Source organism: Pannonibacter sp. I15F10I1, assembly GCF_900185665.1.
GTDB lineage: Bacteria > Pseudomonadota > Alphaproteobacteria > Rhizobiales > Stappiaceae > Pannonibacter > Pannonibacter indicus.
Genome location: NZ_FYAN01000026.1, coordinates 343,344 through 400,239 on the forward strand (window position 1 = coordinate 343,344; position 56,896 = coordinate 400,239).

General features: G+C 63.9%; 50 protein-coding genes (2 of these 50 only partly in view). 33 read left to right on the forward strand and 17 right to left on the reverse strand.

Features of this window, described 5'->3' with window-relative positions; all coding sequences use genetic code 11:
- The 13 genes from IF10I1_RS14850 to uraD all read left to right on the forward strand — a co-directional run.
- Positions 1-574: the 3' portion of a phosphatidylcholine/phosphatidylserine synthase gene (locus IF10I1_RS14850; RefSeq protein ID WP_050471835.1), read on the forward strand. 143 nt of this gene lie to the left of the window's left edge; only the last 574 of its 717 coding nucleotides appear in the window; its start codon lies beyond the left edge, outside the window; the stop codon is at positions 572-574.
- Positions 575-739: 165 nt separating this feature from the next.
- A complete protein-coding gene (locus tag IF10I1_RS14855; protein ID WP_186393387.1) occupies positions 740-1,720 on the forward strand; it encodes a quinone oxidoreductase in 981 nt (326 codons plus the stop codon).
- 38 nt (positions 1,721-1,758) lie between these two features.
- A complete protein-coding gene (locus IF10I1_RS14860) occupies positions 1,759-2,721 on the forward strand; it encodes a LysR family transcriptional regulator (RefSeq protein ID WP_058899840.1) in 963 nt (320 codons plus the stop codon).
- 148 nt (positions 2,722-2,869) lie between these two features.
- The gene (gene uraH / locus IF10I1_RS14865; RefSeq protein ID WP_019965688.1) at positions 2,870-3,220 is read left to right on the forward strand and encodes a hydroxyisourate hydrolase; all 351 of its coding nucleotides are present in this window, start codon (positions 2,870-2,872) and stop codon (positions 3,218-3,220) included.
- A gap of 3 nt (positions 3,221-3,223) precedes the next feature.
- Positions 3,224-4,708, forward strand: a complete 1,485-nt coding sequence (gene xdhA, locus IF10I1_RS14870; protein WP_186393388.1) for a xanthine dehydrogenase small subunit — start codon at positions 3,224-3,226, stop codon at positions 4,706-4,708.
- Positions 4,692-7,037 (forward strand): xanthine dehydrogenase molybdopterin binding subunit, encoded by a 2,346-nt coding sequence (gene xdhB / locus IF10I1_RS14875; protein WP_186393389.1) that lies wholly within the window; start codon positions 4,692-4,694, stop codon positions 7,035-7,037. The genes xdhA and xdhB overlap by 17 nt, the downstream gene beginning before the upstream one ends.
- On the forward strand, positions 7,034-8,044 hold the full coding sequence (gene xdhC / locus IF10I1_RS14880) for a xanthine dehydrogenase accessory protein XdhC (protein WP_186393390.1): 1,011 nt from the start codon (positions 7,034-7,036) through the stop codon (positions 8,042-8,044). The genes xdhB and xdhC overlap by 4 nt, the downstream gene beginning before the upstream one ends.
- A 75-nt stretch (positions 8,045-8,119) precedes the next feature.
- Positions 8,120-9,679, forward strand: a complete 1,560-nt coding sequence (locus IF10I1_RS14885) for an ABC transporter ATP-binding protein (protein WP_026355949.1) — start codon at positions 8,120-8,122, stop codon at positions 9,677-9,679.
- On the forward strand, positions 9,679-10,773 hold the full coding sequence (locus IF10I1_RS14890; protein WP_094461785.1) for an ABC transporter permease: 1,095 nt from the start codon (positions 9,679-9,681) through the stop codon (positions 10,771-10,773). Before IF10I1_RS14885 ends, IF10I1_RS14890 begins: the two co-directional genes overlap by 1 nt.
- Positions 10,766-11,680 (forward strand): ABC transporter permease, encoded by a 915-nt coding sequence (locus IF10I1_RS14895; protein WP_050471424.1) that lies wholly within the window; start codon positions 10,766-10,768, stop codon positions 11,678-11,680. Before IF10I1_RS14890 ends, IF10I1_RS14895 begins: the two co-directional genes overlap by 8 nt.
- A gap of 102 nt (positions 11,681-11,782) precedes the next feature.
- Entirely contained in the window at positions 11,783-12,847 is a 1,065-nt protein-coding gene (locus IF10I1_RS14900) for a BMP family ABC transporter substrate-binding protein (protein WP_050471425.1), read from the forward strand.
- A 132-nt stretch (positions 12,848-12,979) separates the two neighbouring features.
- Complete coding sequence (locus IF10I1_RS14905; protein WP_186424552.1) at positions 12,980-14,161, forward strand: urate hydroxylase PuuD; 1,182 nt, start codon at positions 12,980-12,982, stop codon at positions 14,159-14,161.
- Complete coding sequence (gene uraD / locus IF10I1_RS14910; protein ID WP_244284727.1) at positions 14,162-14,734, forward strand: 2-oxo-4-hydroxy-4-carboxy-5-ureidoimidazoline decarboxylase; 573 nt, start codon at positions 14,162-14,164, stop codon at positions 14,732-14,734.
- A 3-nt stretch (positions 14,735-14,737) separates the two neighbouring features.
- On the opposite strand, the gene IF10I1_RS14915 is transcribed toward uraD, so the two are convergent.
- The 7 genes from IF10I1_RS14915 to IF10I1_RS14945 all read right to left on the reverse strand — a co-directional run bounded on the left by IF10I1_RS14915 (position 14,738) and on the right by IF10I1_RS14945 (position 20,116).
- Entirely contained in the window at positions 14,738-14,974 is a 237-nt protein-coding gene (locus IF10I1_RS14915; protein WP_050471427.1) for a DUF1653 domain-containing protein, read from the reverse strand.
- A gap of 65 nt (positions 14,975-15,039) precedes the next feature.
- The gene (locus IF10I1_RS14920; protein WP_186424553.1) at positions 15,040-16,023 is read right to left on the reverse strand and encodes an energy transducer TonB; all 984 of its coding nucleotides are present in this window, start codon (positions 16,021-16,023) and stop codon (positions 15,040-15,042) included.
- Positions 16,020-16,427, reverse strand: a complete 408-nt coding sequence (locus tag IF10I1_RS14925; protein WP_123194342.1) for a biopolymer transporter ExbD — start codon at positions 16,425-16,427, stop codon at positions 16,020-16,022. Before IF10I1_RS14925 ends, IF10I1_RS14920 begins: the two co-directional genes overlap by 4 nt.
- 29 nt (positions 16,428-16,456) lie before the next feature.
- The gene (locus tag IF10I1_RS14930; RefSeq protein ID WP_050471430.1) at positions 16,457-16,843 is read right to left on the reverse strand and encodes a biopolymer transporter ExbD; all 387 of its coding nucleotides are present in this window, start codon (positions 16,841-16,843) and stop codon (positions 16,457-16,459) included.
- Positions 16,833-17,540 (reverse strand): MotA/TolQ/ExbB proton channel family protein, encoded by a 708-nt coding sequence (locus IF10I1_RS14935; protein WP_050471431.1) that lies wholly within the window; start codon positions 17,538-17,540, stop codon positions 16,833-16,835. The genes IF10I1_RS14930 and IF10I1_RS14935 overlap by 11 nt, the downstream gene beginning before the upstream one ends.
- Positions 17,541-17,550: 10 nt before the next feature.
- Positions 17,551-17,994 carry a hypothetical protein gene (locus IF10I1_RS14940; RefSeq protein ID WP_186393393.1) on the reverse strand — a complete coding sequence of 148 codons (444 nt, stop codon included), beginning with the start codon at positions 17,992-17,994 and terminating at the stop codon, positions 17,551-17,553.
- A 1-nt stretch (position 17,995) separates the two neighbouring features.
- Positions 17,996-20,116 carry a TonB-dependent hemoglobin/transferrin/lactoferrin family receptor gene (locus tag IF10I1_RS14945; protein ID WP_208977434.1) on the reverse strand — a complete coding sequence of 707 codons (2,121 nt, stop codon included), beginning with the start codon at positions 20,114-20,116 and terminating at the stop codon, positions 17,996-17,998.
- 360 nt (positions 20,117-20,476) lie between these two features.
- Between IF10I1_RS14945 and IF10I1_RS14950 the strand changes: the two genes are divergently transcribed.
- The 5 genes from IF10I1_RS14950 (at position 20,477) to IF10I1_RS14970 (ending at position 24,727) form a co-directional block, all read left to right on the forward strand.
- On the forward strand, positions 20,477-21,562 hold the full coding sequence (locus IF10I1_RS14950) for a hemin-degrading factor (protein ID WP_186393394.1): 1,086 nt from the start codon (positions 20,477-20,479) through the stop codon (positions 21,560-21,562).
- Positions 21,563-21,585: 23 nt separating this feature from the next.
- The gene (locus IF10I1_RS14955) at positions 21,586-22,509 is read left to right on the forward strand and encodes a hemin ABC transporter substrate-binding protein (protein WP_186393395.1); all 924 of its coding nucleotides are present in this window, start codon (positions 21,586-21,588) and stop codon (positions 22,507-22,509) included.
- A 17-nt stretch (positions 22,510-22,526) separates the two neighbouring features.
- Positions 22,527-23,618: an iron ABC transporter permease gene (locus IF10I1_RS14960; RefSeq protein ID WP_186393396.1), complete on the forward strand. Its 1,092-nt coding sequence runs from the start codon at positions 22,527-22,529 to the stop codon at positions 23,616-23,618.
- Positions 23,619-23,623: 5 nt separating this feature from the next.
- The gene (locus IF10I1_RS14965) at positions 23,624-24,421 is read left to right on the forward strand and encodes a heme ABC transporter ATP-binding protein (protein WP_122520141.1); all 798 of its coding nucleotides are present in this window, start codon (positions 23,624-23,626) and stop codon (positions 24,419-24,421) included.
- Between the two features lie 78 nt (positions 24,422-24,499).
- Entirely contained in the window at positions 24,500-24,727 is a 228-nt protein-coding gene (locus IF10I1_RS14970; RefSeq protein ID WP_186393397.1) for a hypothetical protein, read from the forward strand.
- A gap of 2 nt (positions 24,728-24,729) precedes the next feature.
- On the opposite strand, the gene IF10I1_RS14975 is transcribed toward IF10I1_RS14970, so the two are convergent.
- The 6 genes from IF10I1_RS14975 to IF10I1_RS15000 all read right to left on the reverse strand — a co-directional run bounded on the left by IF10I1_RS14975 (position 24,730) and on the right by IF10I1_RS15000 (position 32,949).
- A complete protein-coding gene (locus IF10I1_RS14975) occupies positions 24,730-25,854 on the reverse strand; it encodes a PQQ-dependent sugar dehydrogenase (RefSeq protein WP_208977431.1) in 1,125 nt (374 codons plus the stop codon).
- Between the two features lie 562 nt (positions 25,855-26,416).
- Positions 26,417-27,802: a M20 family metallopeptidase gene (locus IF10I1_RS14980; protein ID WP_208977430.1), complete on the reverse strand. Its 1,386-nt coding sequence runs from the start codon at positions 27,800-27,802 to the stop codon at positions 26,417-26,419.
- Positions 27,803-27,813: 11 nt separating this feature from the next.
- Positions 27,814-29,484, reverse strand: coding sequence for an ABC transporter ATP-binding protein (locus IF10I1_RS14985; protein ID WP_244284728.1), 1,671 nt, complete (start codon positions 29,482-29,484; stop codon positions 27,814-27,816).
- Positions 29,484-30,386, reverse strand: a complete 903-nt coding sequence (locus tag IF10I1_RS14990) for an ABC transporter permease (RefSeq protein WP_186393399.1) — start codon at positions 30,384-30,386, stop codon at positions 29,484-29,486. Before IF10I1_RS14990 ends, IF10I1_RS14985 begins: the two co-directional genes overlap by 1 nt.
- 1 nt (position 30,387) lies before the next feature.
- Positions 30,388-31,305, reverse strand: coding sequence for an ABC transporter permease (locus IF10I1_RS14995; RefSeq protein ID WP_058900817.1), 918 nt, complete (start codon positions 31,303-31,305; stop codon positions 30,388-30,390).
- Between the two features lie 129 nt (positions 31,306-31,434).
- A complete protein-coding gene (locus IF10I1_RS15000; RefSeq protein ID WP_186393400.1) occupies positions 31,435-32,949 on the reverse strand; it encodes an ABC transporter substrate-binding protein in 1,515 nt (504 codons plus the stop codon).
- A 170-nt stretch (positions 32,950-33,119) separates the two neighbouring features.
- Between IF10I1_RS15000 and IF10I1_RS15005 the strand changes: the two genes are divergently transcribed.
- Entirely contained in the window at positions 33,120-33,800 is a 681-nt protein-coding gene (locus IF10I1_RS15005) for a GntR family transcriptional regulator (protein ID WP_094461777.1), read from the forward strand.
- A gap of 20 nt (positions 33,801-33,820) precedes the next feature.
- On the opposite strand, the gene IF10I1_RS15010 is transcribed toward IF10I1_RS15005, so the two are convergent.
- Complete coding sequence (locus IF10I1_RS15010) at positions 33,821-34,555, reverse strand: GntR family transcriptional regulator (protein ID WP_208977429.1); 735 nt, start codon at positions 34,553-34,555, stop codon at positions 33,821-33,823.
- A gap of 159 nt (positions 34,556-34,714) precedes the next feature.
- Here IF10I1_RS15010 and IF10I1_RS15015 point away from each other — a divergent pair, with 159 nt between their 5' ends.
- From IF10I1_RS15015 to IF10I1_RS15045, 7 genes are all read left to right on the forward strand, one after another.
- Entirely contained in the window at positions 34,715-35,716 is a 1,002-nt protein-coding gene (locus tag IF10I1_RS15015) for a sialic acid TRAP transporter substrate-binding protein SiaP (protein WP_094462028.1), read from the forward strand.
- A gap of 18 nt (positions 35,717-35,734) precedes the next feature.
- Positions 35,735-36,277: a TRAP transporter small permease gene (locus IF10I1_RS15020; protein ID WP_186393401.1), complete on the forward strand. Its 543-nt coding sequence runs from the start codon at positions 35,735-35,737 to the stop codon at positions 36,275-36,277.
- On the forward strand, positions 36,274-37,569 hold the full coding sequence (locus IF10I1_RS15025; RefSeq protein WP_050471444.1) for a TRAP transporter large permease: 1,296 nt from the start codon (positions 36,274-36,276) through the stop codon (positions 37,567-37,569). Before IF10I1_RS15020 ends, IF10I1_RS15025 begins: the two co-directional genes overlap by 4 nt.
- A 34-nt stretch (positions 37,570-37,603) precedes the next feature.
- A complete protein-coding gene (locus IF10I1_RS15030) occupies positions 37,604-38,536 on the forward strand; it encodes a dihydrodipicolinate synthase family protein (RefSeq protein WP_186393403.1) in 933 nt (310 codons plus the stop codon).
- A gap of 221 nt (positions 38,537-38,757) precedes the next feature.
- Positions 38,758-41,841, forward strand: a complete 3,084-nt coding sequence (locus IF10I1_RS15035; protein WP_186393404.1) for a CHAT domain-containing tetratricopeptide repeat protein — start codon at positions 38,758-38,760, stop codon at positions 41,839-41,841.
- Positions 41,842-41,962: 121 nt separating this feature from the next.
- The gene (locus tag IF10I1_RS15040) at positions 41,963-43,000 is read left to right on the forward strand and encodes an efflux RND transporter periplasmic adaptor subunit (protein WP_208977428.1); all 1,038 of its coding nucleotides are present in this window, start codon (positions 41,963-41,965) and stop codon (positions 42,998-43,000) included.
- A complete protein-coding gene (locus IF10I1_RS15045) occupies positions 42,997-46,233 on the forward strand; it encodes an efflux RND transporter permease subunit (protein WP_186393405.1) in 3,237 nt (1,078 codons plus the stop codon). Before IF10I1_RS15040 ends, IF10I1_RS15045 begins: the two co-directional genes overlap by 4 nt.
- Positions 46,234-46,275: 42 nt before the next feature.
- Here IF10I1_RS15045 and IF10I1_RS15050 read toward each other — a convergent pair whose 3' ends face one another.
- A complete protein-coding gene (locus tag IF10I1_RS15050) occupies positions 46,276-46,923 on the reverse strand; it encodes a MarC family protein (RefSeq protein ID WP_050471448.1) in 648 nt (215 codons plus the stop codon).
- A 219-nt stretch (positions 46,924-47,142) separates the two neighbouring features.
- Here IF10I1_RS15050 and gyrA point away from each other — a divergent pair, with 219 nt between their 5' ends.
- Positions 47,143-49,953 carry a DNA gyrase subunit A gene (gene gyrA, locus IF10I1_RS15055; RefSeq protein WP_186393406.1) on the forward strand — a complete coding sequence of 937 codons (2,811 nt, stop codon included), beginning with the start codon at positions 47,143-47,145 and terminating at the stop codon, positions 49,951-49,953.
- An 897-nt stretch (positions 49,954-50,850) separates the two neighbouring features.
- The gene (locus IF10I1_RS15060) at positions 50,851-52,605 is read left to right on the forward strand and encodes a DUF6119 family protein (RefSeq protein ID WP_186393407.1); all 1,755 of its coding nucleotides are present in this window, start codon (positions 50,851-50,853) and stop codon (positions 52,603-52,605) included.
- Positions 52,606-52,915: 310 nt separating this feature from the next.
- On the opposite strand, the gene IF10I1_RS15065 is transcribed toward IF10I1_RS15060, so the two are convergent.
- Complete coding sequence (locus IF10I1_RS15065; RefSeq protein WP_122520129.1) at positions 52,916-53,278, reverse strand: hypothetical protein; 363 nt, start codon at positions 53,276-53,278, stop codon at positions 52,916-52,918.
- A gap of 210 nt (positions 53,279-53,488) precedes the next feature.
- On the reverse strand, positions 53,489-53,776 hold the full coding sequence (locus IF10I1_RS15070) for a hypothetical protein (RefSeq protein WP_152967457.1): 288 nt from the start codon (positions 53,774-53,776) through the stop codon (positions 53,489-53,491).
- A 188-nt stretch (positions 53,777-53,964) separates the two neighbouring features.
- Between IF10I1_RS15070 and coaD the strand changes: the two genes are divergently transcribed.
- The 5 genes from coaD to queA form a co-directional block, all read left to right on the forward strand.
- Positions 53,965-54,471 carry a pantetheine-phosphate adenylyltransferase gene (gene coaD, locus IF10I1_RS15075; RefSeq protein WP_186393408.1) on the forward strand — a complete coding sequence of 169 codons (507 nt, stop codon included), beginning with the start codon at positions 53,965-53,967 and terminating at the stop codon, positions 54,469-54,471.
- Between the two features lie 100 nt (positions 54,472-54,571).
- Positions 54,572-55,054, forward strand: coding sequence for a peptidylprolyl isomerase (locus IF10I1_RS15080; RefSeq protein WP_050471842.1), 483 nt, complete (start codon positions 54,572-54,574; stop codon positions 55,052-55,054).
- 95 nt (positions 55,055-55,149) lie between these two features.
- A complete protein-coding gene (locus IF10I1_RS15085; RefSeq protein ID WP_208977498.1) occupies positions 55,150-55,584 on the forward strand; it encodes a peptidylprolyl isomerase in 435 nt (144 codons plus the stop codon).
- A gap of 1 nt (position 55,585) precedes the next feature.
- Positions 55,586-55,996, forward strand: coding sequence for a VOC family protein (locus IF10I1_RS22865; RefSeq protein WP_200901679.1), 411 nt, complete (start codon positions 55,586-55,588; stop codon positions 55,994-55,996).
- Positions 55,997-56,047: 51 nt separating this feature from the next.
- On the forward strand, positions 56,048-56,896 hold the 5' portion of the coding sequence (gene queA / locus IF10I1_RS15095; protein ID WP_186393409.1) for a tRNA preQ1(34) S-adenosylmethionine ribosyltransferase-isomerase QueA. Its footprint extends 270 nt past the window's final position; 849 of the gene's 1,119 nt are visible here — the first part of the coding sequence; the start codon lies at positions 56,048-56,050; its stop codon lies beyond the right edge, outside the window.

Genomic DNA, 56,896 nt, shown 5'->3' on the forward strand with positions numbered 1-56,896 from the left:
CGGCCTTGCGCTGGTGGTGGATGGCATCGACGGCCCCCTGGCGCGCAAATACAACATCGCCGAACGGCTGCCGCGCTGGTCCGGCGCCTCGCTGGATTTCGTCATCGACTACGCCACTTACGTGTTCCTTCCCGCCTTCGCCCTGGCCGCCGGCCCCATGCTGGACCGGCCGTGGAACTGGATCTGCGGCGGCCTCGTCGTCTTCACCGGTGCGCTCTATTTCGCCGACAACGGCATGAAGACCCATGACAAGGCGTTCAAGGGCTTCCCGGCCTGCTGGAACATGGTCGTCTTCGGCCTGATGCTGCTGTCGCCCTCGCAGGGCTTCACGATCGCCGTTGTCCTGGCCTGCTGCCTCTTCACCTTCATGCCGGTGCGCTTCGTCCATCCGGTGCGCGTCAAGCGCTGGCGTCCGCTGACGCTGGTCATGACCGCCGCCTGGCTTGCTGCCGCCGGCATCGGTCTGTGGAACGAAATGACCCTCAGCGAGCCGATGGCCTGGGTCTTCGGCATCTCCAGCCTTTACCTGCTGACGGTTTCTGCCGTGCATCAGGCGCTGGAACGCTACGCCTGACCGGAAGGTCACATGGGCCGCTTTCGCATCAGAAAGCGGCTTTCCCATTGAACGGTATTGCCTTTATCCTGCGCGCGGAAATGCCCTGCGCGGGCGTGGCTTTCTGCGGCCCGCAGGCAGGGCCTGATTTTGCCGTAACGGCGCAAATGATCTGGAGGAGACATCATGGTTCATGCCATCCGCATTCATCAGACCGGTGGTCCCGAGGTTCTGACCTGGGAGGCCTTCGAGCCGGGCAAGCCGGGGCCGGGTGAGGCGCGGGTGCGCCATGAGGCCGTGGGGCTGAACTTCATCGATGTCTATTACCGCACGGGGCTTTATCCGGCGCCGAACGGCCTGCCCTTCATTCCCGGCAACGAGGGCGCGGGCGTGGTGACCGAGGTGGGCGATGGCGTTTCCCACGTGGCGCCGGGCGACCGGGTCGCCTATGTCGGCCCGCTCGGCTCCTATGCGCAGGAGCGCCTTGTCCCGGCAGACCGTCTGGTGAAGCTGCCGGAGACGATTGCCAGTGACGTTGCCGCTTCCATGATGCTGAAGGGCATGACGGCGCGCTACCTGCTGCGCCGCACCTTCAAGGTTGGTCCCGGTTCCACCATCCTGTTCCATGCGGCCGCTGGCGGCGTCGGCCTCATCGCCGGACAGTGGGCCGCGCATCTGGGTGCCACGGTCATCGGAACGGTTGGCTCGGACGAAAAGGCGGAACTCGTCAAGGCCAATGGCTACACCCATGTCATCAACTACCGGACGGAGAATTTCGTCGAGCGGGTGAAGGAGATCACCGGCGGCAAGGGCTGCGATGTGGTCTATGATTCCGTGGGCCGCGACACCTTCCCCGGTTCGCTCGACTGCCTGAAGTTCATGGGCCTCTTTGCTTCCTTCGGCCAGTCCTCCGGCCCGATCACCGATTTCAACATCGGCATGCTGGCGCAGAAGGGCTCGCTGTTTGCCACCCGCCAGACCCTGTTCAATCACATTGCCGCCCGCTCCGACCTTGAGGAAACGGCAGGCGAACTGTTTGACGTGGTGGAGCAGGGCGTCGTCTCGATCCAGATCAACCAGCGCTACAAGCTGTCCGATGCTGCCACCGCGCACCGCGATCTGGAAGCGCGCAGGACCACCGGCACATCGGTGATGCTGCCCGAATAAGGCTGGCGGCATTTCGGGCCGAAAAAAGGTGAGGGGGCATGGAAACCGGGCGCAAGACAGCCGAACCTGACCGGTCGCGCAGTCTCTATGCGCCCGCCATGCGCTACTTTGCGGCTGTGGCCGAAGCCGGATCGATCCGCGCTGCGGCCCGCCAGCTCAACGTGGCTTCATCGGCGGTGAACCGGCAGATCCTGTGGCTGGAAGAAGCGCTGGACCTTGCCCTGTTCGAGCGACTGGGCCGGGGCCTGCGCCTGTCTCCGGCAGGCGAGGTGCTGCTTGCCCATGTGCGGCGCACCTATTCCGACTTTGAAGGCACGGTGGCGGAACTGGACGCGCTGAAGGGTCTGCGGCGCGGCACCGTGTCGGTGGCAACGGTCGAAAGCGTTGCCGATTCGATCCTGCCGCAGATCATCGGCTCCTTCCGCAAATCCTATCCGGGCATCCACGTTTCGGTGACCGTAACCAGCGCCCTGCAGGCGACCGGCATGGTGGAGCGGGCGGAGGCGGATATCGGCTTCACCTTCGATCCGCCGCGCACCTCGGCGCTGACAACCGCCTTTGCCCATGAACTGGTGATCGGTGCCGTGATGACGCCGGATCATCCGCTGGCCAGCCATGCCGGGGATCTGACACTGGCGGATTGCCTGCGTTATCCTCTGGCGCTGCCTGCCAAAGGCCTGTCGCTGCGCACCCGCATCGATGCGGCGCTGTCGCGTCTGCCGGGCACCATCCGCACCTATGTGGAAGCCAATTCCCTCAGCTTCATGCGGGCGCTGACAAGGCGCGGGGCGGTGGTCAGCTTTCAGACCAAGATCGGGCTTGAGGCAGATCTCGCCGGCGGGCTGCTGGTGTTCCGGCCCTTGAGCGATGCGCCGCTTCAGGCGGACAGGCTGGCGGTGGTCACATCCTCGCTGCGCGCGCTCGGGCTGGCGCCGGGCATGTTCTACGATCATGCCATGCTCGCCATCAAAGAGCACTTGCCGTTGATTGATGCCATTTAGGCATCGCTCCGCCCCCTAATCGGTTCTATTGTTTCCCCGGAAAGTAAGGCAACCTCAGGGTTGAGAAATTGCGGCTGGTGCGGGACGCCAGCCAGCCCGGGCCTGCGGACGCGCGGCAGCCCCGGGACCGGATGAGAGGGAGAGCAGAATGGGCCGTCTGACCACGCATGTCCTTGATACCGCCTTGGGCAAGCCCGCGGCAGGACTTGTGATCGAGCTTTGGGCGGTGGAGCCGAAGCCCTCGCGCCTGCGCCGGGTGGAAACCAACGCCGATGGCCGGGTCGATGGGGCGATCCTGGAAGGATCGGAATTTGGCCCCGGCATCTATGAGCTGCGGTTCTTTGCCGGAGATTACCTCAAGGCCAGCGGCGCGCCGGTCACAGAGCCTGCCTTCCTCGACATGATCCCGATCCGTTTCGGCATTTCCAATGCGCGCGAGCATTATCACGTGCCGCTGCTGCTCTCGCCCTACGGCTATTCGACCTACAGGGGGAGCTGAGCCATGCGGGACACGATCCGCTTCCTGCGGGCAGGAAAAGTGGTGGAGCTCACGGATATCGGGCCGATGGATACGGTGCTCGACTATCTGCGCCTCACCGAAAGGGCGACCGGCACCAAGGAAGGCTGCGGTGAGGGCGACTGCGGCGCCTGCACCGTGGCGCTTGGCCGGGTGATTGGCGGCAAGCTGACCTATCAGCCGGTCAATGCCTGCATCCAGCTTCTGGGCATGATCGACGGGGCGGAATTGGTGACGGTGGAGGATCTCGCCGCCGATGGCCGCCTGCATCCGGTTCAGGTGGCGATGCGCGACCTGCACGGCTCCCAATGCGGCTTCTGCACGCCGGGCTTCATCATGAGCCTTTTCACGCTCTATCACGCCGAAGGCATGGAAAAGAGCCGCAAGGCGGTGACGGAATGGCTGGCGGGGAACCTGTGCCGCTGCACCGGTTACCGGCCGATCATCGACGCGGCGCTGGCCAGCTGCTTCGAGGCGGCGGATGATGCCTTCTCCTGGCGTGCGGCCGAAACCCGCGAGGCCCTGCGGCGGCTGGCCGATTCCCGGGATGTGTTCATCGGTTCCACCGATAACTTCTTCGCGGCTCCGGCGACGGTGGAGGGCCTTGCCGCGCTTTACAGCCAGTTTCCCGATGCCACGCTCGTTGCAGGTGCGACGGATGTGGGCCTGTGGATCACCAAGAGCCTGAAGTCCCTGCCACGCATCATCTGGCTGGGCCATGTGGCAGGGATGGACCGGGTGGAGGTGACGGGAGAGGGCATCATCCTCGGCGCTGCCGCCACCTATGCGGCGGCCGAACCGGCGCTGCGCGCTCTGGCGCCGGATCTGGGCGTGCTGCTGGGGCGCATCGGCTCCAAACAGGTCCGTGCGTCCGGCACCATTGGCGGCAATATCGCCAATGGCTCGCCCATCGGCGACATGCCGCCGGCCCTCATTGCGCTTGGCGCCAGCATCGAGCTGCAGCAGGGCGACAATCTGCGCGATCTGCCGCTGGAAAGCTTCTTCATCGATTATGGCAAGCAGGACCGGCTGCCGGGCGAATTCGTGGCCGGTGTCTTCGTGCCGCGTCCCGGCGCCAACCAGCATTTCCGCTGTTACAAGGTGTCCAAGCGGTTTGATCAGGACATTTCCGCCGTCATGGCCGCCTTCAATCTGACGGTCGTGGACGGCGAAATCACCGCTGCCCGTATCGCCTTCGGCGGCATGGCGGCAACGCCGCGCCGGGCGCTGCTCGCAGAGGCGGCGCTGACGGGTGCGCGCATCGATGATCCCGTCACCTGGGGCGCGGCCATCCGCGCGCTGCAGGAGGACTTCAAGCCGATCACCGACATGCGCGCGAGTGCGGCCTACCGTATGGAAGTCGCCCGCTCGCTCCTGGCCAAGGCCTTGATGGAGATTGCCGGGCCTGCCGAGCCCGTGCGCCTGCCAGCTCTCCAGCCGGAAGGAGGCGATCATGAACGCGCCGCATGACACCGCTCTGACGGAAGGCGCAGAGGCGCTGACCCATGTGCACCGCTCTCTGCCCCATGACAGCGCTGAACGGCATGTCACGGGCACGGCGGTTTATATCGATGACATGCCGGAGCCGCAGGGCACCTTGCATGTTGTGCCGGGCTGGGCGCGCCATGCGGTGCGCGGGCCGCTGCTGGCGATGGATCTGGACGCGGTGCGCCATGCGCCGGGTGTGGTGGCGGTGCTGACCGCTGCCGATGTGCCGGGCCTCAACGATTGTTCGGCCTCCTTTGGCGGCGATCCGGTGCTGGCGGACAAGGAAATCCTCTTTTACGGTCAGGTGGCCTTTGCCGTCGTTGCCACCAGCCGGGATGCTGCGCGCCGCGCAGCGCGGCTTGCGCAGATTGATGCCGGGCCGCAGACGCCGATCATCTCCGTTGAAGATGCCATCGCCGCCGATGTGACGGTGCTGCCGGACTACCAGTTCCGCCGCGGTGCGCCGGAGGCGGGGCTGGCGAGTGCCGAGCACAAGCTCTCCGGTGTGTTCCATGTCGGCGGGCAGGAGCATTTCTACCTCGAAGGCCAGATTGCGCTGGCCATTCCGGGCGAGGAGCGGGCCGTTCAGGTCCATTCCTCCACCCAGCACCCGACCGAGGTGCAGCATGTGGTGGCCAAGGTTCTGGGCGTGCCCGATGCGCTGGTGACGGTGGACGTGCGCCGTATGGGCGGCGGCTTTGGCGGCAAGGAATCGCAGGCGAACCAGTGGGCCTGTCTTGCCGCGCTCGCCGCCCGCGTCACGGGCCGGCCCTGCAAGCTGCGGCTCGACCGGGACGACGACATGATCATGACCGGCAAGCGGCATGACTTCCGTGTCGAGTGGACCGTTGGCCATGACAACACGGGCCGCATCCGCGCCGTGGACATGACGTTCTTCGCCCGCTGCGGCTATTCGGCGGATCTGTCGCTGGGGGTGGTGGACCGCACCATGTTCCATGCGGACAGCAGCTATTTCTATCCCGACGCCCAGATCCGCAGCCGCCGCCTGCGCACCGACACCTGCTCCAACACCGCCTTCCGGGGCTTTGGCGGGCCGCAGGGCATGCTGGCGGCAGAGCGGATGATTGACGCCATCGCCATCACGCTGGGGCTCGATCCTTTGGAAGTGCGCAAGCGCAATTTCTATGACTGGGCCCGCAACCAGACGCCCTATGGCATGGTGGTGGAGGAATGGCAGACGCTGCACACCGTCGTGGAGCAGCTGGAGGTCACCTCCGCCTATTGGCAGCGCCGGGAAGAGGTGCGCGCCTTCAACGCCCGCAACCACGTGCTGCGCAAGGGGCTGGCTCTGACGCCGGTGAAATTCGGCATCTCCTTCACGCTCAAACACCTCAATCAGGCCGGGGCGCTGGTGCATCTTTACACCGACGGCTCGATCCAGCTGAACCATGGCGGCACCGAGATGGGGCAGGGGCTCTATCAGAAGGTGGCGCAGGTGGTGGCGGAGGAATTCGGCGTCACTCTCGACAAGGTGATCATCACCGCCACCTCTACCGGCAAGGTGCCGAACACCGGCCCCACGGCAGCCTCTTCCGGCACCGATCTCAACGCCATGGCCGCGCGCAATGCGGCACGCGCCATCAAGGACAGGCTGATTGCCTTTGCGGCGGGGCACTTCCATTGTTCGCCGGAATCCGTTGTCTTTGCGGACAATCGGGTGCGCGCCGGAAGCGATGTGGTGAGCCTGGCGGAACTGGCCAAACTTGCCCACATGGGCCGCGTCCACATGTCGGATGCGGGCTTCTATGCCAGCCCCAAGATCACCTGGGACCGGGAGAGCGCCAGCGGCCGCCCGTTCCTCTATTTCGCCTACGGAGCGGCGGCGGCGGAAGTCACCATCGACACCATGACCGGCGAGATGAGCGTGGACCGGGTGGACATCCTTCACGATGTGGGCCGTTCGCTCAACCCGGCCATCGACATCGGCCAGATCGAGGGCGGCTTCATTCAGGGCATGGGCTGGCTGACGACCGAGGAACTGGTGTGGGACGAGCAGGGGCGCCTGCGCACCCATGCACCCTCCACCTACAAGATCCCGGCCATATCGGACACGCCGGCCGAGTTCAACGTGGCGCTCTATGCTTCCGCCGGCAATCCGGAGGAGACGATCTACCGCTCCAAGGCGGTGGGCGAGCCGCCGGTGATGCTGGCCAATTCCGTCTTCTGCGCCATCACCGATGCGCTCGCCTCGCTGCGGCCCGGCACCGTGCCGCAGCTGGACGCACCTGCCACGCCCGAAGCGATCCTGAAAGCGGTGCAGGCCATGCGGCAGGCAGGAGGGGCGCGATGATCCTCTGGCGGCGGATTCTGGATGAGCTGCGTGAAGGTGGGGCCTGCTGCCTCGTCACCGTCGCAGCATCGGCCGGATCCGCCCCGCGTGAGGCGGGTGCGCGCATGACCGTGCGTGCGGATGGCAGCATTTCCGGCACGATCGGCGGCGGAACGCTGGAGTTCGAGGCGATCCGCTGGGCGCTTTCCGGCATGCGCGAAGGCCGAAGGGGGCTTGCCTTCCGCCGTGTGTCGCTGGGGCCGGATCTGGGCCAGTGCTGCGGCGGACGCGTCGATCTGGCGCTGGAGCATTTCACGGCAGAGGATATCGAACCCGTGCGGGCGTTGGTGCATGCGCAGGAGGAGCGCGGCGGACAGCTGGCGGTCCGGGCGGCTTTCACGCAGGAAGGCGTGCCCCTGCAGCGGCAGGTGCTGGGGGATCTGCCCGCCGGGCCGGATTTCCAGCTGGCGGATGGCAGTCTCACCGAGCGTTTCGGGCTTGAGCTTCAGCCCGTGTGGCTGTTCGGGGCCGGGCATGTGGGCCGGGCCGTTGTGCTCGCACTGGCGCCGCTTCCCTTTGACGTCACCTGGATCGACAGCCGCCCGGACTTTTTTCCACCGGCGATGCCGGGAAACCTGCGCTACGTCAGCGTCAGCCGCCCGGCGGACTTGCTCAAGGATGCGCCGGACAGTGCCTTCATTCTCGTCATGACTCATTCCCATGCGCTGGATGAGGATATTGTGGCGGCAGCGCTGGCGCAGGACCGGTTTGCCTATGTTGGCGTGATCGGCAGCGAGACCAAGCGCGCGCGGTTCACGAGCCGCCTGCGCCGCCGGGGACTTGCGGAACGGCAGGTTGGCGGGCTGGTGTGCCCCATCGGGGCGGGTGGGGTGAAGTCGAAATTACCGGCGGCCATCGCGGCCTCTGTTGCTGTTGAACTCCTGATTAAAAATGAGGCAGTAAAGCTGGAAGGTCTATACAATCAGCCTCTTGCGCAGGGGCAGAAGCCGGTCAATAACGCGGGGTGAACCCGACGGCAGAAGGGGCAGTGTGGAGTGGGCAGTCTCGATCAGACCGCAGATGGACAGCAGGCCGCTGGGGGCATGGTGCGGCGGGCGCAAGGTGCGCCGCTGCTGAATGCGCGCGGCATCAGCAAGCATTTCGGCGCCATCGCGGCCAACAATGCGGTCAATCTCACCATCAACAAGGGTGAAATCCACGCGCTCCTCGGCGAAAACGGCGCGGGCAAATCCACGCTGGTGAAGATCCTTTATGGCGCTCTGCAACCGGACGCCGGCACCATCGAATGGGACGGGCGCAAGGTGCGCATCAACAGCCCCGCCGCCGCCCGCCAGCTGGGCATCGGCATGGTGTTCCAGCATTTTTCCCTGTTCGAGGCCCTGAGCGTTGTCGAGAACATCGCGCTGGCGCTGCCGAAACCCGGCTCCATGCGCGAACTGGCGGCGCGGATCGAAAAGGTCTCCCGCGAATATGGCCTGCCGCTGGACCCGCATGCGCTGGTGGCCGATCTGCCGGTCGGCATCCGCCAGCGCATCGAGATTGTCCGCTGCCTGCTGCAGGCGCCGCGGCTGATCATCATGGATGAGCCGACCTCCGTCCTGACCCCGCAGGAGGCGGATGAGTTGTTCGTGACGCTGAAGCGGCTGGCGGACGAAGGCTGCGCGGTGCTCTATATCAGCCACCGGCTGGACGAGGTGCGCCGCATCTGCCACCACGCCACCATTCTGCGTCATGGCCGCTTCGTGCGCGAATGCGATCCGGCGCTGGAAACCCCCGCCTCGATTGCCCGCATGATGGTCGGTGCCGATGTCTCGCATGTGACCAGCTCCGGCGCGCTGACGGGCAGCGGCCCGGTGCGCCTTGCCGTGCGCAATCTTGCCACAAGCCCGCTGACGCCTTTCTCCGTGCCGCTGGCGGGCGTCAATCTGGACGTGCGCGCCGGTGAGGTCGTGGCAATCGCCGGCGTCGCCGGAAACGGGCAGGGCGAGTTGTTCGATGCCATCAGCGGTGAGCGGCGCTGCGCGCCGGGCATGGTGGAAATCGATGGCACGCCTTGTGGCAATGAAAGCGTCACCCGCCGCCGTCAGCGCGGGGCGGCCTTCGTGCCGGAGGAGCGGCTGGGGCACGGTGCGGTGCCCGGCATGCGCCTGTCGCACAACATCATCCTGACGCGCCATTCCACCGGCGATGATCTGGTCCGCTCCGGCTTTGCCGCCTATGGCCGCGCCGGGGAGATGGAAAAACACATCACGCGGGCCTATGACATCCGCATGTCCCATGACGATCCGGAGGCGCGGTCGCTGTCGGGCGGCAATCTGCAGAAATTCGTCGTTGGCCGCGAGCTGAGCCGCAATCCCGGCATTCTGGTGGTCAATCAGCCGACCTGGGGCGTGGATGCAGGAGCTGCAGCGCTCATCCGCCAGTGCCTGTTGGATCTGGCCCGCAAGGGATCAGCGGTTCTGGTCATCAGCCAGGATCTTGATGAAATCTACGAGATCGCCGACCGCATCGCCGTCATTTCGCGCGGGCACCTGTCGCAGGCTGAGCCTGCTTCGTCCATGACGCTGGAGCGGATCGGCCTGTTGATGGCGGGCGGTGCGGAAAAGCCTTCGTCTGCAAGTCTGTCCGGGGAGGGCGCGTGATGCGTATCGAACTCGTCAAGCGCGCCGAACACAGCGGGTTGATGACCGCCGTTTCCCCGTTGATTGCGGTCATGCTGACCATGATCTGCGCTGCCGTCCTGTTTGCCATGTCCGGCGCGGACCCGCTGGAGGCGCTGTTCCGCTTCTTCATCGAGCCGCTGACGGAAGCCTGGTCCCTGCAGGAAGTGCTGGTGAAGGCGACGCCGCTGGTGCTGATCGCCTGCGGCCTCAGCGTCTGCTACCTCTCCAACAACTGGAACATCGGTGCGGAAGGCCAGTTTGTGGCTGGCGCGTTGGCCGGTTCCATCCTGCCTGTCATGTTCCCGCATCTGCAGGGCTTTTACACTCTGCCCTTGATGCTCCTCTGCGGGGCGCTTGGCGGGGCGGCCTATGCCATGATCCCGGCCATCCTGAAGACCCGCTTCAGCACCAACGAGATCCTCACCAGCCTGATGCTGGTCTATGTTGCCAATCTGCTGCTGGACTATCTGGTGCGCGGTCCCTGGCGCGATCCGCAGGGGTTCAATTTTCCCGAGACGGCCCTGTTCTCGGCTTCCGCTACGCTGCCGTCCCTTGGCATGGGGCGTCTGTCGGTATCCGTTTTCGTGGCCCTCGGCGTTGCGCTTCTCCTGTGGGTGGTGCTGTCGCGCTCGCTGCGCGGCTATCAGATCCGTGTGCTGGGCGAGAGCCCCCGGGCTGGCGCATTCGCCGGGTTCTCGGCCAAGCGGATGACGGTCTTCGCCTTTGCGCTTTCCGGGGCGCTGGCGGGCCTTGCTGGCATCATGGAGGTGTCCGGTTCGCTGAACCAGCTGCTGCCCACCATCTCGCCGGGCTACGGTTTCACCGCCATCATCGTCGCCTTCCTTGGCCGTCTCAATCCGCTGGCGATTGTCGTGGCCGGTGTTGTTCTGGCCTCCAGCTACATCGGCGGGGAAAGCGTGCAGGCGTCGCTTGGCATCTCCGACAAGATTGCCAGCGTGGTGCAGGGCATGCTGCTGTTCTTCGTGCTCGCTTGCGACACCCTGATCTTCTACCGCGTCCGCCTGCACCGGAAGGTGCTTTCTGAAAATGCCGGGGAGGGCGCCCATGTTTGAAGCCATTCTTCTCACCGTCATCACCGCGGCAACGCCACTGCTGCTGGCGGCCATCGGCGAACTGGTCGTCGAGCGTTCCGGCGTTCTCAATCTGGGCGTGGAAGGCATGATGGTGATGGGAGCGGTGACCGGCTTTGCCGCCGCCAATCTCACCGGCTCCGGCACGCTCGGCATTTTCGCGGCCATTGCGGCCGGAATGGCCATGTCGGCCCTGTTCGGCGCGCTGGTGCTGGGCCTTGTCACCAATCAGGTGGCCACCGGACTGGCGCTCACGCTCTTTGGCCTCGGACTGTCCGGCCTTGTCGGCGAGCGCTTCATCGGCGTTCCGGGCCTCAAGCTGCCGAAGCTCGACATTCCGGTCCTGAGCGACCTGCCGTTCCTGGGGCCCGTTCTGTTCCGGCAGGATGCCATTGTCTATCTCGCCTTCGCCCTGGTGGCCGGTGTCTCCTACATGCTGACCCGCACACGCATGGGGCTGATCCTGCGCGCCGTGGGCGACAACCATGCCTCGGCCCATGCGCTTGGCTATTCGGTGCTGAAGGTGCGCTTTCTGGCGGTGCTGTTCGGCGGCGGCTGCGCCGGTCTTGCGGGCGCCTACATGTCGCTCGCCTATACGCCGCAGTGGGTGGAGAACATGACGGCAGGGCGCGGCTGGATCGCGCTGGCGCTGGTGGTCTTCGCCTCCTGGCTGCCCTGGCGCGTCGTGGCCGGTGCCTATCTCTTCGGCATGGTCACGGTGCTGACCTTCCATGCACAGGCGAAGGGCATGGGCATTCCCTCGCAGCTTCTGTCGAGCCTGCCCTATCTCGCCACCATCATCGTTCTGGTGCTGATTTCCGCCAACCGGCGCCTGACGCTCGTGAATACGCCGGCCTGCCTCGGCAAGCCGTTCGTGCCGGATCGCTGACATCCGGTCCGAGCCGGGACCTCAATGGGGTCCGGTCCCGGCCGCCATCTTTGGACCCGCTGCATACCCGGTCCCAACGAGAACCGAAGGGGAAGTGTGAACATGAAGACTCTGCTGAAAGCCACTGTCGCCGCCGCCGCACTGGCCGGCTCGCTCGCAACTGCTCAGGCTGCCGACCTCAAGGCCTGCTTCGTCTACATCGGCCCGGTGGGTGACTTCGGCTGGACCTACCAGCACGATCAGGGCCGCCAGGCTGTCGAAGCCCATTTCGGCGGCAAGGTCGAGACCGCCTATCTGGAAAACGTGCCGGAAGGCCCGGACAGCGAGCGGGCCATCGAGCGCTTTGCCCGTGAAGGCTGCGGCATCATCTTCACCACCTCCTTCGGCTACATGAACCCGACCATCAAGGTGGCGCAGAAGTATCCGAACGTGAAGTTCGAGCACGCGACCGGCTACAAGACCGCCGAAAATGTCGCGACCTATAACTCCAAGTTCCACGAAGGCCGCTACATCATCGGCCAGATCGCAGCCAAGATGTCCAAGACCGGCACCGCCGGCTACATCGGCTCCTTCCCGATCCCGGAAGTGGTCTCCGGCATCAACGCCTTCCTGCTCGGCGCCCAGTCCGTCAACCCTGACTTCAAGGTCAAGATCGTCTGGGCCAATTCCTGGTTCGATCCGGCCAAGGAAGCCGATGCGGCCAAGGCGCTGATCGATCAGGGCGCCGACATCATCTCGCAGCACACCGATTCCACCGCACCGCTGCAGGTGGCCGAGGAGCGCGGCGTGCTTGGTTTCGGTCAGGCCTCCGACATGATCAACTTCGCACCGAAGTCGCAGCTGACCGCCATCATCGATGACTGGGCACCCTATTACATCGAGCGCGTTCAGGCTGTCCTCGACGGCACCTGGAAGAGCGAGCAGACCTGGCACGGCCTCAAGGAAGGCCATGTGGTGATGGCGCCCTACACCAACCTGCCGGACGATGTCGTCGCCATGGCGAAGGAAACCGAAGAGAAGATCAAGGGCGGCTGGGAGCCTTTCACCGGCCCGATCACCAAGCAGGACGGTTCGGAAGCCGCTGCTGACGGCGTGCGTCTCGACGATGGCGCCATCCTCGGCATGAACTGGTACGTCAAGGGCATCGACGACAAGCTGCCGCAGTAAGGAGAGCCGCGGCCCGCAGGTGCCGAACCTGCGGGCCGGTTTGCTCCTGCACCACGATCGTGCGCGGCCGGGCCTTCCGGCGTGGCTGCGCATGTCTTTCAGATAATAACAATCCCGATCCAGAGCCTGTCCATGACCATGACCTTTGCCGCTGAATGGCTGAATCTGCTTTTCCGCTGGGCCCATCTGGTGGTGGGCATCGGCTGGATCGGCACCTCCTTCTATTTCATCGCCCTTGATCTTTCGCTGCGCAAGCGCGAGGGCATGCGCGAAGGCGTCTACGGCACGGCCTGGGAAGTGCATGGCGGCGGGTTCTATCACGTGGAGAAGTTCACGGTCGCCCCGGCCTACCTGCCGCAGGATCTCATCTGGTACAAGTGGGAGGCCTATCTCACCTGGGTGACCGGATTTGCCCTGCTGGTGGTGCAGTATTACTTCAACGCATCGTCTTATCTCATTGATGTGAATAAGCTTCAGATGCTGCCGTCAGAGGCGGTGCTGATTTCCGTTCTGAGCCTTGTGGCAGGCTGGTTCATCTATGACGGGCTGTGCCGCTCGCCCATCGGCCGCAGCACGCCGCTGCTGGCGCTGTGTGTCTTCGTGCTGATCATGGCTGCGTCCTACATGTTCACGCAGGTGTTCTCCGGGCGCGGGGCGCTGATCCACGTCGGCGCATTCATCGGCACGATCATGGCCGTCAATGTGTTCGGCCTGATCATCCCGAACCAGAAGAAGATCGTCGCCAGCCTGCTGCGCGGTGAGGCGCCGGACCCGAAGCTGGGCCAGATGGGCAAGCAGCGATCCGTGCACAACAACTATCTGACGCTGCCCGTGCTGCTGATGATGGTGTCGAACCACTATCCCATGCTCACCGGCCATCCGCAGGCCTGGCTTCTCGTCGGCCTCGTGCTGCTGATGGGCGGCATGGTGCGGCATTTCCTCAATCGGCATGAGGCGGGCGACCCGCTGAACCGTTACTGGTGGAGCCTGCCCATCGCCGCGCTCGGCTTTGCCGCAGCGCTGGTGATGACCGCCCCCCGTGATTTTTCCGGCGGTCAGGCTGTTTCCGATGCCACGGCGCTGACGCTGATCCGCAGCCACTGCGCGGCCTGCCATGCGGCAACCCAGACCCATGAAGGCTTCACGGATGCGCCCAAGGGCATTCATCTGGAAACGCTGGCAGAGCTGCGCCGCTACGCCGATCAGGTGATGGCACAGTCCGTGCTCTCCGATGCCATGCCGCTCGGCAACGAGACGGGCATGACGCCGGAACAGCGTGAGGAACTGGGCCGCTGGATCGCGCAGAACAAGTGAATGGACCGGGATACAAGACAGCTGGAGCACACCCTCATGTCCGCCACGCCGATTGCCTTTCCCATCGCCGAAGCCTTGCTTGCCGGGCTCGATCATGAGGCCTTCATGGCCGCCTTCGCGGATGTGGCCGAGCACTCGCCCTGGGTGGCGGAGGATGCCTTTGCGGCGGGGCCTTTTGTCCGGCGGGAGGATCTGATTGGCGCGTTTGAAGCCGCCATGCGCGCGGCTTCGCATGAGCAGCAGCTGGCGCTGATCCGGGCCCATCCGGATCTGGCGGGCAGGGCCGCAATTGCCGGGGACATTGCCGAGGATTCGCGGAAGGAACAGGCGGGCGCGGGCCTTGACCGGCTGACGGCAGAGGAATTTGCCCGGTTTACCATGCTCAACGATGCCTACCGCGCCCGCTTCGGCTTCCCGTTCATTTTTGCGGTGAAGGGCGCAACGAAACACATGATCCTTGATGCTTTCGAGGCACGGCTTGGCAACAGTCCGCAGGCCGAATTCGAAACCGCACTGACACAGATCTCGCGCATTTTCCGTTTCCGGCTCGAAGACAGGGTACTTACGGCCTGAGGCTCAGTTGGCCTCCAGAGGCTCGAACCGCCCGTCCATGAATTCGCCGCAGGGGCGGGCCCAGATGGTGCCGTCGGCCCCCTGATAGAGGAAGGCCTCTTCGCCCGTGGCCTCGATCCGGCACTTGCCAACGATCCGGTAGATGCCGCCTGTCTTGCGGTGCTGCCACCGGGTGCCGCGCAGGGCCGGATCAAGCCCGTCGCGGGCGGTCATCATCGTGGCATCTTCCGGTGCAGGCATTTGTGCTCTCCGCTCTCCGTTTGCTTGCCAGCCAGCATGAGGCTGGCAGGCCGGTTCAACTCAGCTTAGCGGCGTGTGATCTCGACGGGAACGTTGAAATTCCACGTCGAGCGGCCTTCTTCTGCCGGAATGGGCGGGAAGGGAGCGGCGCGGCGGACGAGTTCCAACGCGACTTCATCCACCTCCGGATTGCCGGAGCTGCCGGAGATGCGAATGGCCGAAACGCTGCCGTCCTTGCTGACGACAAAGGAGACGGTCGCAAGGCCTGCCTCGCGGGAGCGGACGCGGCGCATCGCACGCTGCAGCGCGCGCTGAACCTGGCCCTTGTAGTTGGTGCGGTCCGAATTGCCGAGGATCGTGGAGCGGCCCTGGTTTTCGGAACTGCCCTGCGAGGCCACCTGATCGGCGGCGCCGCCTGCGCCCTGAACCGCATTGGCCCTGCTGTTGCCCTTCTGTGTGCTTGGCTGGCGCTGTGCTTCCGGTTTCTTCGTCTGGGTCTTTTTGACCGGCTGCACGGGCTTTGCTTCGGCCACCTTGACCGGCAGATCCTTCGGCCGCATTTCCGGCACGGGAACAGGCTCGATTGCGGTGACGGTCTCTTCCGGCGTCTCGTTGAGCGGCGCGATGGCCTCCGCGCTGGTCAGCGGCTGGATGGCCAGCTCTTCCACCGGCGCAATTTCCTTCGGCTTGATATCCTGCGGCTGGACTTCCGCCATCTGCTGCACTGGTTCCTGAACAGGCGTTTCGGTGGCTTCCTGTACCGGGATGTCCTGCGCGGTGATCTGCTCCTGTGTCTCGGGCTCGGCGGCATCCGGATCAACCGGCGCCAGCGTGTCGGGGGACTCGGCGGCAACCGCGTTGGCGGTGTCCGGATCGCCGGAGGTCAGCATGTCCGTATAGGCTTCGCCCAGCATGGAGACGGCTCCGCCACCGCCGCCTTGAAGCAGGGCCGGCTCCTCGGAGGTGTCAACGGTCAGGGCAACTGCGCCGAAATGCAGTGTCACCGATGCCAGAAGGGCTGCACCCAGGTGCCAGGGTCTCAGTTTCATTGCGTGCCTGCCTTTTGCGTGACGACACGGATGCCGGGAGCGCCAGCGCCATAGAGCTCGTCGACGATCTCCACGAGACGGGCAGCATCAAGGTTCCGGTCGACGGCCAGTTTCAGGATGCTTTCGGGACCTTCCTCCGGCAGCGGGTTGGCAGCAAGATAGGATGCCGCATCGGTGGGCTGGCCACGGAATACCAGTGTGCCGTCGGCGCGGGCATAGAGCGCCTCCGGCGGCGGCAGGCTTTCCGCATCGGTGGTCTCCACCAGATCCACTTCCTTGTCCGCCGGAGGGGCGAGCTGCCCGGCCACCAGAAAGAAGATCAGCATCAGGAAGACGATGTTGATCAGCGAGATGGTGCTTTCCATCTTCCGCTTGGTTTTCTCGCGCGGGATCCGCACAGCCATGTCTGTAGCTCCTTGCCTTCCGCGGCCCGTTACCGGGCGACGTGCAGGGTGAGCGCCGGCGCAAGGCGGCGCACGGTCTGAACGGCGTCGATCAGGCCCTGGGCGTTTGCCCCTTCGCGGGCAACGACGAGCGCAGAGGTCGCGCCCTTCTCCTGCAGCCCGGCCAGCCGGTCCCCCATGTCCTCAGGCATTACGGTCACGCCGTTGATCCGCAGGCCATCGGCCTCGACAAAAACGAGGATGCCCGGCGTGCCGGAGGCGCCGCCGCCAGCCTGACCGGGTTTGCCCAGATCCACCCCCGCAAAGCGGGTGAAGGTGGTGGAGAGCATGAAGAACAGCAGCAGCAGGAAGATCACGTCGATGAGGGAGGTCATCGACAGCGGCCGCCTGCGCCGCTGCGGCATGTTAATGCGCATGGGAAACCTTCCCGAGGGCAGCGCCATCCTGTGCGGCCGGGGCGTGGCGCTCGTGGTCGTGATGGACCACATCCACCAGAACCTGGGCGCTCAGGGTCTCCACGGCGACGCGCTCGGCCTCGATCCAGGATTCGAACATGGCGAGCAGGGCGGCCACCGGCATGGCGACGGCAAGGCCAGCAGCGGTGGTCAGCAGAGCCACCCAGATGCCGCCGGCAAGGATCGACGGATCCACCGCATCTCCCGCATTCTGCAGCGCCTGGAAGGCGTCGATCATGCCCAGAACCGTGCCGAACAGACCCAGCAGCGGAGCCAGCTGGGCGATGTTGTCAAGCGCACGGGTGCCGGACTGGAGCGAATGCAGCTGCTGCGCTGCCACCCGGGCGATTTCGTCTTCAATGGCGCTGCGGTCCATCTGGCCGGCTGCCGTCAGGCGCATGGCGGTGACGACCGCATGTTCTGCGGCGCTGACGGGACGGGCGAGGCGCACCAGCGCTTCCTTGCGCCTGCCGGCCCGCCACAGGCCTGCTGCTTCCCGGGCCCGGCCCGGCCGGGCGGTGCGGAAGCGGGCGAACTGGACGAATTTGGCGATGACGATGGCGCCAGCCACAACCGACATGACGGCGATGAGGGCCACGACCGTACCGCCAAGTTCGATCAGGCTGAAGACCGGGGCGAGATAGGGAGAGTCCAGCATGTCCGTGTCCTTACCGGGTGAAGCCGATGTCTGTGCGGCTTGTTGTGGTCAGCGGCGCGCTGCACAGCGGGCTGGCAGCGGCAGCCTTGCAGCCGGATGCGCCGTTGACGAGAATGGAACCGATGCCCGCGCAGGGCTGGTTCGGGATCTGGAACTGGCGGACCACGGTCTTGCCTTCCGGCAGGGCGCCGAAGTCGAAGACGGTCATGCGGTCCACCAGTCCTTCCTTGTTGAAAAGCACGAATTCGAAGCCTGCCGTCTCCAGCGCTGCCCCGGTGCCATTGGTGGCAACGAAGGTCAGAAGGCAGCCGTTGCCGGCATCCGCCGCACGGTTCAGCTCCAGCTTGACCCCGTCCGCTGCAGCCGGGCTTGTCTGGGCCAGAGCTGCGCCGGAAAGGGTGGAGACCGACAGCGCGGCGGCTGCGATCACTTCGAATTTGCGTGCCAGTATCATGTCACCATCCGAATTTCTTGTTGACGGACAATTTGAACGTGCGCCCCTTGCCGTCATCGCCGGAGAGATTGTTGCGGTAGCGCTTGTCAAAGATGTTTTCGACGGCGGCGCGCAGCTCCAGTCCCTTGAACTGGCCCTCATCGAGCTTCCAGTTCACGAAGGCATCGTGCAGCGCATAGCCGGGGAAGGGGCCTGTGGTGGCGCCGGCATCGGCAGAGCCGGTGAACTCGGCGCGCCAGCCGAAATTGACGTTGTAGTCCGGGATGCGGCCGCCGAGGGTGACGGCCACCGTTTCTGCCGGAATGGTCGTCAGGGCCGCATTGGTGGTCTCATTCTTGCCGCGCGTCCAGCTGTAGGCGGCGCTGGCAAACACGTAGCGCGAGTCATAAGCGGCTTCGAGTTCCACACCATAGATGTGCGCGCTGTGGACGTTCACATAATAGGGGACAGCCGAGGCTTGCCGCTGCGGGCCCGTGGTGATCAGGTTCGTCAGATCGTTGTAGAAGCCGGTGGTCTTCAGCGCGATGCTGTCATTGTCCTGGAACAGGTCCTGCCGGTTGACGGCAAAGCCAGCCTCGTAGTTGAAGGATTCCTCCTTCTTCAGATCAAGACTGACGGTGCGCCCGCCGGGATAGGTCGAGGTGCGGGCGCCTGTCGAGAACAGTTCGTCCAGTGTCGGCAGGCGTTCGGTGCGGGCAACCGAGCCGAAGACCGAGAAACTGTCCGTGAACTTGTAGAGCGCGGCGAGCTTCGGCGAGAAGGCGTAATCCGTCTGGGTGGAGGCATTCGGGATGACGCTGTCCGGACGCACGGTCACATAGTCGAGGCGCATGCCCGGTGTGATGGTCAGCCGGTCGTTCCAGATGAACTCGTTCTGCGCAAAGACGCCGACCTTGGTGTCCGTACCCTCGGGATGGAAGTCGATCCAGCCCACGCCGCCCTTGGTGCTCGCGGTGCGCTCCTGGTAGCTGACCTGCGTGCCGGCGGTCAGATAGTTTTCCCAGGTATCGCCCTTGAACTCGAAGGTGTTTTCCACCTTCGCCTGCCAGGTGCGGTAGCCGTAGTCGGCATCGTAGAACAGCTCGGGCGAACGCATCCTTGAGGCCGCTGGCGCACGGGCGTTGGTCTGCGCAACCTGCGTGTCGGAGAAGGAGAGGTTGACCTTCAGATCCAGGAACGGATTGCCGCTTGCCGGATTTTCATAGCGCAGCACAACCGTCTGGTCGGTGATCTCGCGGTCGATGTTGCCGAAGGCATCCAGCGTACCGGTCTGGGAATAGGCGGTGTTGTCCGCATCGCTCTGCCAGCGCTCATAGGACAGGCGCACCGACTGCTCGTTGTTCTCGCCGAAGTAATGGGTGACCTTGGCAAGGCCGGAGAAGCTGTCGAAAGCCGAGCCCACCACACGGGTGCCATTGCCCGTCTCGTAATCGGACGAGCGGCGGAAATTGCCGTTGATCAGGGCTTCGGTGCTGGGACCAAGCCGCATGGCGGCAATGGCAGAGGTCATCAGACCGTTCTTGTTGCTGTCAAATCCGGTCTTCAGGCGGAGGGCCACCGTCTCTCCCTCTTCAAGGAAATCGGAAGCATCCTTCGTCTCGAAGGCGATGACACCGCCAAGGGCGCCGGCACCATAGAGCGTGGAGGAGGCGGGGCCGCGCAGCACCTCGACGCGCTTGTAGAGTTCAGGGTCCGAGAAGAAGGAGCCCATGCGGTACATTTCGAAGAACTTGTTGGCGCCATCCACGGTGATGATGATCTTGGACTCGTCCGCCGAGCCCAGATCGCCGATGCCGCGGATGTTGAAGGCCTGCCCGCCGATGCGGTCGCTGCCGACCACTGTGATACCCGGTGTCTGCTTGAAAATATCGCCGATGGTCGTCGCCTGGGCGTTGTCGATCTGCTCCTGATCGATCACCGTCACAGCCTGCGGCGTGTCGATGGCGACCTTTTCCTGCCCGGCGCCGAGAACGATCTTCTGCAATGACGTCGTGGCCTGCGGCTTGTCGGCCGCCGTCTCTGCCACAGGTGCCTGCTGCGCATTTGCGCTGCCTGCATATGCGAGCGCAATCAGCGCCACGCCGTTCAGCCAAAACCCTGCCGTGCCCCGTCCGCGAGTCATTTCATACGCCTCTTTCTGGTCTATCCCGCTGGCTGGCAAAGGGCTCGCTCGCTGAACTGTGAAACTCTAAAACCTGATTAACGTATTCAGGTATTGCGGTCGATACAAAAGATGAATATTGAAGTCAACTATCGGCGGTGACGATCCTGTCGCGGGTCAGCATTTTCTGCAGGCCCTTGCGCGGTTGGACCTGCCGGATGGGTTTGAACAAAACGGCATGCCTGCCAGGCAAAACCCCAGCTTCCGGCAGCCGGAACCCTACGCGCCATTCAAAGATGCGCCTGCAAAGCTCTGCCTTTGGCAGGCGCGGGCCCTTGCCGGTCCTCAGGAGCCGGCCACGCAACAAAGCGGGGAAGACACATGACCACGACTGCCTATCGCGATCTGGCGCCGGAGGAGATCCGCGCCGCTGTCAGCGCCAATCCGGACCGCCGCGAGCGCGATCTGGCGCAGGAACTGGGGATCAGCGAGGCGCAGCTTGTGGCCGCGTTCTGCGGCCATGGCGTGCGCCGTGTCGAGGCTTCGATGGCCGGTATCTGCGAGGGCATGCAGGCTGTGGGGGAGGTGATGGCGCTGACCCGCAACGAAAGCGCCGTCCATGAAAAGATCGGGCCATTTGAAAAGTTCGTGAACGGCACCCGCACCGGCCTGATGCTGGGCAGCCAGATCGACACCCGCATGTTCCCTTCCCATTGGGTGCATGCCTTTGCGGTGGAAAAGCCTTCAGATCAGGGCCCGCGCCGCAGCCTGCAGGTGTTCGACGCCCATGGCGAGGCCGTGTTCAAGGTGCATCTGCGTGCGGCCTCCAATGTGGAGGCCTATGAGGCGCTGGTGGAGCGCCTTGTGCTCTCTGACCAGACGCCGGGCCTCGGCACAGTCCCGCAGCGCCCGCAGCCTGAGCCACGCCGCCCGCTCGATGGCAGCAAGGCCGGCGACCTGCGCAACCGCTGGTCGGCCATGAACGATCCGCATCAGTTCTTCAACATCCTGCGCGAACTCGACATCGAGCGCATCAATGCACTGGCGCTGGCGGGCGAAGACAAGGCCTGGCAGGTGGATGGCGACAGCATCCGCGTCATGCTGCGGCTGGTGTCCAGCAATGCGATCCCGCTGATGTGTTTCGTTGCCAACCGGGGATGCGTGCAGATTCACTCCGGCCCGGTGATGAACATCAAGGAGATGGGGCCTTGGATCAATGTCATGGACCCCACCTTCCATCTGCATCTGCGGCTCGACCACATCAGCGAGATCTGGGCCGTGCGCAAGGGCGCGGATGTGGGGCATGTGACGTCGCTGGAAGCCTATGGGGCCGAAGGCAATCTGATCATCCAGTTCTTCGGCGTGCGCGGTGAGGGCAACCATGAGCGCAGCGACTGGCGCGAACTGGTGGAACACCTGCCGCGCCTTGCTCCGCAGACAGCGGTGCTGCCGTTTGCGGCCGAATAAGCCCTGCGTCTTGTAAGGATATGATGATGCGTCTGCTTTCCTCTCTCTCCCGTCCGTGCGGCCTGGCGCTCACGCCCATGGCCGCCGCGCTGTTGAGCCTTGGCCTGGGCTTCACGGCACCTGAAGCCCGTGCGCAGGAGCCTGCCTCTCTGGCCGGGGCGCAGCGGATCGTCTCCGTTGGCGGAGCCGTCACGGAAGTGGTCTATGCCCTTGGCGCGCAAGACCGTCTGGTGGCGCGGGACAGCACCAGTTCCTATCCGCCCGAGGCTCTGGCGCTGCCCGACACGGGTTACATGCGCGCCCTGTCGCCGGAAGGCGTGCTGGCGGTCGCCCCCGATGGCCTGCTTGTCATTGAAGGCAGCGGCCCGGCGGAAGCGCTGGATGTGCTGAAGAAGGCCGGGGTGCCGCTCGTCATGGTGCCAGACCGCTACACCGCAGAAGGCGTTGCCGAAAAGGTGCGGGTGGTGGGCAAGGCGCTGGGGCTGGAGGACAAGGCCGAGGATCTGGCGGTGAAGCTGGAAGCCGATCTCCAGGCCGTGGCGGAAGCTGCGGCCAAGCGGGAGGTCAAGCCGCGCGTGCTCTTCATTCTGTCCCTGCAGGGCGGGCGCATCATGGCTTCCGGTGAAGGTTCTGCTGCCGATGCGGTCATTCAGCTTGCCGGCGGCGTCAACGCGGTGTCCGGTTTCAACGGCTACAAGCCCTTGAGCGATGAGGCGATCACGGAGGCCAAGCCCGACATCATTCTGATGATGGAGCGCGGCGGTCAGCATGATGCAACGCTGGAGCAGTTGCGTGCCAATGCGGCGCTGTCGCTGACGCCTGCTGTTCAGGCCGGGCACATCGTGCGGATGGACGGGCTGTTCATGATCGGCTTCGGCCCGCGCACCGCCGATGCCGTGCGCGAGCTTTCTGCCGCATTTGACAAGGCCGCAGCGGCCAGCCAGTGAGGGACCGGCAGATGGCCATGACAGCAGCTGAAACCGTGGCCGCAGATCACGGGCCTCTCGAAGGGGACCGCAGCGGGCGGGCGCAGGCGGTGATTGCCGGGCTCTCCGTCCTCCTGATCCTTGCCATCCTGCTGGCGCTGATGACCGGCCCGACCGGACTTGCGAGCTTCGATGCACTTCTCGGCATTCTGACGGGCCGGGAGAGCGAGGGGCCGATGGCCATGCGCGACCGGATCATCCTCGCCGATATCCGCTTTCCGCGCATGGTGGTGGGCGTCTTTATCGGCGCGGGGCTGGCTGTCTCCGGCGTGCTGATGCAGGGGCTGTTCCGCAATCCGCTGGCCGACCCCGGCATCGTCGGCGTTTCGTCAGGGGCGGGGCTTGGGGCGGCGCTGATGATCGTCGCCGGGTCCTGGCTGCCGGCAGGCCTGATGGCCTCGCTCGGGATTCTGGCGCTGCCTTTCGCTGCTTTTCTCGGCGGTCTTGCCGCCACGGCGCTGCTTTACCGGATCGGCACGCGCGGCGGCTACACCGATGTGGCCACCATGCTGCTGGCAGGCATTGCCGTGGCTGCGCTGGCGCAGGCTGCCATCGGCCTGCTGATCTTCACCGCCGATGACCGGCAGCTGCGGGACATCAATTTCTGGCTTCTCGGATCGCTTGCGGGCGCGACAACAGACAAGATCCTGATGTGCGTACCAGTGATCGCCGCCGTGCTTGCGTCCATGCCTTTCATGGCGCGCGGGCTGAATGCGCTGGTGCTGGGCGAGGCGGCGGCGGGGCATCTGGGCATTCCCGTACAGCGGCTGAAGCGGCTGAGCATCGTCGCCGTGGCGGCGGCGACCGGGGCAGGGGTGGCGGTCAGCGGCAGCATCGGCTTTGTCGGCATCGTCGTGCCGCATCTGCTGCGGCTGACCATCGGCCCTGATCACCGTTACCTTCTGCCCGCCTCGGCGCTGCTGGGGGCAAGCCTGCTGCTTCTTGCCGACACGGTGGCACGCACCATCGTGACGCCAGCCGAACTGCCCATCGGCATTCTCACCGCGCTGGCCGGCGCGCCCTTCTTCCTCTGGATCCTGCTGACACGGCGGGGCTTTGCGCTGAGGTGACGGACATGGCAACGCTGGATGTGAAGACCCTCACCGTTTCGCTCTCCGGGCGCGACATCGTGCGGCAGATTTCCTTCGAGGCGCGGGCTGGCGAGGTGACGGCGATTGCCGGGCCGAACGGTTCCGGCAAGAGCACGCTGCTCAAGGCCATCTGCGGCGAGCACCGGCACGGCGGGGACGTGCATCTGAACGGTCATGATCTGCGCCGCGTCCCGGCCCATGTCCTGGCCCGCTTCCGGGCCGTTCTGCCGCAAAGCTCGGCCATCGCCTTTCCGCTGACCGTGACCGAACTGGTGCGGCTCGGCGGCGCAGGAATGCCGCCGCCGGATTCCCGCGTGCGCGAGGCGCTGGCGCGGGTGGGCCTGAACGGTTTCGGCGGGCGGCAGTATCAGTCGCTGTCCGGCGGCGAGCAGCAGCGGGCGCAGCTTGCCCGCGTGCTGTGCCAGATCTGGGAGCCTGTCGGCCCGGAAGGACCGCGCTGGCTGTTTCTGGACGAGCCCGTCGCCAGCCTCGACATTCACCACCAGCTGATGATCATGGATCTGGCCGCAGATTATGCAAAGGCCGGAGGCGGCGTCGTTGCCGTGATGCATGACCTCAACCTGACGGCCATGTATGCGGCGCGCGTACTCGCCCTGAAAGCGGGGCAGGTGATTGCCTGCGGCACCACGGCCGAAACGCTGACGACAGAGGTTCTGTCCGAGGTCTATTCCTGTCCCTTGCGCGTTGGCGCCGTGCCGCCGCCCGGAACGCCTTTCATCCTGCCGCATCTTTGCCATGCGCGTCTGCATGCTGCGGAATGAAGAGGATCTGTGCGTCTCCGGCCGCATCCGGCCCGTGAGCGTGCAGATCGAGCCATTCCAGATGCAGGAAACCCGATGATGCGACTTGTTCCAGATCCCTCCCGCGCCTTTGCCCTTGCGGCCGTGCTGGCTGCCGCCCTTGTTCCGGCGGGTTGCGCGTCAGTTGGCGCCGGTGGTGCCGTGATCACATCAAACCCTGACAGCGGCACGCAGGTGCGTGGCGGCGCCGTGGGGCTTTCAACAGGGCCCGATGGCGTGACCGCCAGCCGGGTGACCATCGATGGCCGTTCGGCTGGCGGCTATTGAGTTCAGCCTGCCGGTTCCAGCCGCACCAGCTTGCCATCGGGCGCATCCGTCAGCAAATAGAGGAAGCCGTCTGGGCCAGAGCGCACGTCGCGGATGCGCCAGCCCTTGTCTTCCAGCAGCCGCTCCTCACCCACGATCTTGCCGTCCTCCATGTCGAGCCGGTTGAGATGGGTCAGCGCGAGCGCGCCGATGAACAGGTCGCCCTGCCAGCCCTTGAAGGCATCGCCCTGATAGAAGGCCATGCCGGACGGGGCGATGGACGGGACATAGACCTGGATCGGCGGCGTCATGCCTTCCTTCTCCTTGCCCTCCCCCATGGGCAGGCCTGAATAGGCGCGGCCATGGGTGACGACGGGCCAGCCATAGTTTGCTCCGGCCGTGATCACATTCACTTCATCGCCGCCGCGCGGCCCGTGCTCGTTGGCCCAGAGTTCTCCCTCCGGTGTCAGCGTCATGCCCTGCGGGTTGCGGTTGCCATAGGTGTAGATTTCCGGCAGCGCGCCAGCGGTGTCGAGGAAGGGATTACCCGGTGCTGGCGCGCCATCCTTCGTGATGCGGATGATCTTGCCCGAGTGCAGCGACAGATCCTGCGCCGTATCGTCTGCGCCATGGTCGCCGATGCTGGCGTAAAGATAGCCGTCTGTCCCGATGACGAGCCGGGAGCCGAAATGGCGTCCGTTCGAGCCCGGCGTCGTCGCGGTGAAGAGGACGGTCACATCCTCCAGCCCTGTATCCGTCAGCTTTGCCTTGGCAATGCGTGTGGTGCCGCGCCGCTCCACCGGCGTGGAATAGGAGAAGTAGATGGTGCTGTTCGAAGCAAAATCCGGATCGAGGATCACATCCAGCAGCCCGCCCTGGCCGCTGTCGTAGATCTCCGGCAGGCCGGTCAGCGGCGCGCTCAGGCTGCCATCGGCACCCACGATCCGCAGCCGTCCCGGCCGCTCGGTGACGAGCATCCGCCCATCGGGCAGGAAGGCAAGACCCCAGGGATGCTCCAGATCCGTGGCGACTTCCACGATCCTGAAATCTGCGGCTTTGGAGCGGACGGTTTCCTGCGCAATGGCAGCAGGTGCGGCGCCCGCCATGAGGGCGGCAAGACCAAGGGGGAAGAGGCGTGACAGGGGCATCAAGGATCTCCGCAGCTTGAACATGAGGCATCAGCAGGCGGCAAGACCGCCCGCAGCGTATCCCGCATATGGGGCAGGGGATCGTGAGAACCAACAGGGGCTGCCGGGAATGGGCCGGAGCCTCACGCAAGCGTGACTGGGGAGGGGAAGTGCAGGAACTGCAAGTCGAACTGCCTTGAGCTGGCATTGCGACGCCAACAGGCACTGATGCCAAGGCTTTCGATGCTGACGCATCACGCCTTGAAATTGCTCAGACGCCGCACGGGCTTGACCAGCTCTCAATGAGTCAAGCTCATCGAGAGCTGGTATGTGTCACCCCGGCCAAGCGGAGCGCGAGCCGGGGCCTACTCGTTTGCAGAGAGATGCCGAAATCTGCTGAACTGAAGCCCGGGTGACATCAGGAGCTTGCCGCACCTTCCGCAGTTCCAATGACTGCTCTGGGAGCGAGTAGTCCCCGGGTCTTCACTTCGTTCCGCCCGGGGCGACCACTGCGGTGGGCTAGAGGCTGTGCCTCGATAACATCAGCTCCGCCTCACCGGCAGCTTAAGGCGATTGCTTCACATCACCCCCGGCGCGGCAGGGAGGTGCCTTTTTCCGCGATGTCCAGGAACAGGCCGGTCATCAGGCGCATGCCTTCTTCCATCACCGGCAGCAGCACATGCTCGTTGGGGCCGTGCTGGCCGCATTCGGCGTGGGAATGGGGCACCCAGATGGTCGGCAGGCCGAGGATTTCGGTGAAGGCGTCGTTCGGCAGGGAGCCGGCGAGGTTCGGCAGCACATGCGGCTTCCTGTCGGCGGTTTCCGCCAGCGACTGTTCCACGAACTTGACCCAGGGGTGATCCGGCGGGAAGCGGGTGGCGCGGAAGGCTTCGCCGCGTGAGGGCTTCACGGCGACCTGAGGGAAGCCTTCCCTGTCCAGATGACGGCGCAGGGCAGGGATGACGCCCTCCACATCCGTGCCGACCACAAAACGCAGCTGGATCGTCGCCCTTGCCTTGCCGGAGATGGCGTTCTGCGGGGCATCGATGTTGCCGTTGGCCATGGCAAGCACGGCCACGGAGTTCCAGCCGAAGACGCGCTCCGAAGGCGTCAGGTCTTCCTGTCCCCAGTCCGCATCATGGCGGCGGGGCGGCAGGTCCTTCAGCGCTTCGCGGATGTCCGGCGTCAGGCTGTCGGGCAGCCATTCCTTGATGCGGATCTGGCCGCGCTTGTCGGTGATCGAGGCAATGGCATGGGCGAGGATGATCGCCGGATCGGCCAGCAGCCCGCCGAAATTGCCGGAGTGATGGTCCGAAGGGCGCAGATCCACGGTGAGATCGATGCCCATGCCGCCGCGCGAGCCCATGAACATGGTCGGCGTATCAGCGGCAAGGCGCGGGCCGTCCGAGGCGATGAGCACGTCCGAGGCGAGCAGGTCCTTCTTCTCCTCGAAGAAATCCCTCAACCCATAGGAGCCGGTCTCTTCGGCCATCTCGATGATGACCTTGGCATTGAAGCCGAGGCGGCCGTTTTCCTTGAGGATCAGATCCATGGCCTTCAGGTTGATCAGATGCTGCACCTTGTTGTCGGCGGTGCCGCGCCCGTAGAGCTTGTCATCCTCGCGGGTCAGCACGAAGGGGGAGAGGCCCTCGCGCCAGCGGTGCGCCTCGCCATTGCACACATCGCCGTGGCCATAGACCAGCACGGTGGGCAGGGCCGGATCCTCGATGCGCACACCCGTCAGCAGCGGCGCGCCGCCCGGACGCGGGTTGGCATGGATGGCCACGTCAAAGCCCATGGCGGTCAGCATCGGCTGCATTTCGCCGGTGAGATAGGCCATCAGGTCTTCCGGCGTGCCTTCTGACTGGCTGACCGACTTGTGCGCCACAAGCCGGGCGAGATCGGTTTCCAGCCCGCCTTCCGTGACATAGCGGGAGGCGGCGGCAATGAGGTCCTGTCGTGTGGTCATGTCTGAAATGCTCATGCTGGGATGGGTTGCGCCGCCGGGATGGCAGGGCCAAGGGCGGCGATGTCGGGCACTTCCCAGCCGCGGCCGGGCATGGCGGAGAGAAGCTGGCGGGTATACTCGTTCTGCGGATTGCCGAAGACCTCGTCCACCGTGCCATATTCCACCGCGACGCCTTTCTGCATCACGAGGATATGGTCGGAAATCTCGGCCGCCACCCGCAGGTCGTGGGTGATGAAGAGGATCGTCAGGCCGACATTTTTCTTGATATCCGCCAATAGTTTGAGCACGTCCTTCTGAACCGATACATCAAGCGCCGAGACGGCCTCGTCGGCAATCAGGATCTTCGGATCGACCATCAGCGCACGGGCGATGGAGATGCGCTGGCGCTGGCCGCCGGAGAACTGCGACGGATAGCGGTCGAGCGCATCCTGCTCCAGCCGGACGATACGCAGCAGCTCCTTCGCCTTTTCCATCGCCTGCGCACGCGGCACGCCGAAGTTGGTGGGGCCTTCGAGCAGCAGGTCGCCAATTTTGCGCCGCGGGTTCAGTGAGCCGTAAGGATCCTGGAAAACGATCTGGATATGGCGGCGGAAGGCGCGGCGGCCCGCAGCCGTCGTGATGTCCAGCCGCTCGTTGCCGATGTAGACCGAGCCTTCATCCGGCTCTTCCAGTCCCATCAGGCAGCGCACCAGCGTCGTCTTGCCCGATCCGGACTCGCCGACAATGCCGAGGGTCTGGCCCTGCAGAACCTCGAAGTCGATGGGCCGCACCGCATGGACCGTTCTTGCGGGTTTGAACAGGCTGCGCGGAGAGCGGAAGGTCTTTTCGATGCCGGCGACCTTGAGGGCCACGGGTTTGCCGGTTTCCGGCCCGCCCTTGCCGCTGTGCTTGCGCGGCACGGCGTCGATGAGCATGCGGGTGTAGGGATGCTTCGGCCGGTTCAGCACCTCGTCTGCTGTGCCCTGCTCGACGACAATGCCCTTCTGCATCACCACCACACGGTCGGCGAGTTCCGCCACCACGTCGAAGTCGTGGGTGACGAAGAGGATGCCGGCCTTGTGGGTTTCCTTCAGCTGCTTGAACATGCTGAGGATCTGCGCCTGTGTCGTCACGTCCAGCGCCGTCGTCGGCTCGTCGGCGATCAGCAGGCGCGGCTCCATGGCCAGAGCCATGGCGATGACGATGCGCTGGCGCTGGCCGCCGGAGAGCTGGTGCGGATAGGCATGATAGATCCGCTCCGGATCCGGCAGGCGCACTTCCGTCAGCAGCGCAATCGTGCGGGCCTTCTGCTCGGCGCGGGGCATGGTGGTGTGGGCGCGGAAGACTTCCTCGATCTGTTCACCCACCGTGTAGCACGGGTTGAGCGCGCTCATCGGCTCCTGGAAGATCATGCCCATGCGGTTGCCACGCAGCTGCATGTGCTCGCGCGGGGACAGCTTGAGCAGGTCCTTGCCCTCGAACCAGATTTCTCCGGCCGATGGCTTCAGCGCCTTGGGCAGCAGGCCCATGGCGGCAAAGGACGTGATCGACTTGCCCGAGCCAGACTCTCCGACGATGCAGAGGATTTCGTTCTCGCGGATTTCGACGGAGAGATTTTCCACCGCATGGGGCCGGTCGCCGCCTTCCGGCAGGTCGATGGTCAGGTCCTTGATGGACAGAACGGTGTTGCCGGTCATGGTCATCAGTTTCTTCCTTCGGGCGCGGTGATGTCGCGGATGCCATCGCCCAGCACGTTGATGCCGAGAACAAGGGCGAAGAGGGCGATGCCGGGGATGGTGATCAGCCAGCTTTCGAACAGGATCATGGGACGGCCTTCGGAGATCATCAGCCCCCAGGACGGCAGCGGCGGCTGCACGCCGAGGCCGAGGAAGGAGAGGGCGGCTTCCAGAATGATGGCATGAGCCATTTCCAGCGTGATGACGACGATCAGCGCATTCATCACGTTGGGCAGCACATCCTTCCACAGGATGCGCGGCAGGCTGGCGCCCAGCACTTCGGCGGCGGAGATGTAGTCCATCTGCCGCACCTGCATGGTGGCGGCGCGCATGACCACGGCAAAGCGGTCCCACAGCAGCAGGCCGAGTACGGTGACCACCACCTGCAGCGAGCCGCCGAAGATGGCGACCACCGCCAGCGCCACCAGCGTGGCCGGCAGGGCAAGGCGCACGGACAGGATGAACATCACCACCGCATCGACGCGCCCGCCGAAATAACCGGCAAGCACGCCCAGCGTGGTGCCGATGACGGCGGAGATCATCGCAGCCACAAGGCCGATCAGCAGCGAGATGCGTGCGCCATAGATGAGGCGCGAGAGATAGTCGCGGCCGAGCTGGTCCGTGCCCAGAATGTGCTCCCATGTGCCGCCCATGAAGACGGGCGGCTTCATGCGCATCAGCAGATCCTGATGATAGGGATCATGAGGGGCAAGGACCGGGGCCAGCAGCGCCACGGCGGCCGTAAAGGCGACGATGATGAAGCCGATGAGAAAGCCCTTGTGGCGGAAGGCCCTGCGCAGGATCTGGCGCGAGGGCGAAACCGCAACGCGCGGCGCAACTGCGGCCGGGGTTGAAGACGGTGTGCTCATGTCAGGCGCTCCTCAGCCGCGGGTCCAGCCAGGCATTCAGCACATCGGCCAGGAAGGTGAAGACGATGTAGAGCATCGCAAAGATCAGGATGAGCGCCTGCAGGGTCGGCAGGTCGTTGCGGGAAATGGATTCCCAGGCGAGATACCCGGCGCCATGCAGTGCGAAGATGGTTTCCACGATCACCGAGCCGCCGAACATGAAGCCAAGCTGCACGGCGGCGAGGCTTACGACAGGGATGATGGCATTGCGCAGCGCATGCTTGAACATGATGATGCGCCAGTTGAGCCCCTTGGCCCGGGCGGTGCGGATATAGTCGGCGTTCAGCACTTCCAGCATGCCCGCACGGGTCAGGCGCATGATGGCGGGTGTGGCGTAATAGCCGAGCACGACCATGGGCAGGATGTAACCGGTCCACACGCGCGTGCCGGAGGCCGGAACGACGCCGAGATTGACGGCAAAGATGACGATCAGGATCAGAGCGAACCAGAAGCTCGGGATCGCCTGGCCGACAACGGCGATGGTCAGGGCGATGCGGTCGATGATCGTGTTCGGGAAGGCAGCAGCAATGACGCCCATCGGAATGGCAACGATGAGGGCAAAGCTCATGCCCAGGCTGCCGACGATGAAGGTGACGGGCAGCCGGTCGGCAATGAGATCAGCCACCGGCACCTTGAAATAGTAGCTCATGCCGAAATCGCCGGAGAGCGCCCGCATCAGCCACTCTGCGTATTGGGTCAGCAAAGGCTTGTCGAAGCCGTACTGGGCCCGGATGGCGGCAATGGCTTCCGGCGGAGCTTCATGGCCGGCGATGGCGATGGCCGGGTCGCCTGCCATGAACAGCAGCATGAAACTGAAAAAGGAGACCGTCAGCGCCACGAGGGCCGCCAGTCCGAGTTTTGAGAGAATGAATTTGAGCATCTTGCCGCCTGCATGAAAAGGAAGGGAGACGGGCTTGCCGCCTCCGGTCTTGTCTTGGCGCAGCTTCGCCGGGGGCGAAGGCACGGTCGGCCCGGAGCCGGGCGGACCCAGCTCCGGCGGATCAGGAGCTTATTTCCAGCTGATCTCGTTGAACCGCACCAGCTCGTCCGGGGTGGGGGTGAAGGACACGTCCTGGCCCATCACGTAGTTGGACGAATAGGTCCACAGCGGCACCCAGTAGGCCTTGTCGACGATGTAGGTCAGGGCTTCCTTGTAGGCGGCCTTGCGCTCGTCGTCGTTCACCGAGAAGTCACCCTTGTCGAGGATGGCCTGCAGGTCCGCGTCACGGGCATCATCCTCGCCCTGCATCTTGAAGAACTGGCTGGCGATGGCCGACACATCGGCGATGGAGTTCGAGCCCCAGGTCTGGAAGGAGATCGCAACCTCGCCCTTGAGGCGCTTTTCGCGCAAGGCCGAGTACTGCAGGTAGTTGAGGTTGGCCCTGATGCCCACGCCAGCCAGCATGCCGATCATGGCTTCGGCGAGCGGACGGTCGCGGTAGGCGTAAAGATCCATCTCGAAGCCGTTCGGGTACCCGGCCTCTGCCAGAAGGGCGCGGGCCTTTTCCTGATCATAGGCATAGGTCGGCAGGTCCTGATCACAGCCGAACTGGACGGGCGAACAGGCGCTGTCCACCACCTGCGACGAGCCCTTCAGCAGCGCATCGACGATGCCCTGCCGGTTGATGGCGTGATAGAGCGCCTGACGCACCCGCACGTCCTTCATCGGCGTGTCGGGAGAGGAGCGGCCGGCGGCATCCATCGACAGATAGCCGATGCGCATGGTTGGGGCGTTGACGATCTGGAACTGCTCCAGCGTCGCCATCTTTTCCGCCTGATCGGCCGGTACGCCCCAAACGAGATCAACGGAGCCGCTGAACAGTTCGGCCATCTGCGTGTTGGTGTCCGGAACGGTGCGGATGTCCACGGTGCCGATGGAGGCTTTCGGCTTTGCCGTTTCGACATATTCGTCAAACCGCTTCAGCACATAGTGCTTGCCGGGATCAAGGCTCTCGACCTTGTAGGGGCCGGTGCCGACCGGCTTGGTCGCAACGCCGTCCGGGCCGACGGCGGCATAATATTCGTTGGGGTGAATGATCACGCCGTTGGCGAGATATTCAAGCGCAGCCGGGAAGGGGCCCTTGGTGTGGATGCGGACCGTGTACTGGTCCACTTTCTCGGCATGGTCGATCCAGCTGGTCTTGGCGGTTGCCTTGATGCCGTTCTTCGGATCGACCGTGTAGTTCAGGGTGTAGACGACGTCATCGGCGTCGAAGTCCTCGCCATTGTGGAACTTGACGCCTTCGCGCAGCTTGAGTTCCAGGGTCTTGTCGTCCACCCAGCTCCAGCTGGTGGCCAGAACGCCCTTGTATTCGCCGGTTTCCTGATCGCGGTAAACCAGTTCATCCCAGATGGCGGTGGCTAGAAGCAGGCCTTCACGGGCCGTGTTGAAGTAAGGGTCGATGTGCTCAACTTCCTTCGTGAAGGCAATGTTGAGCGTATCGTCCGCCTTGCCGGCGAGTGCGGAGGTGGTGAGCAGGCATGCAGGCAGGATCGCTGCCGCGGCAGTCGTCAAAAGCTTCATCAATCTTCCCCTCTTGCCCGTTTCGAGCTTGTTACATTGTCAGCGTACGCGATTTTTCATTTTTGTACACAAAAAATGACACTCTACATGCAATCGGGTGTTACGCTGTCTTGACCTTGCGGGAAGTCCGGCTTCCCGCCATAGAGGTTTGCGGGAGAAGGAGAACGGCTGTGAGCACTGTCAGACTGCCAACCGCAGAACATATCTTTGAACAGCTTGAGGGCCTTATCGCCGAGGGGCGCTTCAGCCAGGGGGAACGGCTGGACGAGGTGTCGCTGGCCCGTGAGTTTGGCGTGTCGCGCACGCCGCTGCGCGAGGCCTTGCGGCTGCTGGCCGCCTCCGGCCTGGTCGAACTTATCCACAACCGCGGCGCCTTCGTCCGCCAGCCCGACTTCGTGCGGCTGGTGGAGATGTTCGAGGTGATGGCCGAGCTTGAGGCCTGGTGCGCCCGTCTTGCCGCGGCCCGGATCACGGCCGCCCAGCTGATGCTGCTGCGCCGGGCGGCGGATGGATGCGAGCGGGCCTTCGCCGCCGGCGATTTCCGCAAGTACTACGACGAGAACGCCATCTTTCACGGCCTGATCTATGATGCGTCCGGCAACAGTTTTCTGGCGGAAGAAACGCGCGCCATGCAGCGCCGCCTCAGGCCTTTCCGGCAGGCACAGCTTTCTGCCGCAGACCGGCTGCGCGCCTCCATGCAGGAGCACCGGGACATCCTCAACGCTCTGGAGGCCGGGGACACGGCTGCGGCCGAGCGGCTGATGCGCTCCCACATTCAGGTGCAGGCGGCCGTTTACGGCGAATTGCGCGGTGAATTTGCCATGCGCACGCTGGAGCAGGCCAGCGCCTGACTTCGGCTCCGGCGCGCGGGTCACGGGCCGCCGGTGATCGGCTCGCCCAGCGCGATGCGCATGGAATTGGTGATGTGGAGGTTCAGCGCCTGCTGTGCTTCGGCATGCCGCCCCTCCGCCATGGGCTCCAGAAAAGCCAGATGCTCGCGGATGACGCGCACCGCATTGGCTGGTGTCACCTTGATCTGCGATTGCACTGCCATGCGCACCTTGATGGCATTGACGCGGTAGACATTGCTCATCACCGCATTGCCCAGCGCCGCAATCAGGCCCTCATGCATTTCCCAGTCGAGATGCTGGATCATGTGGGCGGCGGCGTCATGGCCTGCGGGGTCTGCCTGCAACAGCTGCGCCTGGCCTTCCTGGTGCCGGGCAATCCAGTTTCTCAGCAAGGTAGGGTCGAGTTTGGCGGCGATCTCCGGCAGGGCTGCGACTTCGAGCAGGCGGCGCATCTGATAGGCATCACGAACGAAGTGAATGTCGAGCCCCGGCACCATCAGGCCGCGTTTGGGCACGGTCACCAGCAGGCCTTCTGCCTCGAATCGGGGGATGGCTTCACGCACGGCGCCGAGGGTTGCGCCGGTCATATCCATCAGTTCACGCTGGCTGATGAGTTGCCCGGGGCGCAGGCGGCCTGAGTTCAGCAGCTCTTCGATCCCCTCATAGGCGGCCTGACGCAGAGAGACAGGCTTTGCCGCCGCACCTTCTGCCTCAGGCGTCCGGCCGTTCTGCCGGGATATCGTTTGCGTGTTCATTCCTGCTTTACTCAGATTGCTAACCGCATGCTGACATGTTACGACACTGTCACGCCGTTTTCCAGTGGGGTGAATTTCACGCTGGTCTGGGGACGGGGCGGCCAGCCGGCTTGGAGGAGCAAGACCGGGGCCATAACAAGACCGATCTGGGAGGATATGATGGATCTGAGCCTGACCCGCCGCAAGTTTCTGAGCACCGTTGCTGCCGTCTCCGCGGGCGCAGCCGTTCTGTGCACGATTCCGGCACTCGCCGCTGACAAGATCACCCTGCGCATGTCGACCCCCGCGACCGAGACGGACAGCCGCACCGTGGCGCTGTCCACCATCTTCGCTCCGGCGATTGCAGAATTTGCCGAGTATCAGCCGCATTATAATGCCTCGCTGTTCAAGCAGGGCACTGAACTGGAGGCCATCGCCCGCGGCAACCTGGAAATGGCCATCACCTCGGCGCAGGAACTGGCGGCCATTTTCCCGGAATTCTCCATCTTCACCGCCGGTTACCTGCACAAGGACGCCGAGCACCAGAAAAAGGTGTTTGCCGCCGAATTCATGCAGCCGCTGAAGCAGAAGGTTGAGGACGAGCTTGGCGTCAAGCTGCTCTCCGTCATGTATCTCGGCCGGCGCCAGCTGAACCTGCGCACGGACAAGGAAATCAAGACCCCGGCAGACCTTGCAGGCGTCAAGCTGCGCATGCCCGGTTCCGAAGCCTGGCAGTTCCTCGGCAAGGCGCTTGGCGCGAGCCCGGTGCCGATGGCTTTCACGGAAGTCTACACCGGCCTGCAGACCGGCGCGATTGATGCTCAGGACAACCCGCTGCCGACGAACCGCGACGTGAAGTTCTATGAAGTCACCAAGCAGATCGTTCTGACCTCGCATCTGGTGGACCTCAACTACATTGCCTTCTCCAAGAAGGTCTGGGACAGCCTGACCGCAGAACAGCAGGCCGCCGTGCAGAAGGCCGCTGATGAGGCTGCCGAAAGCGGCCGCCAGAAGCAGCTGGCGCTTGAGGCGGAGCTGGAGCAGTTCTTCAAGGATCAGGGGCTCAAGGTCTACACGCCGGATATCGAGGCTTTCCGCACCCATGTGCAGAAGCAGTATCTGGAATCGGACTTCTCCAAGTCCTGGCCGGAAGGCATGGTCGATCAGATCAACGCCCTCTGAGTTCCGGAGATAGAGGTCATGCGTGAAATCGCCCGCCGCTTGCAGGCCGGGGCGGATCATGTGGCGGCGGGCTTGCTCGCCGCCCTGTTCGCCACCTTCATCTTTCAGGTCCTGTCCCGCTATGTCTTCCTGCGGTTTTATCCTGGGATCGAGATCGGCTGGACGGTGGAATTCAGCATGACACTGTGGCTGTGGGTGGTGCTCTGGGGGACGGCGTTCTGCCTCCCGGAAACCTCCCATGTCCGCTTCGACCTGTTCTATCAGGCTGCAGGCCGGCGCACGCGCCGTGTCATGGCCCTTGTGGCCGCGCTGGTGATCGTGGCAGCCTTTGCCGCGGCACTTCCCGCCACCTGGGACTACATCACCTTCTACAAGATCAAGAAGAGCGCCATCCTGAAGTGGCGTCTGGACTACGTCTTCGGCATCTATGCGCTGTTCGCTGCGGCCATCATCGGCCGCTACATCTGGCGGGCCGCCAGGATCGTGCGAGGGGAAGCGCCCGGCGAAGACGATACGGACAATTCGGCTGAAATCCTGGCCAATGGGGGAGGGCGGCTGTGACCCTTGCATTCATCGTCTGCCTGGGCGTGCTGCTTGCGCTGGCCGCCCTCGGGGCGCCCATTGCCCTGTCCATGATCGTGTCCTCGATCGTCTATGTGGCCATGCGCGGTCAGGATATGGCGCTGCCCGCAGAGCAGCTGATTCAGGGCATCTATGACAGCTATGTCATTCTCGCCGTGCCGCTGTTCATCGTGGCCGCCAACATCATGAATGCGGGAACCGTGTCCGAACGGCTGCTCGGCTTTGTCGTGGCCATTGTCGGGCGCTTCCGGGGCGGGCTCGGCCATGTGAATGTGGTGGCAAGCCTCATCTTCGCCGGCATGTCCGGCTCGGCGGTTGCCGATGCGGCCGGTATCGGCAAGCTGATCATCAACATGATGCGCGAGGGCGGGCGCTATACGGCCGGTTATGCGGCGGCGATCACGGCGGCTTCTTCCACCATCGGCCCCATCATTCCCCCGTCGATCCCGATGGTGCTTTATGCGCTCGTGTCGGACCAGTCGATCGGCTACCTGTTCCTCGGCGGCATCGTGCCGGGCCTGATCATGGGGGCCGTGCTTATGCTGATGAACGCCCGCATTTCTGCGCGGCGCGGCTTCAAGCTGGAGGAGCCGGTTCCGGTCCGGCAGATCCCGCGCCTGACGGTCAATGCCTTTCCGGCGCTGATGATGCCGGTGATCCTGCTGGTCGGCATCTACGGCGGCATGACCACGCCGACGGAAGCCGCCGCTCTGGCTGCGCTTTATGCCCTGTTCCTGTCGGTGGTGTTCTACCGGGCGCTGTCGTTCCGCGCGTTCTGGGACATCATGCGCGTCAGCGCAAGGCAGTCGGCCTCGGTGGGCGTCGTCATCGGCGGGGCGCTGATCTTCAACTACATCGTCGCCTCGGAGAATATTCCGGCGCATATGCGGGCCTTCGCCGGAGCGCTCGACATTTCGCCGCTGATGTTCCTGCTGATGATCAACGTGCTGCTGCTGCTGCTCGGCTGTCTTCTGGATGCCTCGACGCTGATCCTCGTCATCATTCCGCTGTTCCTGCCGGCCTGCCGCGAGCTTGGCATCGATCTGGTGCATTTCGGTGTCGTGGCCATCGTCAACTGCATGATCGGCCTGATCACGCCGCCTTATGGTATCGTGCTTTTCGTCATCAACGCCGTCACCGGCATTTCCCTGCGCGAGATGATCCGCGAGATCTGGCCCTTCCTCGGGGCGCTTCTGGCGGCGCTGCTGGCGCTCATCCTCTTCCCTGATCTGGTCCTCTGGCTGCCCCGCATGTTCGGCTACGCCGGCTGACCTCACCTGTCCTTAATGCTGAAAGGAACCTGACGTGTTCGCTCCTATTGGCGGAATTGTGCCCGTTGTCCTGACCCCGTTTACCCCGGACAACCGGATCGACTGGGAGGGCTACGAGGCCCTGATCGAGTGGTATCTGGCCCATGGCAGCGAGGCGCTCTTTGCCGTCTGCCAGTCTTCCGAAATGCAGTTCCTGAGCCTTGAGGAGCGGGTGGACCTTGCCCGCTTCACCATGGAGAAGGTGATGGGCCGCGTGCCGGTCGTCGCCTCGGGCCACATCTCGGACAGCGCCGAAGACCAGAAGGCGGAAATGACCGCCATTGCCGCCACGGGCGTTGACGGGCTGGTGCTGGTGACCAACCGCCTGGCGCAGAAGGACGAGGGGACGGATGTGTTCCGCGCCCGCCTCGATGATCTTCTGGCAGCTCTGCCGAAGGATGTACCGCTGGGCCTCTACGAATGCCCTGCGCCGTACCGCCGCCTGCTGACGGATGACGAGATCAGATTCTGTGCAGACACAGGCCGCTTCCTGATGCTGAAGGATGTTTCCTGCAATCTGGACGTGGTCAAGCGGCGCGTCGCCCTGACCAATGGCTCGCCGCTTGCCATCAGCAATGCCAATGCGGCCATTGCCTATCCGGCGATGCAGGCAGGCTCCAAGGGCTTCTGCGGTGTCATGAACAACGTGCATCCGGACCTCTACCGCTGGCTGGAAGATCACGGAACCTCTCATCCGGAACTGGCCGAGGAACTGGCCGTGTTCCTCGCCCTTGCCGCCATGTGCGAGCCGATGGGCTATCCGAAGCTTGCCAAGGTCTATCACCAGCGCCTCGGCACCTTCCGGCATGACCACTGCCGCACCATCACCTATGACATCTTCGACAAGTTCTGGGCGCTGGATGTGATCCTCGACCGGATTGAGCAGGGCACGGCGCAGTTCCGTGAAAAGATTGCAGCGCTCGGCTGATACCCGCACTCAACGGGCTTGACCGCTTGAGTGCTGGTCAAGCCCGTGCGGCGCATGAGCAATTTCAAGGCGTGATGCGGCAGCATCGAACGCCCTTGTATGCGGAGCTGCCGGCAAGGCCGGATGGAACCTTCCCTGGACTTGCGGAATTTGACGAGGGCGTTAGTCCTTGTCCAAAGCGGCGGTGATCCGTTGCGCGCAAGTCCATGGAGCCGCCCTGCATGTTCAGCCAGACGCCTGTTCTTCAGTCCCGCAAGCCCCTCCAGGCCGTCTTGAGAGACCGGGCAGTCAGGCTGAAGATCAGCACGGGCGCTCTGCTGCTCGCCCTGTTGATGGGCGGAACTGCCCTGCCGCCATCTGCCTTTGCGCAGCGGCAAGAAGACCTCACCATCCCGCAGGACATGACCCGCTACATTGGGCCTGTGGTGGCGGAGCGGGATGATCTGCGGCAGGCGCTGACCCATGAGCTTGCCGAGAAGGAACCGTCGCGGGCGGGCAAGCTCATCACTACGCTGGTCAACAGGACGGCAACCGCCGGCGGCTGGCCCGAAACCTATGCCGTCATTGCCGCACAGGCGGCTCCGCTGATGGAGCGGCTGGAGGGAACTGAGCTTGACGCCTTTCTGTTCGATTTCTCTGTCGCTGCCGGCAATGCCGGAAAGCCCGCCGAGCAGGATGCCTTGCTGCGGCAGATGGTTGAAGGGGCGCAGGAGAACAAGACGGAGGACGCCCGCCGCTACCACCGCGCGCTGGTGAACAAGGCCTATGCGCTTCTGTCCACGGACCGGGACGATGAGGCCTTCGACGCCCTCATGGCCGCGCTGGACACGCTGGAGGCCTCCCGCGAGGACGGCCACTTCTTCAACACCGTGTCCGAGGGCGGTGATGCCTTCATGACCCACGGCTCTGCGGAGATGGCAGCCGAAATCTACGAGCGCGGCATGACCTCGCCGCTGTTCGCCAGCACCACGAGCCCCGGCCGCGCCTTCCTCATGTTCAACTATGCCGTCTTCCTGCGTGATACGGGGGCGTATGACGAGGCGCTGCGGCTGCACCTGCCCGCGATGAACGAGCTCTTCAGCATCTTCGGGCCGGAGAGCAAGGAGGGCTACGATGCCTATGACGGCCTTGCCCAGACCATGCATGCCGCCGGGCAGCTGGCGGGGGCGGAGGCGGCCTACAGCTATATGGTGCCGCAGATGTGGCGCCTGTTCGGGGCGGACGATCCGGACTACTGGCGTGTCAGGAACAATCATGCAGCCGTGCTGCGCTCGCTGAAGCTGCCGTCCGATGCGCTGATCATCGACTTTGACGTCTACCTGAAGCGCCATGACAAATACGGCAATGCGGCGCCCCTGACGCTGGCGTCGGCCCTGAACATGGCCCATGACCAGCTGGATCTGGAACGCTGGGAGGATGCGGAGCGGACGCTGAAGTCGCTTGAGTCCATCGCCACCGATATGGACTACGCGCCGCGCTACATCCAGATGATCGCTGCCTGGCGCGATTATGTGGCTTACCGCAGCGGTGTGAAGACGATTGAGGATGCGGCGCTGCGTGATACGGCCGGGCTTGAAGGGCGTACTGCCGGAACCGAGCAGCGGCTGGCCTATCTTGATCTCTATGCCTCGGAGGCGGAGCGGCGGGGCTATGACGATCTGGCGCTGACCTACCGCGAGAGCGCCCGGGATGTGGCCTATGAGCGGTTCACGGACGCTCATCCCTTGAGTTTCGACGCGGAGCTTGCGCGCCTGCGGCTGCTGAGCCGGTTGAAGCCGGAAGAGGCCGCAGAGGGCTTCCGCCAGCTGGATGCAGCGATGTCCGGCTGGACAAGGGCTAATGTGACCGCAGCAGGTAGTCTCAGCGCCGCCCGCTCGGCGCGCATTCTGGCCGATGACATGCTGGCGGCCTTTGCGGATTTTACGCGGGACAACGCGGATGCGGCCCGCCACTTCGCCGCCTCGCTGGACAGCTGGAAGACCCTGACGCGCCAGACCGAGCTCGATCTGCGCCGGGAAGCCGAAACAACGCAGGACCAGGCCTACCGGGAGCTGATCCTCACCTATTTCCGCAAGTCCGGCCGTTTCCGCGAGCTGGTGACGGGCACGCTCTATACGGACGAACTCGATCCCCAGCGGCAGGAAATGGAGGAGGCCCGCAAGGCACTCAACGAGGCCCGTGCGGCGCGTGGCCTGACCGAGGTGACACCCTGGTTCCGTGGGCCGGTGACGGTTCCAGAAGCGGTTGCCGAACCGGAAGCGGGGGATGTGATCGTGGATCTTGCGGTCACCCGCAGATGGCCGGTGGAGCGCCGGGGCTATCCGGATGCTTACGAGCTCCGTGCCGTGATCTCACGTCCCGGCCAGCCGCCGCAGGTGGACCAGATCGGCACCATCCGCATGAAGGACGGCGAGGCCCCGGCAGGTTTCGTGATGAAGGCGATCGAGACGCGCCTTGCCAAGGTTCTGGCTTCGGCCGCCGAGGGCGCGGGCTCGCTTTACATCATCCCGGACGACTCGCTCTATCAGTGGGCGCTTGCCGAACTGAGGACCGGGGATGGCAAGCGGCTGGGCGAGCTGGTGGACGTGCATCTCATCACCAGCCGGGAGGCCTATGCCTACCGGGACAGCCACAGCAGGCCGGAACCGGGCGCGGGGATTCTGCTGGCTGGCGGGCTGGACTATGGGCCCGATGCCAGTGTGGTGCCCTTGCCAGGAACGGCCAGCGAGGTTCAGGCGATTGCGGAGCTTGCCGGTGCGGCCGGCTTCAAGCCCAGCCTTCTCACCGGCAAGACGGCGACTGAGAGCGGAGTGCGGGCCGGGGTGGAAAGCTCTTCCATCATCCATCTCGCCACCCATGGCTTCTACCGGGAAGACGATGGCGGCGCCGCGCGGCTGACCAATACGGGTTTCGTGCTGGCGGATCTCAAGGACAGTGGCGAGGGCGATGATCCGTCCGACAATGTTGTCCATGCCCGCGAGGTGCTGGACTGGAACCTGAGCGGCGCCGGGCTTGTCATCATCGCCGCCTGTGAAACCGCACTGGGAGACCCAGGGGTCACGGCCACGGTGCGCGGCCTGCCGATGGCGCTGTCCATCGCCGGTGCCCGCCGCTCGCTGCTGACCATCGACAATGTGCCGGACCGGGCGACCTCCCGTTTCATGATCCGCTTTCATGAACACCTGCTGCGCGACGGCATGACCTATTCCAAGGCCTTCATCGCCACCAAGCGCGATGCCTGGGCCGGGCGGATCGAGGGCGTCGATCCGGAGCTGACCTATGCCTTCGTGCTGTTCGAGCACTGAGGCCGGGTCAGATGTGCCGCCAAGAGGCGTTGAGGCGCGCACGGGCATACCGGGAATTACACATTGGCAGGGCTGAGGCTTAGTCTTATATTTTCAAAATAATGAAAATATGGGAATCCCAATGCCCGCATCGACTTGTCCCGTTCCTTCCGCGCCGCTGCGCGGCCTTTGTGATCCTCAGCGCCTGATCTGCATGGCCGCTGTCATTGCCGCCTTGCTGCTGCCCGCGGGGGCCGGTGCGGCTGATCTGGCGGTCCAGCCGCTGGAGGTGACCGACTGGAAGGCGGTCTATGCGACCGTCGAACCGGCCGTCCGGGTGCCGGTGCGGGCCCGCACGCAAGGCACGGTGACGGAGCTCGCCGTGAAAGAGGGCGATGCCCTGCAGGCGGGGCAGAGGATTGGCCGCATCGTCGATGAGAAGCTGGCGCTGCGGCGGCAGGCGCTCAGCGCCCAGATTGCGGCAGCGCAGTCCGAAGCGGCCAATCTGGAGACGGAGGCCGGCCGGGCGCGGCAGCTGCTGGCGCGCGGCACCATCTCGCAGGCCCGTGTCGATCAGCTTGAAACCCAGCTGGAGGTGGCGCGCAACAGCCTGAGAGCCGCCGAAGCCGAGCGCGATGTGCTGGACCAGCAGGAGCGGGAAGGCGAGATACTGGCGGCCGCCAGCGGCCGTGTCCTGTCCGTGCCCGTCGCACTGGGGGCGCTGGTGATGCCGGGCGAAACCATTGCCGAAATCGCACGCGAAGGCTTCATCCTGCGGCTGGAGCTTCCCGAACGCCATGCGGGTCTGATGAAGGCCGGAGACACCCTGCACCTGCCGCAAGAGGCGGGCGCTGCCCGGCGCAGCGGCGAGATCACGCTGGTCTATCCGGAGCTGCGCGGCGGGCGGGTGATTGCCGATGCCTCTGCGCCGGACATGGGCGATTTTTTCGTCGGCGAACGGATTCCGGTCGAGATCGCCACGGGCACCCGAAGCGTTCTGGCCGTGCCGGAGGCGGCGCTGACCACCCGTTACGGGCTTGATTATGTGCAGCTGCGCCGCAAGGACGGCAGCGCTGCGGCCATCACCGTGCAGCGCGGGCAGGTGTTCGAAGCGCAGGATGGCCCGCAGGTGGAAGTCCTGAGCGGTCTTGCCGCCGGTGATGTGGTGGTTCTGCCATGAGCCAGACACCCAACGGTATGCCGCCGCAGGCAGGCCTCGGCCTGTCGGGCCACCTGACCGCCGCTTTCATCGCCTCGCCGCTGACGCCGCTGCTGCTCTTTGCCTCGCTGATTGTCGGGCTTATCTCGCTGGCAACGCTGCCGCGCGAGGAAGAGCCGCAGATTTCCGTGCCCATGGTGGATATTCTGGTCAACGCCGATGGCCTCAAGGCCCCTGATGCGGTCAAGCTCGTCACCGAGCCGCTGGAGACCATTGTCAAGGCCATCAATGGCGTGGAGCATGTCTATAGCCAGACGCAGGATGACCGGGTCATGGTGACGGCCCGGTTTCTGACCGGCACGCCCTCCGACAGCGCCATCCTGCGGGTGCATGAGAAAATCCGCGCCAACATGGACCGCATTCCTTCCGGCATTCCCGAGCCGCTCGTCGTCGGGCGCGGGGTGGATGATGTGGCCATCGTGGTGGCAACGCTTGCCCCGGATGCGGCCTCGGCAGAAAACTGGAGCCCGTCAGCGCTCTACGGCCTGGCGCAGGAAGTGCGCACGTCGCTGGCGCGGCTGGATGACGTGGGGCTGACCTATCTGGTGGGCACGGGCCCGGACGAAATCCGGGTGGAGCCGGACCCGGAACGGCTGTCACGGCTCAACGTGACGCTGGACCAGCTTCTGGGCAAGATCACCAGCGCCAACCGTTCGTTCCTCGCCGGCACCGTGCGGCAGGATGGTGAGGCGCTGCAGGCTGTGGCGGGGCAGACGCTCGGCACCATTCCGGCCATCGGCAACCTCTTGATCACCAGCCGCGATGGACGTCCGGTCTATGTCAAGGACGTGGCCACCATCACGGTTGGCGCAGGCACGGAAGACCGTCAGGTCTGGCATTACGGCCGTGACGCGTCCTCCGGCAGCCTGACGCCGGTGCCGGCCGTCTCCATTGCCGTGGCCAAGCGGGCAGGGGCCAATGCGGTGCTGATCGCCGAAGAGGTCCGCGAGCATCTGGAGAGCCTTGAAGGCTCACTGATCTCGGAGGGCGTCTCCGTCCACATCACCCGCGATTATGGCGAAACGGCCAATGAAAAGGCCAATGAACTGCTGTTCCATCTGGCGCTGGCCACCGTGTCCATCGTCATTCTGGTGGTGGTGGCCATCGGCTGGCAGGCGGGGCTGGTGGTGGCCATCGTCATTCCCGTGACGATCCTGCTGACGCTCTTTGCCGCCCAGATGATGGGCTACACCATCAACCGGGTGAGCCTGTTTGCGCTGATCTTTGCCATCGGCATTCTGGTGGATGATGCCATCGTGGTGATCGAGAACATCGCCCGCCACTGGGCCATGAATGATGGCCGCAGCCGGGCCAGCGCAGCGATTGCCGCCGTGGCGGAGGTCGGCAATCCGACGATCATCGCCACGCTGACGGTGGTGGCCGCCCTGCTGCCGATGATGTTCGTCTCCGGCATGATGGGCCCCTACATGAGCCCGATCCCGGCCGTGGCCTCGGCGGCGATGCTGTTCTCCTTCTTCGTCGCCGTGGTGCTGACACCCTGGGCCATGCTGAAGATCGCCGGGCGCAAGGCGGGCGAGGGCCACCACGAGGCAGCTGATGGGGGCAAGCTGGGGTGGATCTTCCGCGCCGCTGCACGGCCAGTGCTGAAGACGCGGGGCCGGGCGCTTGCCTTCCTGCTGCTGGTCGGCGTGGCCACGCTTGCCAGCATGGTGCTGATCTACACCCGGCATGTGACGGTGAAGCTGCTGCCTTTCGACAACAAGTCGGAGGTGCAGGTGGTGCTGGACATGCCGGAGGGCACGGCGCTGGAAATGACCGCCCGCCAGCTGGGCGAGGCTGTGCGCCTGCTGGAAGGCGTGCCGGAGATCCTGTCCGTCCAGGCCCATGCCGGGACGGCTGCGCCTTTCAACTTCAACGGCCTTGTGCGGCATTACTTCCTGCGCAGCGGGCCGGAACTGGGCGACCTGCAGGTCAACCTCCTGCCCAAGGGCGAGAGGTCCCGCGAGAGCCACGCTATTGCGCTTGAAATCCGTGAGCGGCTGGCGGGGCTTGATCTGCCGCTCGGCGCCTCGGTGAAGGTGGTGGAAGTGCCGCCCGGACCGCCGGTGATGGCGACGTTGCAGGCGGAAATCTATGGGCCGGACCCCGACACACGCCGGGCCGTGGCCCAAAGGGTCGCGGACGTCTTCAAGGCCGTGCCCTACATCGTCGATATCGATCTCAGCCAGGGGCTTCCTGCCGAGCGCATCCGCATCGAGATCGACAGCGAGAATCTGGAGTTCCATGGCGTCTCGGAGGCTGACGTCTACCAGACCATCAGCACGCTTCTCGGCGTCACGCCTGCGGGCTATTCGCACCGGGGCGAGGGGCGGGCGCCGCTCGCCATTGTTCTGGCGCTGCCGAAGGCGGACCGGAGCCTCGGACAGAGGCTTCTCTCGACGCCCGTGGCCGCCAATGCCATGCCGGGCAGCCGGGGTGTCGTCGAACTGGGGGACGTGGTGCGCCTCACCCGCGAACCGGCGTCCCACCTCATCTACCGCCACAATGGCCGCCCGGCCGAACTGGTGACGGCGGAGCTCGCCGGGGAGTTCGAGGCGCCCATCTACGGCATGCTGGCGGTGGCGGACGGCATTGATGCGGCAGACTGGGCGGATCTGCCGAAGCCGCAGATCAGCTATCACGGCCAGCCTGTCAGCGATGACGAAACCGTGCTTCTGTGGGACGGGGAGTGGGAGGTGACCTTCATCACCTTCCGCGACATGGGCGCGGCCTTTGCCGTGGCGCTGCTCGGCATCTACGTGCTGGTGGTGGGGCAGTTCCGCTCCTTCACCGTGCCGCTGGTGATCCTGACGCCGGTGCCGCTGACACTCATCGGCATTCTGCTCGGGCACTGGATCTTCGGCGCGCCTTTTTCCGCCACCTCGATGATCGGTTTCATCGCGCTGGCCGGTATCATCGTGCGCAACTCGATCCTGCTGGTGGATTTCATCCGCCATGCCCGCAAGCCGGAACGCTCCCTGCGCGATGTGCTGCTGGAGGCCGGGTCCATCCGTTTCAAGCCGATCCTGCTGACGGCTGTGGCGGCGATGATCGGCGCCGCGGTGATCCTCACCGATCCGATCTTCCAGGGGCTGGCGATTTCGCTGCTCTTCGGCCTTGCATCCTCGACGCTGCTCACCGTGCTGGTGATCCCGGCGATCTATGTGGTGCTGCGGGAGGATGGCCGGGCGTGAGGCAACGGCCTGAGATGTTCTTGTCTCAGGCCGTCCTTTTCCTCACTGCGCCATGGCACCATTGGCAAAGGCGATGACGCCGTCGGCGATGAACTGGATGGATAGGGCCGCCAGAAGCACGCCCAGAAGCCGGGTGACGACCATCTGCACCGTGTCGCCCATCAGCCGCTCGATCTTGTCGGCCAGCAGGAACGCGCCCATGCAGCAGGCAAGTATGCTGAGGATGACGCCGCCCACACCGGCGTAGGTCGCCGTATCCGGCGCCTGGCTCGACAGCAGGATGACGGCGGAAATCGCCGCAGGGCCGGCTATCAGCGGGATGGAGAGCGGGAACACGGCGAGGGCATGAAGATCCTGCCGGCTGTGCTCCACGGCCTTCTCGGCCGTCTCCGACTTGCGCTTGTTGCGATGGTCGAACACCATTTCAAAGGCGATGGCAAACAGCAGCAGGCCGCCCGCAACGCGGAAGGCCGGAACGGAGATGCCCAGAAGGTTCAAAACCGTCTGGCCGCTGAAGAAGAAGACGAAGAGAATGGCCCCCGCCGTCAGCGTCGCCCGCACCGCCACGCGGCGCCGGTCGGCGGCGGAAACGCCAGAGGTCAGCGCCAGGAACATGGGTGCCAGACCCACCGGATCAATGGTGACGAAGAGCGTGGCAAATGCGTTCAGGATGAACTCGATCAAGACCATTCCCCCCAAGGATTCCGGAGACCTTATGCTTCTTTATAGCAGCGCAGCGGGCCATTTTGCCCGCATGCTGCCGCATTCTTTTCCGGGGGCTGTGAATTGTCGCTGTAAATCATTGAAAAACATAGAGAATATCTGGCCCTGCCAGGGCAGGGCGATTTGGAGAGCAGGGCGGAATCGGCTATAAACGGCGCAGCATAAAGAGAGAAGGCGAGCAACTCCTTGGCCGATCAGGATTCAAGTACGCCGGGCGCATCCCTGCCGTCCGACATTCGCCCCGTCTCCATCACGGATGAGATGAAGCGCAGCTATCTCGATTACGCCATGAGCGTGATTGTCAGCCGCGCGCTTCCCGACGTGAGGGACGGGCTCAAGCCTGTTCACCGGCGCATCCTCTATTCGATGCACGAGAACGGCTACGAATGGAACAAGCCCTATCGCAAGTCGGCCCGCGTGGTCGGTGACGTGATGGGTAAATATCACCCGCATGGTGACAGCGCGATCTATGACGCCCTCGTGCGTATGGCGCAGAACTTCTCCCTGCGCCTGCCGCTCATCGACGGGCAGGGCAATTTCGGTTCGGTGGACGGCGACCCGGCTGCGGCCATGCGCTACACCGAATGCCGTCTGCAGAAGGTTGCCCATACGCTTCTGGATGACATCGACAAGGACACGGTCAACTTCCAGGAGAACTACGACAGCTCCGAGACCGAGCCTGTCGTCCTCCCGGCGAAGTTCCCGAACCTGCTCGTCAATGGCGCAGGCGGCATCGCCGTCGGCATGGCCACCAACATTCCGCCGCACAACCTCGGCGAAGTGATCGATGGCGCCATCGCCGTGATGGAAAATCCGGCGATCAGCCTCGGCGAGCTGATGGAAATCATCCCCGGCCCGGACTTCCCGACCGGCGGCACGATCCTTGGCCGCTCCGGTATCCGCTCGGCCTATGAGACGGGCCGCGGCTCGCTGGTCATGCGCGGCAAGGTCGAGGTGGAGCAGCTGCGCGCCGGGCGCGAGGCGCTGATCGTCACCGAGATCCCCTATCAGGTCAACAAGTCCACGATGATCGAGAAGATCGCCGAACTGGTGCGCGAAAAGCGCATCGAAGGCATCTCCGACATCCGCGACGAGAGCGACCGCCTCGGCATGCGCGTGGTGATCGAGCTGAAGAAGGATGCCGTCGCCGACGTGATCCTCAACCAGCTCTACCGCTTCTCCTCGCTGCAGCAGAGCTTCGGCTGCAACATGGTGGCGCTGAACGGCGGCCGCCCCGAGCTGATGACGCTGATGGACATGCTGAAGGCCTTTGTTGTCTTCCGCGAGGAAGTCATCGGCCGGCGCACCCGCTTCCTGCTGGCCAAGGCGCGTGACCGCGCCCATGTGCTGGTGGGCCTTGCCATTGCCGTTGCCAACATCGACGAGGTGATCCACCTCATCCGCACCGCGCCGGACCCGGCCACCGCCCGCGCCCTGCTGATGGGCCGTGACTGGCCGGCCAAGGACATGGAGCCGCTGGTCCGCCTCATCGATGACCCGCGCCACACCGTCAACGCCGACGGCAGCTACCGGCTCTCCGAGGAACAGGCCCGCGCCATCCTCGACCTGCGCCTGCAGCGCCTGACCGCCCTTGGCCGCGATGAAATCGGCGACGAGCTGAACAAGCTCGGCGACGAGATTTCCGACTATCTGGACATCCTGCGCTCCCGCGCCCGGGTGCAGCAGATCATCCGCGATGAACTGCTGGCCATCCGCAACGACTTCGCCACCCCCCGCAAGACGGAGCTGGTGGAAGGCGGCGCGGATCTGGAGGACGAAGACCTCATCCAGCGCGAGGACATGGTGGTCACCGTCAGCCATGGCGGCTACATCAAGCGCGTGCCGCTGGCGACCTACCGCGCCCAGCGCCGGGGCGGCAAGGGCCGTTCGGGCATGGCGACCAAGGACGAGGATTTCGTCACCCGCCTGTTCGTGGCCAACACCCACACGCCGGTGCTGTTCTTCTCCTCACGCGGCATCGTCTACAAGATGAAGGTCTGGCGCCTGCCGCTGGGCGGCCCCACGTCGCGTGGCAAGGCACTGATCAACATGCTGCCGCTGGAACCCGGCGAGCAGATCTCCTCGATCATGCCGCTGCCGGAGAACGAGGACACCTGGGGCGATCTGGACGTGATGTTCGCCACGACGCGCGGCACCGTGCGCCGGAACAAGCTGTCCGACTTCACCCAGATCAACCGCTCCGGCAAGATCGCCATGAAGCTGGAAGAGGGCGACGGCATCGTCGGCGTCTTCACCTGCACCGAGCATGACGATGTGATGCTGACGACGGCGGCCGGCCAGTGCATCCGCTTCCCCGCCTCCGATGTGCGCGTCTTTGCGGGCCGCAACTCGGTCGGCGTGCGCGGCATCAATCTGGCGGACGATGACCGTCTGATCTCCATGACGATCCTGCGCCACTTCAACGCCACCTCGGAAGAGCGTGCCGCCTATCTGAAGCTTCGCCGCCTGATGCGCGGCGAGGCCGATGATGCGGGCAGCGAAGCCGTGGCCGAGGACGGCGAGGAAGCCGCCGCCGGCGAACTGCCGCAGGAGCGCTACGCCGAAATGAGTGCGGCGGAACAGGTGATCCTCACCGTCTCCGAAAACGGCTACGGCAAGCGCACCTCGTCCTTCGAGTACCGGGTGACCGGACGCGGCGGCAAGGGCATCACGGCCATGGCGGTGAACAAGCGCAACGGCCCGCTGATTGCCTCCTTCCCCGTGGAAGACCGCGACCAGATCATGCTGGTGACCGACGGCGGCCAGCTGATCCGCTGCCCGGTGGACGGCATCCGCGTCGCCGGCCGCGCCACCCAGGGCGTCATCGTCTTCAACACCGCCGAGGACGAAAAGGTCGTCGCCGTGGAGCGCGTCAGCGAGGAAGACGACAGCGAGGAAGCCGTGGATGGCATCGCCGCTGAAGGTACTGCCGGTGAAGGCGCTGGCCCGGAAGCTGGCGAAGACACCGGCGGTGAGGACACGGGCGGCGAAGAGTAAGCTGCACGGTGTTCTGACGCAGAAACGAAGAAGGGCCGTCCCGTGTGGGCGGCCCTGAGGTTGATGACAAAGCAGGCTTTCTTCTCGTTCGTCATGGTCGGGCTTGTCCCGACCATCTGCAAGCCATTGATTTGTATAGATCCTCGGCACAAGGCCGAGGATGACGATGGAGAGGCCGAAGGTTTGTCAGCAGTCTGAGGGCCGTCCCGTGTGGGCGGCCCTTTTGCTTTCTTGCCACTCGCCGCCCACCCCTCCATCGTCTTCCCGGACGCGCCCTGCGCGATCCGGGATCGGAGAGCCGGGGTGCTGATTGGTTCTGTCTGAAGACCAAGCAGATAGCCCGTGGCTCACCGGTCCCGGATCTCCGCTCCGCTGCGTCCGGGAAGACGAAGGAGGGGTATGGTGGGGGCGGAACGCATGGCCTCACGTGTGACTCAGCATTGCTTCAGGCCTGCCTGTGTCTCCTGAGCTATCCAATATGTGCGGCCCCGAGGATGATGGCAAAGCAGGCCTTCTTCTCTTTCGTCATGGCCGGGCTTGTACCGGCCACCTACAAGCCATTGACTTGTGTAGATCCTCGGCACAAGGCCGAGGATGACGATGGAAGGGGGGTAGCGTGGCAGAAACGCATGGCTTTCCGCGGGAAACACTCGGTCCTCCTGCTTGCGGACAAGAATGGGTTGATGCCGGTTCAGGCTGAGGGGGATATGACACTTATGGCGAGTGCCTTAAGGTGTCGGTGGCGGGTCGATCTGTGGAAAACGGCTGATTTCCGCCCGAATATTGGGTTTTTACTTTTACTTAGAATGCTCAAAGGGGCCTTGTTCTGGTGGCAAAGAATATAGCATAATCTTCTCTATTGGTAATTAAGCTTCGATGGTGCGGCGGAGGTTGTCGATGACAGACGACACGGAACGTGGACTTACGCAAATTTCGATCTATCTTGCCAAGCCGGAGACGAGTTTCGAGGACTCTCTTGAATGGGACAAGTTGACCAAGAAGCCGAAGTTTACTCAAGCTAATTTCAATATCTCTGGAACGCAGTGCCGCTTCGCCTATTTCGAAAGCGAGATACCCAAGGTAAATCCGCCTTGGCTGGATTTTGCGAATGAGCAGCTTAAAGCACCAATAGCATTTGCCGGTATTAGCAGAAACGCAAATGCCCTCTTGGGGCTCATCGTCGACAATCGACTGCTCATAGCGGCGTTCGGGCGTAGCGCTTCGGCTCTACTCCAACGTAAAAATTTTGAACGTGACTTTGGCATACGAACTGCGATGAATCTATGCGGGAACGAGGGTATTAGGCAGACTCGGACTCAGACTCAGTCGCTCACGCCAACGTTGATTGACCGCCAAGTCGGGCAGCCGACCAACAGCTTTATCTTCGGCCTCAGCGAGGCCGAAGACCTCAAGTCGATGGCTGCGCACCTGAAGAATAACCCGTTGATCACTCTCCAAGGTCGCGATCACCTCACATTTAAAGGTGTTGGAAGCGAGAGGCTCACTTGGGAGAAATTGATTGAGCACAGTGAGCGATTCCTTGCCGCTTATGCAAAAGACGACTTCATCAAGCTCTTTCCAAATTACCGGAACTTCAAGGCCGCTACTGATGAGGATGTTGAACTGCTTGACGCAGAGCTATTGAAGGTTCTGCAGGCAGGTAATATCGACCAAATTATGCTTTGGATCCCCGAATTCCTCGCTGCGGAAGAGTACAGCTTTTCCTATAGCGACCATGCAGCCACAGAGAATCATATCTACGCGCATCTAGATCCTATTCAGCTAAAGACGGTTCTTAAACTCGATCAGATTACAATCAATAAGCTGCATAGCAAGAAGATTTGGGCTTATTCGCACGCCGACGAGCGCGTAATTTCGAACAAGTGGTGGTCACTATACGACTGCATCATCTTCGAGAAAAAGCTAGGCGAACAACACTTCATTCTTACAGACGGTGAATGGAAAGTAGTCGCTGGTGATTTCTACAATAGTGTTGTCGACTTTGTCGCGAAGGAGGTGCGTCAAGAGCCCGCCGAGGCCCTCTATTCTAATATTTTGATATTCGATCCCGTGCTGGGTAAAAATAGGGAAGGCATCTTTAATGACGAGGCATGTAAGCGTCGGCCACAGAGTATCAAGTTTGATACGGCGAAATTAAGAATAGGAGGTAGCCGGAGTGACAAAGAGTTCTGTGATATCTTGGATCTAACTGACGAAGGGGTGATGAGAATCATCAATTGCAAGCCCTATGGAGGCTCGTCATCGCTCAGCTACTTGTTTGCACAGACTCGATTCTACTGCGAAAGTTTCGTTCGTGATCAAACGTTGCTCGACGAGATTAGAAAGCATATCGGTGAATCCGCTTCGTCGACGAAGCAGAAATACCTAGACCACATCCCCGAGAACATGAAGGATAACTCCGGCAGCGGATATCGGGTGTGCCTCTGGATCTTGTGCGACAAAAAGAAAAAAATTCCAACTGCATCTGATATGCCTTTCATGGCTCAATATGAGTTAAAGCTTCTACACGACCAACTTCAGAATATATGCAAATACTCAGATATTATATTGCGTTTTGTTCCGGTTGAAATCTGTTCCTATATGAAAGCAGTCCCTGCGAGCAAACCGAAGAAGCGACTGGCGTCAGTCTGAGCCTCGCGATGAACTTAGGAAAAGCCGTCAGCGCAGGACTGCGTCAGTCTGCTCAAAATACGGTGCTGGCGGAAGTCAGGGATCTGTACGAAAAAAATTCCGGGAGGGTTCACTGGGAAGAACAGCCCGCCCACTTGTATCGGCATTTCGCAGTCTCCGTGGTGCCCTCTGCACAGTATGATGCCTTTCAGCCCTCCTTCAGCCCATACCCCCATCCCCAAACAGAAAAAAAGGCGGATGAGGCTGCTGCTCTCATCCGCCTTCAGTCGCGGGGGGAAGTTTGGGGGAGGGAGGAGGTCGGGGGTGGGGATCAGCCTTCGACCGGGGTCCGCACGAGGACCGAGACCGGGCCGCCGGGGCGCTGTTCCACCGTGGTGGTGGTGGAGATGGTGCGGACCGTGCGCTCGCCGTTGAGGGTGGCAAGGCAGGCGGCGGACCAGTTGCCCCAGCTCTGACCATCGCAGGCGGAGGGAAGACTTGCTTCGATCCGGTTGCCCTTGGTGGCCTGAACGGTCTGGGTGGTTTCGAACTGGGCGAAGGCCAGCGCCACGGAGGCAAAGACGCCGAGGATGGCCAGCGCAAAAAGTCCGGCAACTCCTGCAAAGCTCAACTTGGCAATGTTGAAGCTGGCGGTATCGGAAACATGCGGTGTAAAGCTGTGCTGCGTCGTCATCTGGCTCTCTCCTGCCATCTGGTCAGGTTGTGAGAGCATAACACCTCAAAAACGGCTTTGGTTCCGTGATGGGTATCACAAGATGACACGAAATGAGCGGCTGGCCGCCACGATCATGCCAAAACTTACCTTTGGTCATGCCAGATGCGGCGGCCTGCTGTCTGGATCAGAGGGCAAGAATAAGGGGGGCAGAATTCAGAGAGCCAGAATTCAGAGAGCCGGGCCGCCATTGCGCGGCTTGTCGTCGCGGGCGCGGTAGGAACAGGCCGGCTCTTCCTTCAGGAACCTCAGTTCGGCGCAGCCATGGGGATCCTTCACGGCCGGCTTGCCGGGTGTCAGCGCATGAGGGGGCAGAGGGGCTGCGATCGTGTCGATACGGGCAATGCCCGCGCCCATGAGGAGGACAAGTCCGGCCAGCGCCGCCAGCCAGAAAGCAACAGGAGTTGAGACGCGCGAAGAGAGCCCGTCTCTCAGGGAGGAGAGGAATGTGGTGTTCATGATGAGCCGGATATGGGCCTGTTCGGGCTCTGTGTCCAGCCAAGCTGGCTAAACAAATTGTCAACGTTATGTGAACATGTTGAAACTATGTTCAGTGATTGCCGCTCCGGTTTCGCGGCCTTGCGCGGGAACGGCGCAGCTGTGCCGGAGCGCTTGCCCGGCCGCCGCAAGGGCGCTATCACTTTGCCATGACACGTACCGCCCTTTACGCCGGATCCTTCGATCCCATTACCAACGGCCATCTCGACGTGCTTGCCCAGGCGCTCAGCCTTGCGGACAAGGTGATCGTTGCCATTGGTGTCCACCCCGGCAAGACGCCGATGTTCTCCTTCGAGGAACGGGCGGATCTGATCCGCGCCTGTGTGGCAGACAGGCTCGGGGCAGGGGCCGGGGAGCGGGTGTCCGTGCTGTCCTTCAGCGGTCTGGTGGTGGAAACGGCGAAGGCCGAGGGCGCCTCCCTGCTCATTCGCGGCCTGCGTGACGGCACGGATTTCGACTACGAGATGCAGATGGCGGGCATGAACGGCACCATGGTGCCTGATGTTCATACCGTTTTTCTTCCCGCCTCACCGGGGGTGCGTCACATCACTGCCACGCTTGTGCGTCAGATCGCGCGCATGGGCGGTGATATCACTCCCTTTGTCCCGGCACCGGTCGCAGGCCCGCTTGCGGCCCGGGCTGCGGAAAAGGGCTGATCCGTCAGCCGTTCCAGCTTTTTTGTTGTATCAGGAGCATCGCGTGAAACGCCTTTTTGCTTGCCTTGCGGTCATCATGTCGCTCGTCCTCGCCCCCGCGATGCCGCAGGCGCAGACCCTCGACCCCCAGAACACCCTCTATCTGGATCTGAAGGATGGCCGCGTCGTCATCCGCCTGCGTCCGGACCTTGCGCCCAATCATGTGGAGCGAATCAAGAAGCTGACCCGCGCAGGCTTTTATGACGGCCACGTCTTCCACCGCGTCATCGACGGATTCATGGCCCAGACGGGTGACCCCACCGGCACCGGCATGGGCGGATCGGAGGAGCCGGATCTGGCGGCCGAGTTTTCCCGCACACCGTTCAAGCGCGGCACGCTCGGCATGGCCCGCGCCGCCTCGCCCAACAGTGCCAATTCGCAGTTCTTCATCATGTTCGCTGATGGTGACTGGCTGAACGGCCAGTATACGGTCTGGGGCGAAGTGGTCGAAGGCATGGAATTCGTCGACAAGATTGCCAAGGGCGAGCCGCCCGCCAACCCGGACAAGATCATCAAGATGACGGTTGCTGCCGACGCGGGTTGACCGCGGCGCTGCGCAGGCTAAAACCCGTTCATACACAAGCATCCGAACTGGAGATCCAAGTGGCAGACTACAAGGACAGCGAAAACACGCTCCTGATGGAAACGACCAAGGGAGCCGTGGTCATTGAAATGCGTCCGGACCTTGCGCCGAACCACGTGGCCCGCATCAAGGAACTGGTCCGCGAGGGCTTTTACAACGGCATCGTCTTCCACCGCGTGATCGAGGGCTTCATGGCCCAGACCGGCTGCCCGCACGGCTCCGGCACCGGCGGCTCGGGCCAGAAGCTGAAGGCTGAGTTCTCCAAGGAGAAGCACAAGCGCGGCACCTGCTCCATGGCCCGCGCCATGGACCCGAACTCCGGCGACAGCCAGTTCTTCATCTGCTTCACCGACGCGCCCTGGCTCGACGGCCAGTACACCGTCTGGGGCGAGGTGATCTCCGGCATGGAAAACGTCGACCAGATCAAGCGCGGCGAGCCGGTCCGTGACCCGGACAGCATCGTGTCGCTGAAGGTTGCGGCGGACGCCTGACATGATCAGCGCACCGGCCTCTTCTTATCCGGTGCTGAGAGTTGCAAGGGCAGCAAGCAATCTTGCTGCCCTTGAGCATTTCTATTGCGATGCTGCCGGGCTTGCCGTGCTGACGCGGTTTGCCGGCAATGCGGGGTACAGCGGTTTCATTGCCGGAGCCGCGCATGCGCCCTGGCATCTCGCCCTGTTCATGCGCGAGGGGCTGACGGTGCCGCGTTGCACGGACAAGGAAAGCCTGCTGGTGCTCTACCTGCCGGACAAGAGCTTGTGGACCGCCAGCGTTGACCGGATGCAGGCAAGCGGTTATCAGCCTGTGCCGCCGGAAAATCCCTATTGGGCCGAAGCAGGCATGACATTCGAGGATCCGGACGGGCACCGGCTGGTGTTCCAGAACCGTGGCTGGGACCTCTGACTGTCACGCAGCCCCCGGCGGGATGCCGTTTGATCCCAGGACCCCGCACCCATGCGCGTTGACGATTTCGACTTCGACCTGCCGCCTGAGCGTATTGCCCTGAGGCCCGCCCGGCCGCGCGACATGGCGCGCATGCTGCTGGTGCGCCCGCAGGGCGGGCCTGTGCTGGAGGACCGGGGCGTTCTCGATCTGCCCGCGCTGCTGCAGCAGGGCGACGCGCTTGTCTTCAACAACACCAAGGTGATCCCGGCGCAGCTGGAAGGCACGCGCCAGCGCGGTGAGGCCATCGCCACCATCGGCGCCACGCTGCATCTGCGCGCCGGTGCTGACCGCTGGTGGGCCTTCGTCCGCCCGGCCAAGAAGCTGGTTCCGGGCGACCGGGTGCGCTTTGGCTCGCAAAGCGAAGGCATGGCCTGCATGGCAGGTGTGCTGGACGCGACCGTGGCGGAGAAGAAGGACACGGGCGAGGTGCTCTTCGTCTTCGATCTTTCGGGCCCCGATCTTGACGCGGCCATTCACGCCACCGGCCACATTCCGCTGCCGCCCTATATCGCGGCCAAGCGCGGCGAGGATGCGCAGGACCGGGAGGACTATCAGACCATCTATGCGGAAAAAGAAGGCGCCGTCGCCGCGCCGACTGCGGGCCTCCATTTCACCCCGCGTCTGTTCGAGATGCTGGATGCGCGCGGCATCGAGCGCCACACGGTGACGCTGCATGTGGGCGCCGGCACCTTTCTGCCGGTGAAGGCCGATGACACGGACGAGCACGAGATGCACGCCGAGTGGGGCGAGATTTCCGGTGAAACCGCTGCGGCGCTGAAGGCGGTGCGGGCGCGGGGCAACAAGGTGGTTGCCGTCGGCACCACCTCGCTGCGCATTCTGGAGAGCGCCGCGCAAGGG

Bases quoted from the DNA above. Each gene is read 5' to 3' on its own strand.
- IF10I1_RS14930 (WP_050471430.1), bottom strand. From the start codon at position 16,843: ATGCGCATTAACATGCCGCAGCGGCGCAGGCGGCCGCTGTCGATGACC.
- IF10I1_RS15040 (WP_208977428.1), top strand. From the start codon at position 41,963: ATGCCCGCATCGACTTGTCCCGTTCCTTCCGCGCCGCTGCGCGGCCTT.
- IF10I1_RS14915 (WP_050471427.1), bottom strand. From the start codon at position 14,974: ATGCCTGCACCGGAAGATGCCACGATGATGACCGCCCGCGACGGGCTT.
- uraH (WP_019965688.1), top strand. From the start codon at position 2,870: ATGGGCCGTCTGACCACGCATGTCCTTGATACCGCCTTGGGCAAGCCC.
- IF10I1_RS14860 (WP_058899840.1), top strand. From the start codon at position 1,759: ATGGAAACCGGGCGCAAGACAGCCGAACCTGACCGGTCGCGCAGTCTC.
- coaD (WP_186393408.1), top strand. From the start codon at position 53,965: ATGACACGTACCGCCCTTTACGCCGGATCCTTCGATCCCATTACCAAC.
- IF10I1_RS14895 (WP_050471424.1), top strand. From the start codon at position 10,766: ATGTTTGAAGCCATTCTTCTCACCGTCATCACCGCGGCAACGCCACTG.
- IF10I1_RS14945 (WP_208977434.1), bottom strand. From the start codon at position 20,116: ATGACTCGCGGACGGGGCACGGCAGGGTTTTGGCTGAACGGCGTGGCG.
- IF10I1_RS14885 (WP_026355949.1), top strand. From the start codon at position 8,120: ATGGTGCGGCGGGCGCAAGGTGCGCCGCTGCTGAATGCGCGCGGCATC.
- IF10I1_RS14980 (WP_208977430.1), bottom strand. From the start codon at position 27,802: ATGACCACACGACAGGACCTCATTGCCGCCGCCTCCCGCTATGTCACG.
- IF10I1_RS14890 (WP_094461785.1), top strand. From the start codon at position 9,679: ATGCGTATCGAACTCGTCAAGCGCGCCGAACACAGCGGGTTGATGACC.
- IF10I1_RS14985 (WP_244284728.1), bottom strand. From the start codon at position 29,484: ATGACCATGACCGGCAACACCGTTCTGTCCATCAAGGACCTGACCATC.
- IF10I1_RS22865 (WP_200901679.1), top strand. From the start codon at position 55,586: ATGATCAGCGCACCGGCCTCTTCTTATCCGGTGCTGAGAGTTGCAAGG.
- IF10I1_RS14960 (WP_186393396.1), top strand. From the start codon at position 22,527: ATGACAGCAGCTGAAACCGTGGCCGCAGATCACGGGCCTCTCGAAGGG.
- IF10I1_RS14955 (WP_186393395.1), top strand. From the start codon at position 21,586: ATGATGCGTCTGCTTTCCTCTCTCTCCCGTCCGTGCGGCCTGGCGCTC.
- IF10I1_RS14965 (WP_122520141.1), top strand. From the start codon at position 23,624: ATGGCAACGCTGGATGTGAAGACCCTCACCGTTTCGCTCTCCGGGCGC.
- IF10I1_RS14940 (WP_186393393.1), bottom strand. From the start codon at position 17,994: ATGATACTGGCACGCAAATTCGAAGTGATCGCAGCCGCCGCGCTGTCG.
- IF10I1_RS15035 (WP_186393404.1), top strand. From the start codon at position 38,758: ATGTTCAGCCAGACGCCTGTTCTTCAGTCCCGCAAGCCCCTCCAGGCC.
- IF10I1_RS15020 (WP_186393401.1), top strand. From the start codon at position 35,735: ATGCGTGAAATCGCCCGCCGCTTGCAGGCCGGGGCGGATCATGTGGCG.
- IF10I1_RS14935 (WP_050471431.1), bottom strand. From the start codon at position 17,540: ATGCTGGACTCTCCCTATCTCGCCCCGGTCTTCAGCCTGATCGAACTT.
- IF10I1_RS15045 (WP_186393405.1), top strand. From the start codon at position 42,997: ATGAGCCAGACACCCAACGGTATGCCGCCGCAGGCAGGCCTCGGCCTG.
- IF10I1_RS14970 (WP_186393397.1), top strand. From the start codon at position 24,500: ATGCGACTTGTTCCAGATCCCTCCCGCGCCTTTGCCCTTGCGGCCGTG.
- xdhB (WP_186393389.1), top strand. From the start codon at position 4,692: ATGAACGCGCCGCATGACACCGCTCTGACGGAAGGCGCAGAGGCGCTG.
- xdhC (WP_186393390.1), top strand. From the start codon at position 7,034: ATGATCCTCTGGCGGCGGATTCTGGATGAGCTGCGTGAAGGTGGGGCC.
- IF10I1_RS15015 (WP_094462028.1), top strand. From the start codon at position 34,715: ATGGATCTGAGCCTGACCCGCCGCAAGTTTCTGAGCACCGTTGCTGCC.
- uraD (WP_244284727.1), top strand. From the start codon at position 14,162: ATGGACCGGGATACAAGACAGCTGGAGCACACCCTCATGTCCGCCACG.
- IF10I1_RS15080 (WP_050471842.1), top strand. From the start codon at position 54,572: ATGCCGCAGGCGCAGACCCTCGACCCCCAGAACACCCTCTATCTGGAT.
- IF10I1_RS15070 (WP_152967457.1), bottom strand. From the start codon at position 53,776: ATGAACACCACATTCCTCTCCTCCCTGAGAGACGGGCTCTCTTCGCGC.
- IF10I1_RS14920 (WP_186424553.1), bottom strand. From the start codon at position 16,023: ATGAAACTGAGACCCTGGCACCTGGGTGCAGCCCTTCTGGCATCGGTG.
- IF10I1_RS15010 (WP_208977429.1), bottom strand. From the start codon at position 34,555: ATGAACACGCAAACGATATCCCGGCAGAACGGCCGGACGCCTGAGGCA.
- IF10I1_RS14855 (WP_186393387.1), top strand. From the start codon at position 740: ATGGTTCATGCCATCCGCATTCATCAGACCGGTGGTCCCGAGGTTCTG.
- IF10I1_RS15060 (WP_186393407.1), top strand. From the start codon at position 50,851: ATGACAGACGACACGGAACGTGGACTTACGCAAATTTCGATCTATCTT.
- xdhA (WP_186393388.1), top strand. From the start codon at position 3,224: ATGCGGGACACGATCCGCTTCCTGCGGGCAGGAAAAGTGGTGGAGCTC.
- IF10I1_RS14995 (WP_058900817.1), bottom strand. From the start codon at position 31,305: ATGCTCAAATTCATTCTCTCAAAACTCGGACTGGCGGCCCTCGTGGCG.
- IF10I1_RS14950 (WP_186393394.1), top strand. From the start codon at position 20,477: ATGACCACGACTGCCTATCGCGATCTGGCGCCGGAGGAGATCCGCGCC.
- IF10I1_RS15085 (WP_208977498.1), top strand. From the start codon at position 55,150: ATGGAAACGACCAAGGGAGCCGTGGTCATTGAAATGCGTCCGGACCTT.
- IF10I1_RS14990 (WP_186393399.1), bottom strand. From the start codon at position 30,386: ATGAGCACACCGTCTTCAACCCCGGCCGCAGTTGCGCCGCGCGTTGCG.
- IF10I1_RS14905 (WP_186424552.1), top strand. From the start codon at position 12,980: ATGACCATGACCTTTGCCGCTGAATGGCTGAATCTGCTTTTCCGCTGG.
- IF10I1_RS15050 (WP_050471448.1), bottom strand. From the start codon at position 46,923: ATGGTCTTGATCGAGTTCATCCTGAACGCATTTGCCACGCTCTTCGTC.
- IF10I1_RS15065 (WP_122520129.1), bottom strand. From the start codon at position 53,278: ATGACGACGCAGCACAGCTTTACACCGCATGTTTCCGATACCGCCAGC.
- IF10I1_RS15000 (WP_186393400.1), bottom strand. From the start codon at position 32,949: ATGAAGCTTTTGACGACTGCCGCGGCAGCGATCCTGCCTGCATGCCTG.
- IF10I1_RS14900 (WP_050471425.1), top strand. From the start codon at position 11,783: ATGAAGACTCTGCTGAAAGCCACTGTCGCCGCCGCCGCACTGGCCGGC.
- IF10I1_RS14925 (WP_123194342.1), bottom strand. From the start codon at position 16,427: ATGGCTGTGCGGATCCCGCGCGAGAAAACCAAGCGGAAGATGGAAAGC.
- IF10I1_RS14975 (WP_208977431.1), bottom strand. From the start codon at position 25,854: ATGCCCCTGTCACGCCTCTTCCCCCTTGGTCTTGCCGCCCTCATGGCG.